At 71.3% G+C, this 56,344-nt stretch carries 53 protein-coding genes (1 of these 53 cut by a window edge); 22 read left to right on the top strand and 31 right to left on the bottom strand.

Going from position 1 to position 56,344, the window contains the following annotated elements; all coding sequences use genetic code 11:
- Window positions 1-197: the final stretch of a phenylacetate--CoA ligase family protein gene (locus CK505_RS07655; RefSeq protein ID WP_255250912.1), read on the top strand. It extends 1,216 nt beyond the left edge of the window; 197 of the gene's 1,413 nt are visible here — the last part of the coding sequence; its start codon lies beyond the left edge, outside the window; its stop codon occupies window positions 195-197.
- Window positions 198-288: 91 nt separating this feature from the next.
- Here CK505_RS07655 and CK505_RS07650 read toward each other — a convergent pair whose 3' ends face one another.
- A complete protein-coding gene (locus CK505_RS07650) occupies window positions 289-1,470 on the bottom strand; it encodes an MFS transporter (RefSeq protein WP_255250911.1) in 1,182 nt (393 codons plus the stop codon).
- A gap of 90 nt (window positions 1,471-1,560) precedes the next feature.
- Here CK505_RS07650 and CK505_RS07645 point away from each other — a divergent pair, with 90 nt between their 5' ends.
- Window positions 1,561-2,142, top strand: coding sequence for a TetR/AcrR family transcriptional regulator (locus CK505_RS07645; RefSeq protein WP_017831864.1), 582 nt, complete (start codon window positions 1,561-1,563; stop codon window positions 2,140-2,142).
- Between the two features lie 78 nt (window positions 2,143-2,220).
- On the opposite strand, the gene CK505_RS07640 is transcribed toward CK505_RS07645, so the two are convergent.
- The gene (locus tag CK505_RS07640; RefSeq protein WP_229587146.1) at window positions 2,221-2,859 is read right to left on the bottom strand and encodes a YitT family protein; all 639 of its coding nucleotides are present in this window, start codon (window positions 2,857-2,859) and stop codon (window positions 2,221-2,223) included.
- A gap of 102 nt (window positions 2,860-2,961) precedes the next feature.
- Complete coding sequence (locus CK505_RS07635) at window positions 2,962-3,417, bottom strand: Lrp/AsnC family transcriptional regulator (protein WP_031282182.1); 456 nt, start codon at window positions 3,415-3,417, stop codon at window positions 2,962-2,964.
- A 123-nt stretch (window positions 3,418-3,540) separates the two neighbouring features.
- Here CK505_RS07635 and CK505_RS07630 point away from each other — a divergent pair, with 123 nt between their 5' ends.
- The 5 genes from CK505_RS07630 to CK505_RS07610 all read left to right on the top strand — a co-directional run bounded on the left by CK505_RS07630 (window position 3,541) and on the right by CK505_RS07610 (window position 9,939).
- Window positions 3,541-4,971 (top strand): DUF6421 family protein, encoded by a 1,431-nt coding sequence (locus tag CK505_RS07630; protein WP_017831859.1) that lies wholly within the window; start codon window positions 3,541-3,543, stop codon window positions 4,969-4,971.
- A gap of 3 nt (window positions 4,972-4,974) precedes the next feature.
- The gene (locus tag CK505_RS07625) at window positions 4,975-5,646 is read left to right on the top strand and encodes an SDR family oxidoreductase (RefSeq protein WP_017831858.1); all 672 of its coding nucleotides are present in this window, start codon (window positions 4,975-4,977) and stop codon (window positions 5,644-5,646) included.
- An 8-nt stretch (window positions 5,647-5,654) separates the two neighbouring features.
- Complete coding sequence (locus CK505_RS07620) at window positions 5,655-6,728, top strand: low specificity L-threonine aldolase (protein WP_095650681.1); 1,074 nt, start codon at window positions 5,655-5,657, stop codon at window positions 6,726-6,728.
- Window positions 6,729-6,939: 211 nt separating this feature from the next.
- Window positions 6,940-8,361, top strand: a complete 1,422-nt coding sequence (locus tag CK505_RS07615) for an NAD-dependent succinate-semialdehyde dehydrogenase (RefSeq protein WP_095650680.1) — start codon at window positions 6,940-6,942, stop codon at window positions 8,359-8,361.
- A 153-nt stretch (window positions 8,362-8,514) separates the two neighbouring features.
- Window positions 8,515-9,939 (top strand): amino acid permease, encoded by a 1,425-nt coding sequence (locus CK505_RS07610; RefSeq protein WP_095650734.1) that lies wholly within the window; start codon window positions 8,515-8,517, stop codon window positions 9,937-9,939.
- 63 nt (window positions 9,940-10,002) lie between these two features.
- Here CK505_RS07610 and CK505_RS07605 read toward each other — a convergent pair whose 3' ends face one another.
- The 3 genes from CK505_RS07605 to CK505_RS07595 all read right to left on the bottom strand — a co-directional run bounded on the left by CK505_RS07605 (window position 10,003) and on the right by CK505_RS07595 (window position 12,847).
- A complete protein-coding gene (locus CK505_RS07605; RefSeq protein ID WP_035924162.1) occupies window positions 10,003-10,539 on the bottom strand; it encodes a ferritin in 537 nt (178 codons plus the stop codon).
- Window positions 10,540-10,731: 192 nt separating this feature from the next.
- Window positions 10,732-11,574: a sucrase ferredoxin gene (locus CK505_RS07600; protein ID WP_095650679.1), complete on the bottom strand. Its 843-nt coding sequence runs from the start codon at window positions 11,572-11,574 to the stop codon at window positions 10,732-10,734.
- Between the two features lie 67 nt (window positions 11,575-11,641).
- Window positions 11,642-12,847, bottom strand: a complete 1,206-nt coding sequence (locus CK505_RS07595; protein WP_095650678.1) for a cupin domain-containing protein — start codon at window positions 12,845-12,847, stop codon at window positions 11,642-11,644.
- A gap of 68 nt (window positions 12,848-12,915) precedes the next feature.
- Here CK505_RS07595 and CK505_RS18835 point away from each other — a divergent pair, with 68 nt between their 5' ends.
- Window positions 12,916-14,292, top strand: a complete 1,377-nt coding sequence (locus CK505_RS18835) for a sulfite exporter TauE/SafE family protein (RefSeq protein ID WP_255250910.1) — start codon at window positions 12,916-12,918, stop codon at window positions 14,290-14,292.
- Window positions 14,293-14,323: 31 nt separating this feature from the next.
- On the opposite strand, the gene CK505_RS07580 is transcribed toward CK505_RS18835, so the two are convergent.
- Genes CK505_RS07580 through CK505_RS07570 form a run of 3 tightly spaced genes read right to left on the bottom strand, consistent with a single transcriptional unit; the run spans window position 14,324 to window position 17,639 of the window.
- A complete protein-coding gene (locus CK505_RS07580) occupies window positions 14,324-15,226 on the bottom strand; it encodes an AraC family transcriptional regulator (RefSeq protein ID WP_095650675.1) in 903 nt (300 codons plus the stop codon).
- A gap of 2 nt (window positions 15,227-15,228) precedes the next feature.
- A complete protein-coding gene (locus tag CK505_RS07575; RefSeq protein WP_095650674.1) occupies window positions 15,229-16,344 on the bottom strand; it encodes an NAD(P)-dependent alcohol dehydrogenase in 1,116 nt (371 codons plus the stop codon).
- Window positions 16,345-16,358: 14 nt separating this feature from the next.
- Complete coding sequence (locus tag CK505_RS07570; protein WP_095650673.1) at window positions 16,359-17,639, bottom strand: MFS transporter; 1,281 nt, start codon at window positions 17,637-17,639, stop codon at window positions 16,359-16,361.
- 293 nt (window positions 17,640-17,932) lie between these two features.
- Here CK505_RS07570 and CK505_RS07565 point away from each other — a divergent pair, with 293 nt between their 5' ends.
- A complete protein-coding gene (locus tag CK505_RS07565) occupies window positions 17,933-18,292 on the top strand; it encodes a hypothetical protein (RefSeq protein WP_141246790.1) in 360 nt (119 codons plus the stop codon).
- A 6-nt stretch (window positions 18,293-18,298) separates the two neighbouring features.
- A complete protein-coding gene (locus CK505_RS07560) occupies window positions 18,299-18,757 on the top strand; it encodes a transposase (RefSeq protein ID WP_176475306.1) in 459 nt (152 codons plus the stop codon).
- A gap of 604 nt (window positions 18,758-19,361) precedes the next feature.
- Here the strand turns inward: CK505_RS07560 and CK505_RS18165 are convergent.
- The 3 genes from CK505_RS18165 to CK505_RS07550 all read right to left on the bottom strand — a co-directional run bounded on the left by CK505_RS18165 (window position 19,362) and on the right by CK505_RS07550 (window position 23,031).
- Entirely contained in the window at window positions 19,362-20,771 is a 1,410-nt protein-coding gene (locus CK505_RS18165) for a lysylphosphatidylglycerol synthase domain-containing protein (protein WP_176475305.1), read from the bottom strand.
- Window positions 20,772-20,917: 146 nt separating this feature from the next.
- Window positions 20,918-21,859 (bottom strand): HNH endonuclease, encoded by a 942-nt coding sequence (locus tag CK505_RS07555; protein WP_255250909.1) that lies wholly within the window; start codon window positions 21,857-21,859, stop codon window positions 20,918-20,920.
- Window positions 21,860-21,924: 65 nt separating this feature from the next.
- Complete coding sequence (locus CK505_RS07550; protein WP_176475304.1) at window positions 21,925-23,031, bottom strand: zinc-binding dehydrogenase; 1,107 nt, start codon at window positions 23,029-23,031, stop codon at window positions 21,925-21,927.
- A gap of 305 nt (window positions 23,032-23,336) precedes the next feature.
- Between CK505_RS07550 and CK505_RS07545 the strand changes: the two genes are divergently transcribed.
- Window positions 23,337-24,893: an LTA synthase family protein gene (locus tag CK505_RS07545; protein ID WP_176475303.1), complete on the top strand. Its 1,557-nt coding sequence runs from the start codon at window positions 23,337-23,339 to the stop codon at window positions 24,891-24,893.
- A 123-nt stretch (window positions 24,894-25,016) separates the two neighbouring features.
- Window positions 25,017-25,316, top strand: coding sequence for a hypothetical protein (locus CK505_RS07540; protein ID WP_095650667.1), 300 nt, complete (start codon window positions 25,017-25,019; stop codon window positions 25,314-25,316).
- Window positions 25,317-25,382: 66 nt separating this feature from the next.
- On the opposite strand, the gene CK505_RS07535 is transcribed toward CK505_RS07540, so the two are convergent.
- The 4 genes from CK505_RS07535 to CK505_RS07520 all read right to left on the bottom strand — a co-directional run bounded on the left by CK505_RS07535 (window position 25,383) and on the right by CK505_RS07520 (window position 29,287).
- Window positions 25,383-26,387, bottom strand: a complete 1,005-nt coding sequence (locus CK505_RS07535) for a CPBP family intramembrane glutamic endopeptidase (RefSeq protein WP_095650733.1) — start codon at window positions 26,385-26,387, stop codon at window positions 25,383-25,385.
- Between the two features lie 94 nt (window positions 26,388-26,481).
- On the bottom strand, window positions 26,482-27,558 hold the full coding sequence (locus CK505_RS07530) for an aldo/keto reductase (protein WP_095650666.1): 1,077 nt from the start codon (window positions 27,556-27,558) through the stop codon (window positions 26,482-26,484).
- A gap of 122 nt (window positions 27,559-27,680) precedes the next feature.
- Entirely contained in the window at window positions 27,681-28,541 is an 861-nt protein-coding gene (locus tag CK505_RS07525) for a class II fructose-bisphosphate aldolase (RefSeq protein ID WP_095650665.1), read from the bottom strand.
- A gap of 26 nt (window positions 28,542-28,567) precedes the next feature.
- Entirely contained in the window at window positions 28,568-29,287 is a 720-nt protein-coding gene (locus tag CK505_RS07520) for a FadR/GntR family transcriptional regulator (RefSeq protein ID WP_017831835.1), read from the bottom strand.
- Window positions 29,288-29,545: 258 nt separating this feature from the next.
- Here CK505_RS07520 and CK505_RS07515 point away from each other — a divergent pair, with 258 nt between their 5' ends.
- Together CK505_RS07515 and CK505_RS07510 are read left to right on the top strand one after the other, a co-directional pair.
- The gene (locus CK505_RS07515) at window positions 29,546-30,934 is read left to right on the top strand and encodes a four-carbon acid sugar kinase family protein (protein WP_095650664.1); all 1,389 of its coding nucleotides are present in this window, start codon (window positions 29,546-29,548) and stop codon (window positions 30,932-30,934) included.
- Entirely contained in the window at window positions 30,931-31,812 is an 882-nt protein-coding gene (locus CK505_RS07510) for an NAD(P)-dependent oxidoreductase (protein ID WP_095650663.1), read from the top strand. The genes CK505_RS07515 and CK505_RS07510 overlap by 4 nt, the downstream gene beginning before the upstream one ends.
- Before the next feature lie 33 nt (window positions 31,813-31,845).
- Here CK505_RS07510 and CK505_RS07505 read toward each other — a convergent pair whose 3' ends face one another.
- Window positions 31,846-32,760 carry a LysR family transcriptional regulator gene (locus CK505_RS07505; RefSeq protein ID WP_095650662.1) on the bottom strand — a complete coding sequence of 305 codons (915 nt, stop codon included), beginning with the start codon at window positions 32,758-32,760 and terminating at the stop codon, window positions 31,846-31,848.
- Window positions 32,761-32,937: 177 nt separating this feature from the next.
- Here CK505_RS07505 and CK505_RS07500 point away from each other — a divergent pair, with 177 nt between their 5' ends.
- From CK505_RS07500 to CK505_RS07490, 3 genes are all read left to right on the top strand, one after another.
- A complete protein-coding gene (locus CK505_RS07500; RefSeq protein WP_017831831.1) occupies window positions 32,938-34,335 on the top strand; it encodes an MFS transporter in 1,398 nt (465 codons plus the stop codon).
- A gap of 121 nt (window positions 34,336-34,456) precedes the next feature.
- Window positions 34,457-35,377, top strand: a complete 921-nt coding sequence (gene mmsB / locus CK505_RS07495) for a 3-hydroxyisobutyrate dehydrogenase (protein ID WP_095650661.1) — start codon at window positions 34,457-34,459, stop codon at window positions 35,375-35,377.
- Between the two features lie 35 nt (window positions 35,378-35,412).
- Window positions 35,413-36,972, top strand: coding sequence for a CoA-acylating methylmalonate-semialdehyde dehydrogenase (locus CK505_RS07490; protein WP_255250908.1), 1,560 nt, complete (start codon window positions 35,413-35,415; stop codon window positions 36,970-36,972).
- Between the two features lie 81 nt (window positions 36,973-37,053).
- Here CK505_RS07490 and CK505_RS07485 read toward each other — a convergent pair whose 3' ends face one another.
- Window positions 37,054-37,248, bottom strand: a complete 195-nt coding sequence (locus CK505_RS07485; protein WP_017831828.1) for a CsbD family protein — start codon at window positions 37,246-37,248, stop codon at window positions 37,054-37,056.
- A 101-nt stretch (window positions 37,249-37,349) separates the two neighbouring features.
- Entirely contained in the window at window positions 37,350-37,901 is a 552-nt protein-coding gene (locus tag CK505_RS07480) for a MarR family winged helix-turn-helix transcriptional regulator (protein ID WP_095650660.1), read from the bottom strand.
- 148 nt (window positions 37,902-38,049) lie between these two features.
- Here CK505_RS07480 and CK505_RS07475 point away from each other — a divergent pair, with 148 nt between their 5' ends.
- The gene (locus CK505_RS07475; protein WP_095650659.1) at window positions 38,050-38,739 is read left to right on the top strand and encodes a hypothetical protein; all 690 of its coding nucleotides are present in this window, start codon (window positions 38,050-38,052) and stop codon (window positions 38,737-38,739) included.
- 75 nt (window positions 38,740-38,814) lie between these two features.
- Window positions 38,815-39,009, top strand: coding sequence for a hypothetical protein (locus CK505_RS07470; RefSeq protein ID WP_017831825.1), 195 nt, complete (start codon window positions 38,815-38,817; stop codon window positions 39,007-39,009).
- Here the strand turns inward: CK505_RS07470 and CK505_RS07465 are convergent.
- The 3 genes from CK505_RS07465 to CK505_RS07455 form a co-directional block, all read right to left on the bottom strand.
- Window positions 38,988-39,446: a hypothetical protein gene (locus CK505_RS07465; protein ID WP_017831824.1), complete on the bottom strand. Its 459-nt coding sequence runs from the start codon at window positions 39,444-39,446 to the stop codon at window positions 38,988-38,990. The genes CK505_RS07470 and CK505_RS07465 overlap by 22 nt on opposite strands.
- A gap of 43 nt (window positions 39,447-39,489) precedes the next feature.
- Window positions 39,490-40,860, bottom strand: coding sequence for an acetamidase/formamidase family protein (locus tag CK505_RS07460; RefSeq protein WP_017831823.1), 1,371 nt, complete (start codon window positions 40,858-40,860; stop codon window positions 39,490-39,492).
- Window positions 40,861-41,191: 331 nt separating this feature from the next.
- A complete protein-coding gene (locus CK505_RS07455; RefSeq protein ID WP_095650658.1) occupies window positions 41,192-42,040 on the bottom strand; it encodes a hypothetical protein in 849 nt (282 codons plus the stop codon).
- A 205-nt stretch (window positions 42,041-42,245) separates the two neighbouring features.
- Between CK505_RS07455 and CK505_RS07450 the strand changes: the two genes are divergently transcribed.
- On the top strand, window positions 42,246-43,175 hold the full coding sequence (locus tag CK505_RS07450) for a LysR substrate-binding domain-containing protein (RefSeq protein WP_017831821.1): 930 nt from the start codon (window positions 42,246-42,248) through the stop codon (window positions 43,173-43,175).
- 28 nt (window positions 43,176-43,203) lie between these two features.
- On the opposite strand, the gene CK505_RS07445 is transcribed toward CK505_RS07450, so the two are convergent.
- The 9 genes from CK505_RS07445 to CK505_RS07405 all read right to left on the bottom strand — a co-directional run bounded on the left by CK505_RS07445 (window position 43,204) and on the right by CK505_RS07405 (window position 53,436).
- Window positions 43,204-44,439, bottom strand: coding sequence for an acyl-CoA dehydrogenase family protein (locus tag CK505_RS07445; protein WP_197722648.1), 1,236 nt, complete (start codon window positions 44,437-44,439; stop codon window positions 43,204-43,206).
- Window positions 44,436-45,893: an MFS transporter gene (locus tag CK505_RS07440; protein ID WP_095650657.1), complete on the bottom strand. Its 1,458-nt coding sequence runs from the start codon at window positions 45,891-45,893 to the stop codon at window positions 44,436-44,438. The genes CK505_RS07445 and CK505_RS07440 overlap by 4 nt, the downstream gene beginning before the upstream one ends.
- Window positions 45,890-46,336, bottom strand: coding sequence for a thioesterase family protein (locus tag CK505_RS07435; protein ID WP_095650656.1), 447 nt, complete (start codon window positions 46,334-46,336; stop codon window positions 45,890-45,892). Before CK505_RS07435 ends, CK505_RS07440 begins: the two co-directional genes overlap by 4 nt.
- Window positions 46,333-47,547 (bottom strand): CaiB/BaiF CoA-transferase family protein, encoded by a 1,215-nt coding sequence (locus CK505_RS07430; RefSeq protein WP_095650655.1) that lies wholly within the window; start codon window positions 47,545-47,547, stop codon window positions 46,333-46,335. The genes CK505_RS07435 and CK505_RS07430 overlap by 4 nt, the downstream gene beginning before the upstream one ends.
- A 34-nt stretch (window positions 47,548-47,581) precedes the next feature.
- Window positions 47,582-48,463: a 3-hydroxyacyl-CoA dehydrogenase family protein gene (locus CK505_RS07425; RefSeq protein ID WP_095650654.1), complete on the bottom strand. Its 882-nt coding sequence runs from the start codon at window positions 48,461-48,463 to the stop codon at window positions 47,582-47,584.
- Window positions 48,464-48,531: 68 nt separating this feature from the next.
- A complete protein-coding gene (locus tag CK505_RS07420) occupies window positions 48,532-49,428 on the bottom strand; it encodes an enoyl-CoA hydratase/isomerase family protein (RefSeq protein WP_255250907.1) in 897 nt (298 codons plus the stop codon).
- Between the two features lie 15 nt (window positions 49,429-49,443).
- Window positions 49,444-51,456: a TRAP transporter permease gene (locus CK505_RS07415; protein WP_217905340.1), complete on the bottom strand. Its 2,013-nt coding sequence runs from the start codon at window positions 51,454-51,456 to the stop codon at window positions 49,444-49,446.
- Window positions 51,446-52,603 (bottom strand): TAXI family TRAP transporter solute-binding subunit, encoded by a 1,158-nt coding sequence (locus tag CK505_RS07410; protein WP_095650653.1) that lies wholly within the window; start codon window positions 52,601-52,603, stop codon window positions 51,446-51,448. Before CK505_RS07410 ends, CK505_RS07415 begins: the two co-directional genes overlap by 11 nt.
- A 29-nt stretch (window positions 52,604-52,632) precedes the next feature.
- Window positions 52,633-53,436, bottom strand: coding sequence for an enoyl-CoA hydratase/isomerase family protein (locus CK505_RS07405; protein ID WP_095650652.1), 804 nt, complete (start codon window positions 53,434-53,436; stop codon window positions 52,633-52,635).
- A 189-nt stretch (window positions 53,437-53,625) separates the two neighbouring features.
- Between CK505_RS07405 and CK505_RS07400 the strand changes: the two genes are divergently transcribed.
- Window positions 53,626-54,804 (top strand): acyl-CoA dehydrogenase family protein, encoded by a 1,179-nt coding sequence (locus tag CK505_RS07400; RefSeq protein WP_017831811.1) that lies wholly within the window; start codon window positions 53,626-53,628, stop codon window positions 54,802-54,804.
- Between the two features lie 155 nt (window positions 54,805-54,959).
- Window positions 54,960-56,177: an MFS transporter gene (locus CK505_RS07395; protein WP_095650651.1), complete on the top strand. Its 1,218-nt coding sequence runs from the start codon at window positions 54,960-54,962 to the stop codon at window positions 56,175-56,177.
- Window positions 56,178-56,344 lie beyond the last annotated feature (167 nt).

The following is a 56,344-nucleotide window of genomic DNA, read 5'->3' as shown; positions in this document are numbered from 1 at the left end:
CTGCCGGCCTGCGGGTGCGGCTGCTCCCGGCGGCCGGCGAGGACCCCGAGCAGGTGTGGGCCGCCGCGCTGAGCGCCGTCACCGATCTGCTCGGCGACCTGGGCCTGGGGCACGTCGCCGTCGACCGGGCCCCGGAGGCACCGCAGCAGAGCACCGGCGGCAAGTACCGCACCGTCGTCCCGCTCCCCGCACCATGACGGGTCCGCCGGACGGTCGCCTGGCGGGCCTCGCCGGACGGACGGGGATCGAGCTGCCCGGTGCTCGTCCTCGTGGCCCGCGTGCGCCTGATCAGGCCCGCGGGCTGCCGGCCCCCTCGGGGTGCGGGGCCGGCGTGGTGCGGGAGGACCGCGCCCCGGACCGGCCGCTCAGGGCGGGCAGCACCGCGAGGATCCCGAGCGCACCGGCCACGGCGAAGGCCAGGACCGGGGCGGCGGGATCGAACAGGACGCCCAGGAGGACCGAGCCGGCCGCCTGACCGACGGCGAGGGCGATGAACAGCACGGCGGTGCCCTCGGACACGCGATCGGGAATCACCCGCGCGGCCCAGACGATGAGGACGCCGGACAGGGCGGTGTAGCCGGCCCCGAACACGGCCGCGGAGACGAACGCGGCGAGAGGCGCCCCCGGCGCCGCGCCCAGGACGACGGTCGCGCCGGCCATGGCCACCGCGGTCGAGACCCACGCCGTCCGCAGGCTCCAGACCTGGACGATCTTCCCGGCGGCGGCGCCCAGCACGCCGAACGCCCCCAGGACCATCCAGGCCGCAATGGAATAGGACTCCTCGCCCGTGCCGGACTCGGCCATGGCCGTGCGCCCGAAGGTCCAGATCGCAGCACTCGAGGCGCCGGCGAGCGCCGCCGCGGCGATGGGCAGGGCCACCGACACCAGGTCACGGACCCGCACCCGTGCAGGCCCCTCCGCGGTCGGAGACCGGTGCGCGGACTGGTCCGCCCGGAGGGTGGCCACGGTGGCCGCTGCCACCAGGACGGCGATGGCCGCCCATCCCAGGCGCCACTGGTCGATCGTGAGGAGCATGAGGAGGCCTGCGACGACGATGCCCGCTCCGGTGCCGGCGTTGACGACCGTCTGGGCGCTCTCCTGGCGCTCCGGAGCGAGGTTGCGCTCGATGAGCGTGACCAGGCCCGGGGTGGCGAACCCGGCGCCGGCACCGGCGAGCACCACACTCACCGCGAGGACGACCGCGGTGGGCGAGGCCGCCACGCCTGCCGTGCCCAGCGTGGCCGTCGCCCCCGCGCACACCACGACCAGGCGCGGGCGGGCGGCCAGGCGCGAGGCGAGCACCGCGGCGAGGCAGAAGGAGAGGAAGCTCCCGGCCTGGATGAGCCCGGAGACGGCCGAGCCCATCTGGAAGGTCTCGGTGAACCGGGGCAGGAAGAGGCCGTAGCCGAAGCGCGCCAGCCCGTAGGTCGCCGCGATCAGTGCCATCCCGCTGATCACCAGAGCTCGCATGGAACTCCCTCTCGCACGTCGCTTACCAGAACGATCGTAACGCTACACCAAAACGCTCGTTCTGGAACGAGGGATCGATACAGTGGTGGGGTGACCACCGTCCCGCGACTCCCCGCGCGCACCCGGCTGCTGCAGGCGGCTGACCGCGTGCTGTTCGACCGCGGCATCCGGGCCACGCCCGTCGACGAGCTGCTGCGCGAGGCGGAGGTCTCGGCAGCCACCCTGTACACGCACTTCGGCAGCAAGGACGCCCTGGTGGCCGAGGCGCTGCGGGTCCGGCTGGCGGACTGGCGGTCGGTCTGGGACCAGCACGTGGTCGCGGCCGCCGACGACACGGCGCGGCTGCTCGCGGTGTTCGATGCCCTGGCCTCCTACCGGCGGGACCAGCCCCACCCGGCGCGCTGGTGCGCCTTCCTGGCCGCGGCCACCGAGCTTCCCGAGGCCGCGGACGAGATCGGCGCCGTCCTGGCCGCGGACACCGCCCTCCTCACCGAGCGACTCCTGCACCTCTCCCGGCCCCTCGCCGGGGGACGCGCCCAGGACCTGGCCGACGAGGTCCTCCTGGCCTACGGCGGGACCCTGGCCGCCTTCCTCCGCGGCACCCCGCGCTCACCGATCGAGGTCGGCCGCCGCCTGGCCTCCGCCGCGGTCCGAGCCCACCGCCGCGCCTGACCCTTCACCAGCGACGGGCGGCTCCGGACCCCGACGCCGGGGCCACCTCGGTGCGGGCGTGCAGAGCGGGGCCTGGCGTCAGCGGTGGAGACGGACGCTCAGCCGGGGCAGCAGGATCTGGACCAGCGGGCCGATGGCCAGGGCGTAGAGCACCGTGCCCAGTCCCACGGTGCCGCCGAGCACCCACCCGGCGAGCACCACGACCACCTCGATCGAGGTGCGGACCACGCGCACCGATCCCCCGGTGCGCCGGACCAGGCCGGTCATCAGCCCGTCCCGCGGGCCGGCGCCCAGGTGCACCCCGATGTAGGCGGCGGTCGCCACGGCGTTGAGGAGCACGCCGGCGAGCACGAGCAGCACCCGCAGCGGCAAGGACTCGACCGGAGGCAGCACCGCCAGGGTCGCGTCGAGCACCAGCCCGACCACCACGGCGTTGCTGAGGGTGCCCAGCCCGGGCCGCTCGCGCAGCGGGATCCAGAGAAGCAGCAGCAGCACGCTGACCACGATGACCACCGTGCCCATGCTCAGCCCGAACTGCCGGGACAGCCCCTGGTGCAGCACGTCCCACGGGATGACACCGAGCTCCGCCCGCACGAGCATCCCCATGGTGATGCCGTAGAGCACCAGCCCGGCGAAGAGCTGCACGAGCCGCCGGGGCAGCCGGCGCGACCCCGGCCCGTCGATCGAGCGGGCGAGGGCGCGCGGACTCCAGTTCATGCGGATCATCTTCGCACCGGCGGGGCGCTCCCTGCGCACCGGGCCGTCGCGGTCCAGCCGCGCACCACGATCTCGCGCCGGCCGGAGGGCAGACCCTGTGCGTCAGGCCTCGACAGGGGAGAGCATCGGCCGGTGCTCGTAGAAGGTCTGCAGCACCACGGTGGTGCGGGTGTTCACGGAGGCCACGTGGCGCACCTCGTTGACGAGGGCCTCGAGCGCCTTCGGCGAGGCCACCCGGACGAACAGCATGTAGGCGGAGTCCCCGGCCACCGAGTGGCAGGCCTCGATCGCCGTGATCGACTGCAGGAGCTCGGGGGCGTTGTCGGGCTGGCGGGGATCGAGGGGCGTGATCTCGATGAAGGCCGCGAGCGGCTTGCCGATGGCCTCGGGGTCGAGGATCGCTTGGTACCCGGCGATCACCCCGCTGCTCTCGAGCTTGCGCAGGCGCGCCTGCACGGCCGAGACCGAGAGGCCGACCCGCTCGGACAACTGGGCGAGGGTGGCGCGCGGGTCGTGGGACACCTCGGTTGCCAGTCGCACATCCATGGGGTCGTCCATGGGCCGAACGCTACCAGCTGATCCCGCCGAGAGGGTTGACAGCCTCACGACCACATGTGAATGTTCCTGTATGTGATCCTCATCACCGGAAAATTTCCGCTGATCTACGACAGGAGGGTTTCAATGTCCACGTCTCTGCAGGCGGTGCAGGCCATCATCGGCGAACCTGAGGTCGTGGAGGATGCCCGCACCGTGGAGTCGAGCCCGGCCTGGCTCCGGCTCCGGTCGGCGGCCACCGCCCTGCAGGCCCTGCAGGTCAAGGACGGGTCGATCCCCGAGCTCGCCGACCACCCGACGGCGCGCGAGCACGTCGAGGTGATCGTGGCGTCGATCGCCGAGCTCGCCCCGCTCTTCCCGCACGACGCGGCGTACCTGGCGGCCCTGCCCCGCGACTTCGCACGCTGGGCGGACGGCGGCTTCGGGGAGCCGGACTTCCTCGACTCCCTCGTCGAGTTCCAGCCGCAGCAGCACCGCGTGGACGGCATCCGGCATCTCGTCGTGTTCCCCATGCACACCCAGAACGGCTCGGCGAACCGGCACGTCGAGGCCCTGATCGTCGAGGCGATCTGGCCGGAGTTCATCGCCGAGCTCGAGGCCGGGCACTACGGCAACAAGCTGTTCGTGTCCCTGCGGCTGATCGACTTCACCCCGGGCTACGACTCGAACTCCGCGGTCCTGTTCCCCGAGACGGTCGCCGTGCGGGAGATCCCGACGTTCACCTGGGGCGCCATCTTCCAGGACCGTGAGGCGGCACGCTACCGCCGCGTGGTCACCGCAGCCGCCGGCATCACGAAGCTGGACCTGCCCGAGGACGCCGCGGCGCTGCTCGCCGATCAGGATCTCGCCGAGAAGACCTTCGTGATGTGGGACATCATCCACGACCGCACGCACATGCGCGGCGACCTGCCGTTCGACCCGTTCATGATCAAGCAGCGGATGCCGTTCTTCCTGTACTCCCTGGAGGAGCTGCGCTGCGACCTGACGGCGTTCCGGGAGTCGGTGACGATCGAGCGTGCGCTCACGGCGCGGCGAGCGGCCGGCGAGGAGCTCACCGAGATCGAGGAGCAGACCCGCCGGCACGGGAAGCTCGTGCAGTACGCGGTGATCTTCGACCGGATCTTCCGTTTCGCGATCACCGGTTCGCGGGTGCGCAACTACGACGGGCTGGGCGGGCAGCTGCTGTTCGCCTGGCTCCACCGGAAGCACGTCCTGCAGTGGCGTGACGTCGAGCTCAGCTTCGACTGGGACCGGGTCGCGGACGCGGTCGTCGAGCTCGGCGAGGCCATCGACCAGCTGTACTGGGAGTCGATCGACCGGCCGAAGACGGTGCACTGGATGAAGGCGTACGAGCTCATCGCCTCCGTGGTCCCTCCGAACCCCGCATCGGTGTGGGCGGAGGGGCTCCCCCGCGAGGTGCTGGCCGGGCCGCCGCGAGGCTACACGGACCTGGTGCTGGACGACGAGTTCCCGCTGTCGATGTTCTTCGAGGCGCTCGACAAGAAGATGAAGGGCGTCATCGCGTCGACGGCCGGCATCCGCGCCACGGACGCCTGAGCGATGACCGACCTGACCGGGCGCACCGTCCTGATCGCCGGCGCCACCAGTGCGTCCGGTCTGGCGGCGGCGCGGACCCTGACCTCGGCCGGGGCCCGCGTCGTCGCCACGGGGCGCCACGCGGAGAAGCTCGTCCCCCTCGCAGCACTGGGGGCGCACACGGAGACGGTGGACCTCGCCGACGAGCGCGCCGTGCTCGACCTCTCCCGCCGGCTGCACGACCGCGGCTGGTCGATCGACGGGATCCTCCACCTCGTCGGAGGATGGCGCGGCGGCGGTGGGCTCGCTGGGCAGACGGAGGAGGACTACCGCGTGCTGGAGACCTCCTTCACCGCCCTGCGCCACCTGAGCCGTACCTTCGACGACGACCTCCGGGCCTCGCCGGCGGGCCGGCTGGCGATCGTGTCCTCGACCGCGGTGAACCGTCCGCTGGCGGGCGGGGCCAACTACGCCGCGGTGAAGGCCGCGAGCGAGGCGTGGACCCGGGCTGTGGCGCAGGGATATGCGAAGGGCGCCCGCGAGGCCGGCGAGCCGCTGCGCGTCGCCGCCGTGATCTTCCGGGTGAAGGCCCTGGCCGGTCTGGAGGACCGGCTCGCGAACGCCTACGCCGGGCTCTGGGACGCCGAGGCCCCGGAACTGAACGACTCGACCATCGAACTCCAGGAGAAAGGATGAGGCACCACATGAAGAGGTCCCACGACGCCGAGCTGAGGGGTTTCGCCTCGGACAACTACTCCGGGGTCCACCCGGAGGTGCTGGACGCCCTGGTCGAGGCCAACGGCGGTCACCAGATCGCCTACGGCGAGGACGAGTACACGGCACGGCTGCAGGACGTGATCGTGCAGCACTTCGGCGAGGGCGCCTCGGTGTGGCCGATGTTCAACGGCACCGGCGCCAACGTCGTCGGGCTCCAGTCGATGCTCCCGCGCTGGGGCGCGGTGATCTGCGCGGACACGGCGCACATCCACGTCGACGAGGGCGGCGCGCCCGAGAAGTCCGCCGGCATCAAGCTCCTTCCCGTCCCCACGGGAGACGGGAAGCTCACGCCCGAGCTGATGGCGGCGGAGGCCTGGGGCTGGGGGGACGAGCACCGCGCCCAGCCGCTCGTCGTCTACCTCACCCAGTCCACCGAGCTCGGCACCCTGTACACACCGGACGAGATCCGGGCGATCACGGACTACGCGCACGCCCACGGCATGTCCGTCTACCTGGACGGGGCCCGGCTCTCGAACGCGGCGGCCGCCCTGAGACTGCCCCTGCGGGCCTTCACCACCGACGTCGGCGTCGACGTGCTCGCCCTCGGCGGCACCAAGAACGGGGCCCTCGGCGCCGAGGCCCTGGTGGTCCTGAACGAGGCCGCGTCCCAGGGCCTGGTCTACCTGCGGAAGAACCAGATGCAGCTGGCCTCGAAGATGCGGTTCGTCTCGGCCCAGCTGCTCGCGCTCCTGGACGGCGACCTGTACCTGCGCACCGCGGGCCATGCGAACGCGATGGCCCGGCGCCTGCGCGACGGCATCGAGGCGGGCATCGCCGACGGGTCGATGCCCGGCGTCGCCTTCACCCAGGAGACCCAGGTGAATTCCGTCTTCGCCACCCTGCCCGCCGGCATCGCGGACCGCCTGCGCCGGCGGTTCCGGTTCTACGACTGGGACGCGGCGACGGGCGAGGTCCGCTGGGTGTGCAGCTTCGACACCACGCCGGAGGACGTCGACGCCTTCCTGGCCGCCCTCCGCTCGGAGCTCGTCCCGGTCGGCTGACCCCGGCGGGCGCCCGCCCGCTCCTCGACACCGCGCCCTCGGGGGCACGTTCCTGCCCCCGCCGGCCGAGCGCACCCTCGTCCACCCGGCGCGCCCGCGCGCCCGCGCCCGCAGCCCGCGCTCTGCCCTGCCCTGCTCCGCCGCAGGAGCCTCCCACCCGTGCCCGCGCCCACCCCTGCCCGCACCCACCCCTGCCCGAAGGAGACCCACCGTGACCGCCACCTCCACCCTGCGCACCCGCGCCGGCACCGACCGGCCCACCTACCGCAGCATCGACCCCGCCACTGGTCAGCTCGTGACCGAGATCCCCACCGCCACCGACACCGAGGTCGAGGAGGCGCTCGCCGCCGCCGGGACCGCCTTCCGCGACTGGCGCTCCCGTCCGATCGACGAGCGGGCCGCCGTGGCCGCCCGGATCGGCGAGCTGTTCGCCGAGCGCGCCGACGAGCTGGCCGCGATCGCCACCCAGGAGATGGGCAAGCCGGTCGCCGAGGCCAGGGAGGAGGCGCAGTTCTGCGCCGAGATTTTCGGCTACTTCGCCGCCCAGGGCCCGGCACTGACCGCCGACCAGGCCCTGCCCACCCCGCACGGGACCGGGCGGGCCGTGCTCCAGCGGCGCCCGGTCGGGGTGCTGCTGGGGATCATGCCGTGGAACTACCCCTACTACCAGGTGGCCCGCTTCGCCGCCCCCAACCTGGTGCTGGGCAACACGATCCTGCTCAAGCACGCCGAGTCCTGCCCCCGGGCGGCCCTGGCCCTCCAGCAGCTGATGGACGACGCCGGGGTGCCGGCCGGCGCCTACGCCAACGTCTTCGCGAGCCACGACCAGGTCGCGGACATCATCGCCGACCCGCGGGTCCAAGGGGTGTCCCTGACCGGCTCCGAGCGGGCCGGGGCGAAGGTCGCCGAGATCGCCGGGCGGAACCTGAAGAAGGTCGTCCTCGAGCTCGGCGGCTCCGACCCCTACGTGGTGCTCGACACCGACGACGTGCGCGAGTCCGCCCGCGCGGCCTTCGCCACCCGGATGGGCAACACGGGCCAGGCGTGCAACTCCAACAAGCGCATGATCGTCACCGCCGGGATCTTCGACGCGTTCGTGGCCGAGCTGACCCGCCTGGCCACCGCGCTGGTGCCCGGCGATCCGTCCGTGGAGGCCGACGGCACCTACGCCCCGATGGCCTCCCGCGCCGCCGCCGAGACCCTGGCCACCCAGATCCGCGAGGCCGTGGAGGCCGGGGCCACACTGCACACCGGCGGGGCCCTCGCCGAGGGTCCCGGGGCGTATCTGGCCCCTGCCGTGCTCACCGGCGTCACCCCGGGAATGGCCGCCCACCACCAGGAGCTCTTCGGCCCCGTGGCCGTGGTCTACAGCGTGCACGACGACGACGAAGCGCTCGCCCTGGCCAACGACACCCCCTACGGGCTCGGCGGGGCGGTCTTCAGCACCGACCCCGAGCGGGCCCGGCGGCTCGCCGAGCAGCTCGAGTGCGGCATGGCCAATGTCAACGCCGCCGAGGCCGAGGGCGCCGGCATGCCCTTCGGCGGGGTCAAGCGCTCCGGCTACGGCCGGGAGCTGGGCCCGCTGGGCATGGACGAGTTCGTCAACAAGCGCCTGCTCTACATCAACGACTGACCCGGGCCGGGGCGGTCGGACACCGCCCCGGCCTCCCCCGGCGTGCAGACCCGCCGCCTCCGAGGAAAGGTTCCCGTGGACACCATCGCACCGCCCCAGACGACCGCCCCGAGCGGACGGGGAGCACCGGCTCCCGCAGAGGAGCACGCACGGCTGCGCCGCAGTCTCAAGCCCCGCCACCTGACCATGATCGCGATGGGCGGCGCCATCGGCACCGGCCTGTTCGTGGCCTCGGGCAACACCATCGCCACCGCCGGTCCCGGTGGGGCGCTCCTGGCCTACGTGGCCATCGGCTTCATGGTCTTCCTGCTGATGCAGTCCCTGGGCGAGATGGCCACCTACCTGCCGGTCTCGGGCGCCTTCGAGGAGTACTCGACCCGCTTCGTCAGCCCCTCCTTCGGCTTCGCCATCGGCTGGAACTACTGGTACAACTGGGCGATCACCGTGGCCGCCGAGCTCGTGGCCGCCGCGCTGATCATGCGCTACTGGCTGCCCGACGTGCCCTCGTGGATCTGGTCGGCCCTGTTCCTCGCGATCCTCTTCGGCCTCAACGCCCTGTCCACCCGCGCCTACGGCGAGAGCGAGTTCTGGTTCTCCCTCATCAAGGTGGTCACCATCGTGGTCTTCCTCGTCCTGGGCGTGCTCATGATCGTGGGGATCATCGGCGGCAGCTCCCCCGGCTTCGACAACTGGACCACCGGGGACGCCCCCTTCGTCGACGGCGGGGCCGGGATCCTGGCGATCTTCATGGTGGCCGGCTTCTCCTTCCAGGGCACCGAGCTCGTCGGCGTCGCCGCCGGTGAGGCGGAGAACCCGGAGAAGAACGTGCCCAGGGCCATCCGCACCGTGTTCGTGCGGATCCTGCTGTTCTACGTCGGGGCCATCGCCATCGTGGGCTTCCTCATCCCCTACACCAGCCCCTTCCTGCTGGGCAGCGGGGTCGAGGACATCTCGATCTCCCCGTTCACCCTCGTGTTCGAGAACGCCGGGGTGCTCGCGGCGGCCTCCGTGATGAACGCGGTGATCCTCACCGCCATCCTCTCCGCCGGCAACTCCGGGCTCTACGCCTCCACCCGCATGCTCTGGGCCCTGGCCGACAGCGGCAAGGCCCCCAAGTTCCTCGCCAAGGTCAACCGCCGCGGCGTGCCCATGAACGCCCTGCTCGCCACGACCGGCGTGGGAGCCGCCTGCTTCCTCACCACCCTGATCGGCGACGGCGCCGCGTACGTGTGGCTGGTCAGCGCCTCGGGGCTGGCCGGGTTCATCGTGTGGATGGGCATCGCCTGGAGCCACTACCGCTTCCGCAAGGCGTACACCGCCCAGGGCAAGGACCTCGCGGACCTGCCCTACCGGGCGCGGTTCTTCCCGCTGGGCCCCATGGTCGCCCTGGTCCTGTGCGCGGTGGTGATCCTCGGGCAGAACTACCAGGCCTTCGTGGGGGACATCGACCTGCTCGCCGCCCTGTCGGCCTACATCGGCCTGCCGCTGTTCCTGGCCCTGTGGCTGGGTCACCGCCTGGTGACGGGTTCCAGGATGGTCCGCTACGAGGACGCCGACCTCACCCGGGCCACCGACTGACCGCACCGCTCCCGGGTCCTCGTCACCCGCCGCCCGGGGCGGGTGACGGGGACTGCTGCCGGGTCAGGCGGCCCCGCCGGCGGCCGCCGGGGCCCCGGAGTCGTGGCCGTGCCCGCCGTCGCCGACGTGCTCCCGGGCCACGAAGTTCTCCAGGTCGAAGAGGTTCTCGGCCCGGCGCGCCACGTTCACCAGGGTGGTCATCGAGGCGACCTCCTCGACCTGCTCCTTCAGGAACCAGAGCATGAACTGCTCCCCCAGCGCGTCCCCCTCCGCCCGGGCGGCGGCGAACAGCGCCTTGATCTGCTCGGTGACCTCCTGCTCCTGGGACAGCGCCAGGGCCAGGGGCTCACGGACGTCGGTGAAGTCGTTGCGCACCTCCCCCACCCCGGGAATGGTCAGGGGCAGGTCCCGGTCCAGGATGTACTGGACGATCATCATGGCGTGGTTGCGCTCCTCCAGCGACTGCCGGTAGAAGTGCCGGGCCAGCTGCGGGAGGTCCTGGCTGTCGAACCAGACCGCCACGGCGATGTACTGGTGGGAGGCGGCGAACTCGTGGCCCACCTGGCGGGTGAGCAGCTCGTCGAAGGTCTCGGGGGCCATCAGGATCTCCTGACATCGGTGGGTCCCCAGGGCGGACGACGCCCCGGCCGCTCCACCGGTGCGAGCCCGGGGCGGGGCCGGCAGGAATCGTCGCTCGGGTCTGGAGTTCGAGCGTAGCGCGGTGGCACGGCCGGGTGTAGGCCGGTCACCGGAAACTTCCCCCCGACACGGCGCTTCGCGTCGCCCCGCCCCTCAGACGACGCGCACCGCGGTGAGCTCGTAGACCCTGGCCGTGCTCGTGGCCGGTCCGTGGCAGGTCAGCTGGTGCGGCGGGGCGGTGTGGGACCGCAGTTCGACGTCGACGAGGCCCGGCCGGGGCGGGCGGCCGGTGAGACGGATCCGCCAGCGGTCGCCGTCGCGAACCGACTCGGCCACCGCCCAGTCGTGCCGGCCGGCCGGGCCGAAGCGTTCGAGCGCGGCCGCGACAGCGGCCTGCTGCGGCGGGAAGAGATCGGTGTACCCGCGCAGGTGCTCCGCGTGCACACGGCCGGCGAGGTGCTCCTCGACCGTGGTGACGGAGGACTCCGCGTCGAGCCCTCCGTAGTAGACGCCATCGGGGACGACGACGACGTTGGCGGCGAACCGGTCACCGCCGACGTGCGAGCACTCCCAGACCAGCTCCGGCCAGCGCTCGCTGAGGGCACGTCCCACGGGCCGTCCGCGCACCGCGCAGCAGGGGTCGTGCTGACCGTGGGCGCAGACCAGGAGGACCGGTGGGTGGCCGGTTTCACCGGGGACGCCGAGGGCCGTGGCGATCTCCGCGAGGTCCTCGTCGCGGCGCCACGTGCCCCAGTGCTGACGGCCGGCGCCGGAGTCGTCGTGGCGCAGCACGGCCCACCGGCGGGGGCCCTCCTCGTGCCGGCGGCGGCCGTGGCGCCTGATCAGGAGGATGCGAGCCCGCGCCGCCTGCGCGGCGGAGAACACGAGGGCCTTGGTCTCCGGCTCGAGCTCGAGACCGTCGAACCCGTTGACCGGCCATCCGCCGCGGTGCTCGATGAGGACCCAGACGAGCCCCCGCGGGGCCGTCCCTGCCATCGGGTCGCCGCGCCCCCGGGCTCCGTCGGCGCACCAGAAGCGGCACGAGGCATTCACGGTGGCGGTGTCAGTGGTCACAGGGAACAAGAACCCCCGCCCGCAGCAGTCGTTCGGCGAGCTCGATCCCGAGCTCGCCCGCGGTGTGGACCTCGCCGTCGAGCAGGCACGAGACGGAGGGCAGATCGGTCTCGGGGAAGTTGAGCCACCCCACGCGCGTGCTCAGCCGCGGGCCCTCCAGCCGTGCCTCCAGGGCACCGCGCAGCCGCACGGGAGTCCCTGCGTCCAGACCCTGGACGGCCGCGAGCTGGGCTAGCGGCCCCAGCGGAGCCGGGCGCCCCTGTCCTCGCCGGGTGCGGTGGAACCGCGGCGTGGGATCGGCCGCGGCGAGCGCGGCGACCAGGCGCTCGCGGACGGCGTCGAGCTCCCCGCCCGGTCCGTCGACGCCCAGGAGCAGGGACCGGCGCATCTCCGGGTCCTCGGCCAGCAGTGCCAGCGCCTCCTGGGCGAGCTGCTCGGCCAGGCCGTGGCGGGTCCAGGTGTGGATCCCGAGCGTGAGGTGGATGGAGACCGCCCCCTGCGCCTGGGCCGCGTGCAGCCAGCCGCGCGGCAGGTAGAGGGCGTCGCCGGGTTCGAGCACCACGTCGAGATGCGCTTCGCCCTTGGCTGCCTCGGCCACGGCGGAGCGGCGGTCGGTCCAGGGCTGGTCCCGCAGCGGGTCCGGGTGCACCGGCTCGTGCAGCACCCAGCGCTTGGTCCCCTCGATCTGCAGGACGAAGACGTCGTGGACGTCGTAGTGGTCGTCGAACCCGCGGTTCTGCGGCGGGGTGATGTAGGCGTTGGCCTGCACCGGGTGCCCGAGCTCGCCGCTGAGGGCGGTGCTGAAGTCGGCGACCGGCTCCCAGGTGCGGTGCAGCGCCTGCAGCACCAGCGTGGCGCCGTCGGCGAACTTCCGCCACAGCGCGGTGTCGTCGAGCTGATCCGCAATGGTGGCGCCGACGCCGGCGGGCGAGGTAAAGGACGAGTCGGGGAACGTGGACCCGTCCTTGGCGACGCGCAGGAAGGGCGTGCGCAGCCCGCGGCGCGAGATCAGCTCGTCGACGGCGTCGGCGGAGAACAGGTCGGTGAAGCCGCCCGCCCGGCGGGTGAGCAGCGGGACCTGGCCCCAGACGTCACGGGCGAACCGCTCCCGGCCGATGTCGATCAGGCGGGTCTCCAGGACCCCGGCGCCGCCAGTGGCGCCGGGGTCCTGCCCGTCAGTGCGGACGGCGTCCACGCTCAGAGGCCTCGTGCTCCGGCTCCTCCGTCGGCGCCGCCATCGGCACCGCCGTCCGCGCCGCCGTCGTGGACGCCCGGGGTGCCGGCCGCTCCACCGTCAGCGGGTCCCTCGGCACCGCCGTCGGCGCCACCGTCCTGGACGCCCGGGGTGCCGGCGGCTCCGCCGTCGGCCGGGCCCTCGGCGCCGTTGTCAGCGCCGCCGTCGGCGCCGCCGTCTGCGCCGCCGTCGTGCACGCCCGGGGTGCCGGCGGCTCCGCCGTCCGCGGGGCCCTCGGCACCACCGTCCGCGCCACCGTCCGCGCCACCGTCCTGGACACCCCGGGCGCCGGCCGCTCCACCGTCGGCCGGGCCCTCGGTTCCACCGTTCGCACCGACACCGGCACCGACATCAGCGCCACCGCCCTGGACGCCCGGTGCACCGAAGGCTCCGCCGTCGGCGGGACCTTCCGTCTGGTTCGGATCCTGCTGTGCATCAGTCATGTTGACCTCCCAGTTTCGAGTGACCGCGCCGTCACCGGCCGATCACCAGGACAGGCGGTCCTTGAGCAGCACCGCCCAGCTCGAGGCTATCGGTGCGGGGCAGGTGAGGGAACAGCCGGCCCTCAGGTGATCCGGACGAGCCGAGGGAGCCGCGGGACGCGGACCGTCCTCGCCGGGGGCACGATCTCCGGGCGGCTTCCGGAGGTGGAACAATTCACCCATCCCCTGCTCGCGACCGGGAGGTGCTGGATGACCGGCCTGGAGCTCGCCGTCGTCGCGCTCGTGGTGAGCATCGCGTCCTGTCTGCAGGGCGCGATCGGCTTCGGCGTGGCCCTGCTCTCCGCTCCCGTGATCGCCCTGTTCGACCCCACCCTGCTGCCCGGTTCCCTCCTCCTGGTGGTCACCGGGCTCACCGCGCTCGGCGTGCTGCGGGACCGCGCCGCCGTGGACGTCAAGGACGCGGGCTGGGCCGTGGCGGGGCAGGTCCCCGGCACCGTGGCGGGAGCACTGCTGGTGGCCGTCCTGTCCGCCCGGACGCTGGCCCTCGTCCTGGCGAGCACCGTGCTGCTGGCCGTGCTGCTCAGCGTGTGCGGCTGGCGGCCGCGGCCCCGGCCCGCGGCCGTCGTCGTCGCGGGGGCGGCCTCCGGGCTCCCGGGGACGGCCACGTCCATCGGCGGTCCGCCCATGGCGCTCGTGTGGCACGGGTCCTCGCGGGCCCGGATGCGCGGCACGATGAGCGCCTTCTTCCTGGTCGGCGCCGTGATGGCCCTCGTGGCGCTGACCGTGGTGGGCTCGATCGACCGCCGGACCGTGCTCTTCGCGGCCGCGCTCCTGCCCGCCATGGTCCTGGGCTTCGCGGTGTCCGGAGCGGTCAACGCGCGGATCAACCGGCGCATCGTCCGGCGGGTGGGCCTCGGCGCCTCGGCGCTGGGCGCCGTGCTGGTCCTGCTGCAGGCGCTCTGAAGCACGTCCTGCCGGGCCCCTCCGGCCGGCCTCAGAGCTGGTCGATCCGCCGGTACCGGGACGGCGTGGTGCCGGTGGTGGCTCGGAAGTGCCGGTTGAAGTTGGAGAGGTTGGTGAAGCCCACCCGGTAGCAGATGTCCGAGACGGGCAGGTCGGTGCCGCGCAGCAGCCGGCAGGCCTCGGTGAGCCGCATCCGGGTGACCGTGCGGTTGAAGCCCACGCCGGTGGCCTTGGCGAACAGCCGGGAGAACGCGTCCCGGCTCAGGCCCACGGCCTCGGCCACCTCGGGCACGAGCATCCGGCCCTCCAGGTGCTCGGTGATGTAGCCCAGCGCCCGGTTGAAGACCTCGGCCTCGGACGCGTCCAGGCGGTAGGTGCCGCCGCGGCTGTCCAGGTAGCGGCGCTCGCTCTCCGGGGACTCGGCGAGGACGGCCAGCAGCTCGGCCACGGTGGCCAGCCGCCGGAGACCGAACGTGCCGTTCACCGCCTCCATCGCCGCCGCGCCCTGGACGGCGGTGCGGCCGGTGAACTCGATGCCCCGGGCCGCGGCCTCCAGGAGCGGGCGCAGAGCCTCGAGCTCGGGCAGCGTCCCGGCGGCGGCGAAGAACCGCTCCTGGTCGAACTGGAGCACGGCGTCCCGGTTGCGGACCACGGCACTGTCGTCGCGGTGGGAGATCCAGTTGTGCGGAAGGAAGGAGCCCATGAGGCTCAGGTGGCCGGGGCCGAAGGGTCCGGCCCAGTCTCCGGCCATCACCGTGCCGGAGGACTCCCGGATCAGGTGCACCTCCACCTCGGGGTGGTAGTGCCAGCGGGCCAGGGGGTGGGGCCAGTCGTGCTCGTGCCACCGCACGGAGCTCGACGGGTCCGGGATCACCAGCTCCCGGACGGGGGAGGTGATGTCCTCCGGCGTCGTGCTCCGTGCGGTGGCCGCCACGGTCAGGCCCCGGCCACGCGAATCTGGATCTTCGTGTCGGTGGGCCGGCCCTCGGCGCCGCGCTCGAACGCGGCCACGGCGTCGGCGAACGGATAGGTGGCGCTGATCAGGGCGCCCAGGTCCACGGCCGGGGACGCGGCGAGCTCAATGGCCCGCTGGTACGAGTTGGCGTAGCGGAACACGGTCTCGATCCGCAGCTCCCGGGCCTGGGCGGCGGCGACGTCCAGCGGCACCGGGTCCACGGGGATGCCGACCAGGACCACGGTCCCGCCGGGCGCGGGGATCTCCCACAGGTTCCCGAAGACGTGCGGACTGCCGCTGGCCTCGAAGACCACGTCCGCGCCCCAGCCGTCGGTGGCCTCCCGCACGGCCTCGCCGAGGTCCTGGCGGGAGACGTCCACGGCGTGGATGGTCGGGTAGGCCTCGATCTTGGCGAACTTCTCGGGTGCCACGTCCGAGATGTACACCCGGGACGCCCCGCTCGCGGCGGCCGCGATCGCGGTGAGCACCCCGATGGTGCCGGCGCCCACCACCACCACGACGTCGCCCGGCGCCAGACCGGCCTTGGTCACCGCGTGCACCGCCACGGCGAAGGGCTCGATCAGGGCGCCCTCCTCCAGCGAGAGCTGCTCGGGGAGCTTGTAGGTGAAGTCGGCGGGGTGGATGATCTCGGGCTGCAGGCAGCCGTCCACCGGGGGCGTAGCCCAGAACTGCACGTCCGGGTCCACGTTGTACATGCCCAGGCGCGCGGCCCGGGAGCGCGGGTTGGGGATGCCGGGCTCCATGCAGACCCGGTCCCCCACGGCCAGGTGATCGACGCCCTCCCCCACCTCCAGCACCGTGCCGGAGGCCTCGTGGCCGAGGACCATGGGGTTCTCGACGACGTAGGGCCCGATCCGCCCGTGCGTGAAGTAGTGGACGTCGCTGCCGCAGATGCCCACGGTGTGCACGCCGATGCGCACCTCGCCGGGGCCCACCGGGCGCAGCCCCGGGACGGGCCGGACCTGGATCTCGTGCTGGCGTTCGAGGACGACGGCGTCCATGGTGCTCTCCTGGGTGCTCGGGGACTTCGCGGCGGTGGTCGTGGGGTTCAGGGTGGTGAGCGTGGTGGGGTTCATGATCTCAGGTCCTTTCAGGCGGCCATGGCGAGGCGATCGCGGCGCGGGAGCATCCGGCCGTCCTCGGTGGTGATACCGGGCTGGGGCGGGTGGATGAAGAAGGTGGTGAGGGTGCCGAGGAGCATCAGGGCCGCGAAGACCCAGCACACCCCGATCGGGCCGAGGACGGGCAGCAGCAGGGTGGCGATGCCGGGGCCGAGGAACGTGGTCAGCCCCGAGGCGAGGTTGTGGGCGGAGATCGCCGCGCCGCGGTGCTCGGGGGCCAGGGCCGGGAAGATGGCGCCCATCGGGACGAACGCGGTGACGGACAGGGCGAAGAGCACGGCGGCACCGACCATCGCCGGGAAGCTGGGGCCGAACCACACCGGGACGTAGGCGAAGGCGAGGACCGCGAGGGCCATGCCGCCGAAGCCGAACCAGCGCATCTGGCGCATCCAGCCGTAGCGGTCGCCGAGCCGGCCCCAGACGATGTTGGCGCCGATGGTGATGGTGTTCATGATCGCCCAGAGCATCATCCACTCGGGCAGGGTGAACCAGGACTGCCCGCCGATCTCACCGGTGGTCAGGTACAGCGGCATCATCATGGGGAACGCGTAGAGCGTGAGGTTGCACAGCACCCGGATGACCACGGAGAGGGCGATCTGCCGGTTCTCCACCAGGATGGTCACCCCGCGCAGCAGCTCGCGGGTGCGCTCGGCGCCGTGCAGCTTCTGGGAGAGGTCGGTCTCCGGCGGGGCGCCGGGGACCAGGAAGGCGCACATCAGGGTGCCGGCCGCCACGAAGGGCAGGGACGCCCAGAGGGTGGCGTACTCACCGATGACGGGGACCAGGAGGCTGGGCACGTAGGCGCCCATCACCCCGATGCCCAGCGAGAAGGACGCCCAGAACCAGCCCATGGCCGAGGCCAGGCGGCTGGGGTGCACCGACTGCGCGATGAGCACCACGAAGGAGTACATGAACAGCGGATAGGCGACCCCGCGCAGGGCGTAGATCAGGATCGTCCCGACCACGCTCTCCAGCCCCACGGTGAGGAACAGGACGTGCAGCACCATCCAGAGCACGCCGCCGAGGACCATCAGGCGCTTGGCGCCGACAACCTCGGCGAGCACGCCGGTGGTCCAGGCCGAGATGGCGACCACCAGGCCGTAGACGGTGAAGACGAGGCCGGCCTGGGTGGGCGTGAAGCCGTTCTCGACGAGGAAGCGGGACAGGAACGTGAGCTCAAAACCATCACCGGTCATGAAGATGGCGAGGGCGAGATAGCCGAAGAGCAGGCGGCGGGGCATGCCGAACATGCGGGTACTCCTTCGTGGACACCAAGCGGGAGGCACCTGGCGAGCTGAAGAGCGGTCGTCCGGTGCGCGATGTCCTCAACGCTACGGAGGTGTGACGCGGGCCACTAGCTGATTAATATGGTGAACACTGATACTTTTGCGCTCCTGCACACATGAGCATGGGTGAGCAGTTCTGCCCGGATACGTCACGGGGACCAGTTAGAGGTCGCGACCTCCAGAACGGGGGTGCTGAATCTGACCGTCCTCGAAAACCTCGACATGCTATGTGCCCGCCTGCCTGTACGCTCTTTGACTTGCCCGACCTCCACGTGCTCGCCGTCGAACGAGGTCGGCGATTGTGCACTCTGGCCGTCGAGACCGTGCCGTCGATAGCCGGGCGCCCGTCCTACGGGGCGCTCGGGACCAGCCACGACCGGCGGAAGGTTCTGCTCCACGACCTGCCGTCTGCCGCAGCGTCGGTCCAGGTGATGTGGCACAAGGCAATCCACCGGCGCCGCGAGGAAGCCTGCGAGGCGTTGACATTCAGCGAGGTCCACGATTTGGCTGCCCAGCGGGCGAAACTCAATATCCGGGCGATCGCCTGGGCCGTGGCCTTACTGCGTTCCTACGACATTGCGGTCTCGGCGCTGGCCGAGATGCTAGGCGTTGCCTGAATCGCCGTGTGGGACGCCATCGTTCCGGTCATCGAGACCCAGGTGGCCGCCAAGGAACGGCTGACCGGGGTGGACAGCATCGGCGTCGACGAGCACGAGTGGCGCCACGTGGGTGCGCGCGGCAACGGGATCATGGCCCACACCCGCAATGAAGAAGGCCGGCCCCGAGCCAGACTGTTGGATTTGGCGTCGGGCCGCACCGGAGCCGCCTACGGCGACTGGTTGGTCAAGCATGGGACCGCATTCACGGTAGGGATCCGCACGGCGACGCTCGACCCTTGCCACGGGTACACCAACGCAATCCGCGACGAGCTACGCGAGGCAATCACCGTGCTCCGCTCCTTCCACGGGATAGAACTCGACTGGCTGCTGTCGACGAGGTCCTCCGCCGGGTGCAGCAGGACACCATGGGGCATATCGGCCGGGCCGGCGACCCGCTCTACGGCATTCGGCGCACCCTACTGATCGGGCGTACACCTCACCCTCGGGCAGGTTGCCCGCCTGCACGCAAGGTCTTGGCGATCAGGGAGTCGCACCACGAGCTGGCCATAGCCTGGCCCTGATACCCGAAATTACGAGCCGTCTACCACGTCCGCCCGGAGGAGGGACGCCGGATCGTCGCCGAAATCTTGAGCGAATTCCCAGCTTGCCCGAAGCCGGACATCGCCCGGCTGGACGGGACTCTGCGCCGCTGAAGGGCCGCGATCCTCGCCTACTTCGACACCGCCAGCGCCTCGAATAGGCCCACGAAGCGAACAACGGCGTGATTGAGACGATGCGCCGCGTGGCCTGAGGGTTCCGGAACTTAGACCGCTATGGGCTACGCCCCTCCCCCTGCGCGACGGCGGGACACACCGGTCGTGGAGAAATCCACCTACTCATGCTCATCTATAAAGAGTGGGATTACACAACTGGCCGACACCTAGAAGAATTACCGATTCCAATTTCTAAACATGTCACTAAAAGTCGGATAGGTGAAATTATGCCGACTGCATAGAGTTGTTGCATTTAGAAGGAACGAACCAACTATCGAGACATGTCATTTTTGCAGAGTTACAACTGCATAGCACTAAGCTCTCGGCCCATTCTTACGCAGTGATAGCCATACGGATGCGAAAGTCAGAGATGCCCCTCCCATCAGGCCTAAAACAGCAGCCGCCCTACTGAAAATTAAACCTTTCTCACTCGTGACCAAAGCATTGCCGCCTACATTTTCCGTGGGAAATGGCAATCCGTCCCCTTGAGGCGGAACTCGACCGATTTCCAAGTCTTGCTGAATTGCCTCTATGGATTTGCGAATTCTTGCGCGACGGCGAAGTTCCAGCCCTTCCTCATAATCCCAAAAAGCATCATGCAAAATGTGCCAAATACTAAAGCGAAGACGTGGGCCGTACACAAAAAAAGCAGGGGCCATCATGCATGCAAATAAAAAGGGGACGAGCCATGTGACATTAGGCAGGATTTCGCCATTAAGTGCGACTATCTGACCATAAATGAAACTGAACGGAACGACGACCGACAAGAGGCAAACTAGCAGAATAAACAACATTCCAATGATGTTAACTGACTTCAATATGGGCGACATAGAACCATCCATTTCGACCGGATAGTTTCGCCAATAATCAACTGCGAGGGAAATTCCGACCATCGGAACCACGAATACAAGGACGGACCATTGAAATCCAGCATAGGCGCTAAGATCAGGGATGTTCCGGCCATAGCCCAGCCAAACAAAATAAATAGCTAATGCATCCGCCACCCACACTCCTACACATAAAAGAAAAATTTTCACAAGGTGCGTCGGAAGACTTTTCCGGGGAGTGCGCGAAAGACAGTTTTCAGCCAGCATGGAATTCTTCCATCTGCTTTCCCATCGAGAAATGGATTTTTCCAGGTTTTTTACTGTCTTGCCCAGTATCCGAGTCATGTTAGCCACCTCGAGATCTTCACGACGAACTCGAACTATAGTGAGCAAAAGAATAATCAATGAGACAAATATAGCGAGCATATACTCGACAGACCCCGTAGCCGAATCATCTTTTGCAGTCATCCAATGAGCAGCCACTAGCAGAACTACAAATGAGGATAGCAATCCGCAAGCATTTAGTAGGAAAACCTTAACTTGATAATTGAAAATTGCTCGCTCATAGTTGAAGATGTTAGTTGGCTCAGCGGGCATGCCAAGACTTAAGGAGATGACCACCGCCGCAAGAATCGCAAGAACTGTGAACGCCATTTGAGGCGATAGTGCCCATTCTCTGTAGGCAGCGATGAGGTCTGCAGGAAGTTCTGCCAACCAGCGCTGAGGTGCCACCGGGTCAAATAGCTTCAAGAATGACGGATCAAACAGCATCAATGTTGCAGGGATTACAGTAAAAAACATGAAAGAGACGCCCACATGCGCACTCAATGATTTCAAAAAATCGGATTTTGCAGCCTGCATGCCATCACTTGACATACTGTCAGCAGAATTCGGCATTTTGCATGATGTCCTTCCAATAAGAGATTTGACTGATAAAAATGGACATAAGATGTTAATTTGACACATTATTCATCGGTCAAGATATGTCCAGTATTCGGCTTGATTTTGAGAACAAACCGTTGCCACTCTCGATTTCGCACATGCTACGCAGCGCGATAGGCCTCAAACGCTTCCTCCAAGTGAATTCTTGAGGGTCGCTGTGACGGCCTAGAGGGGTATGCCATCAACCGTTTCCCATGCCGCTCTTGGAGACCATAACGGAGCATCGGCCCGTCCTTTTCAAGTAAAATATCAGGTCGTATTTCTACGACATAATCAGGACGAATACCGAGCATCTTCTTATCAAATGCTGAGTGGTGAATTTTGCATAATGAAAGACCATTTTGGACGGAGGCAATGCCGCGCTCATTAGCGTCTGGGATGATATGCGCAGCGTCTAATAGTTCTATGTGATTAAGCGCGCAGATGGCGCAGCGATTCTCATAAGCTTCCATCACCATTGATCGGAATACCGGCTGGTGAAGGCGTTGTTGCGCCATGCGTTGAGCGTATCGCTTCTGAATTTGACCCAGCGAAGGTCCGTCGTACAAAATTGGAGCGTCTTCAAAAACTCGCTGCGCGTCATCCACAAGCACGACAAACTGTTGCTCTTTCTCTTCCTCCGCCAAAAGGTATACGGGAAAAAGAACCTGATAAATACTTGGTTTGATTCCAATGAACCAGATTAAAGGCAGTCTTAGTTCAAAAGCTTTTCTCAAAGCCCTATTATCGGGGTGAAATGGGTCGTCTCCACGCCATTTGTAACGTAAATGCCCGTCAGCCCCCTCAGCATCTTCATAGGGGCGTCGTTTTCCTGGCGCGGTATAGGCAGTCATTATTGACAAAGCCGCTTCTGCTTGACGTGGTTTCCAGATGCCTTTCTGCCGATCCTTCAATCGAATTGGCAATCCATCAAAAGAGAAATCCGCTATGTCGTCATTATGGAGAGTTCGAAGTCCGTCGTCAGTCCGCATAGCCAACCAGCGCATCGCGTCGTGTCGTAATCGCAGTTCGTCGTCGTAGGTGAAATGCTTTTTGCTGGCCACGGCACCATTCTATGGAGACTGCGCTTTGAGACTACGCATCGGACCGGCGCGTCTGTTCTACGACCTCAAAAATCGATCACCTGCCGCACCGCCCGGCCCGCGTCCAGCTCGTCCATCGCCTCGTTGATCTGGTCCAGGGTGATGTGGGAGGTGATCAGCTTCTCCAGGGGCAGCCGGCCGTCCCGCCACATCTGCTCGTACTTGGGGATGTCCACCGCCGGCACGGCGGAGCCGAGGTAGCTGCCGATGATCTGGCGGGCCTCGGCGGTGATCTTCAGCGGCTCGATCTGGGACATCGCCCCCGGTGCCGGCAGGCCCACGGTCACCGTCACCCCGCCCACGGCCGTGGCGTTGAACGCGGTCTCGAACGCGCGCGGGTGCCCGGCGGCCTCGATGACCACGCGCGGCTTGTCCTCGAGCGCCACGAGCTCGTCCGGGGTGAGCGCCTCGTCCGCGCCGAACTCCTTCGCCAGCTCCAGCTTCTCGGCCAGCGCGTCCACGGCGATCACCCGGCGGCAGCCCACGGCCTTGGCGACCAGCACCGCGGCGAGTCCCACGCCGCCGAGACCGACCACGGCCACGGCGTCGTCGGGAACGGCCTGCGCCGCGTTGATGACGGCCCCTCCCCCGGTGAGCACCGCGCAGCCCATGACGGCCGCGATCGCGGCCGGGACGTCCTCGCCCACGGGCACCACGGAGCGCCGGTCCACCACGGCGTGGGTGGCGAACCCGGAGACCCCCAGGTGGTGGTAGACGTTCCCGCGGGTCTCGGAGCGCAGGTGCATCGAGCCCTCGATGAGGGTGCCGGAGGCGTTGGCCTTCGAGCCGACCGTGCACGGCAGCAGGCCCTCGGTCTTGCAGGCGGCGCACTCGCCGCAGCGCGGCAGGAACGCCATCACCACGTGCTGGCCCACGGCCAGGTCGGGGACCTCCGCACCCACGTGCTCCACGACGCCCGCCGCCTCGTGCCCCAGCAGCATCGGCAGGGGCCGCGGCCGGTTGCCGTTGACCACGGACAGGTCGGAGTGGCACACCCCGGCGGCCGTGATCCGCACCCGCAGCTCGGTGGGCCCGGGCTCGCCGAGCTCGAGCTCCTCGACGCGCAGCGGCTGCGACTCGGCGTACGGGGCGGAGGCCTCCATGGTCTCCAGGACGGCTCCACGAATCTTCACGACGACCTCCGGTATCGGTGCACGGGTGTGACGCCGTTCACGGTACCTCCTGCTCCGCCGGATCTCCCCTCCGCGAAGGTGGTGCGATGCCCCGGTCCTGCGCCGGGGGGCCGTCGGAATTCACCAGGTGCTCGGCACCATGTCGAGGGCCGTGCGGTGCATGCGGAGGTGAACTGTTCCGCATTCCCAGGTGAATCACTGTTGAACAGGTTACGAATCGGTACTAGGGTTCTATGCACCCGAGAACGGTTTGATGTCAAGGGCGTTCGGCGACCACGCGCGCACCTGGAACGCGAGGTGGTGCCATGTCTGATCGAAATCTTCACGTGATCCGCCGGGTCGGCGCTGTTCTGGGACACGTCCTGGTCTACGTCCTCATCTGGGCAGGGCTCGCGCTGCTCATCGCCGCCGCTGGCATCCGGTACTACTGGGGCGAGATCTCCGTGGGCCAGATGCTCCTGAACCTCGTCTCCGTGGAGATGGACGGCGGGGGCGGAGCCATCGTCTGGATGGGCATCCTGGGGATCGGCGTGGTGCCCCTGCTCCTCACCGCCGGGATCGCCCTGTGGCAGCACGTCCGGCGCCGCAGGCGCCACCACCACGGCCACGACCTGCGCCCTCGCCGCACCCGGTGGATCATGCGCACCCTCACCACCGCCCTGGTGGGCACGCTGGTCATCGGCGGCACCACGGCCTTCGCCACCACGGTGGGCGTGCGGGACTACATCAGGGCGGGGAACTCCGAGTACGACCTCGGCGACTACTACACGGCGCCGGCCGTCACCGGCGACCAGGACCGGCGCAACCTGGTGCTGATCTACCTCGAGTCCGGCGAGCAGACCCTCGCCAACGACGAGCACTTCGAGAAGGATGCGTTCGCTCCGCTCAAGGAGGTCACCGCGGCCTCTGACGGCTGGCAGAGCGTGGCGGACTTCCAGCAGTATCGGGGCGGGGGCTGGACCATGGCCGGTCTCACCGCCACGCAGTGCGGCATCCCGCTGAAGGGCATGGGCTCCGCCGCGGACAGCGGCGCCCTCAACGAGCTCGGCGGTGACGTCGAGACCTACCTGGGCGGCACCACCTGCCTGGGCGACGTCCTGGACGAGCACGGCTACCGCAGCGTCTTCCTGGGCGGCGCCAACGCCTCCTTCGCCGCGAAGGACACCTTCCTGAGCAGCCACGGCTATGAGGAGGTCAAGGACCTCTCCGACTGGCGCGCCGCCGGCGAACCGGAGGAGAGCTTCCGCGGCGACTGGGGCCTGAGCGACGGACGCCTCATGGCCCACGCCGCGGACGAGATCGACGAGCTGCACGCCGAGGCGGAGCAGACCGGCCGGCCGTTCAACCTCTCCGTGCTGACGCTGGACACCCACGAGCCGGTGCACATCTACGACTACTGCACCGTGGACACGCAGAACGAGGTCACCTCCGCGTTCTTCTGCTCCATGACCCAGGTGGCCGGTTTCGTCCAGCACATGGAGGAGCAGGGCTACCTCGAGGACACCGCCGTGGTGATCATGGGCGACCACCTCAAGCACATGAGCGCCGGCGACGCCTTCCACGAGCAGCTGGACCACCACGAGAACCGCACCATCTTCAACCGGATCTGGGTCCCGGGTGCGGACACGACCAAGGCGCCGCGCCCCGGGGTGGACCAGCTGAGCATGTACCCCACGCTCCTGGAGGCCGCCGGCCTGACCCTGCAGGACCGGGCGGCCGGGCTGGGCGTGTCCGCGTTCGCCCCGACGGTCCCGGAGGACTCGGCGCAGGCCATGGAGCCGGAGCTCTACGCCGAGCTGCTGGACTCGCGCTCCGCGCCGTTCTACGCGGAGGCCTGGGCCGGCGAGACCGCCGCCGAGTAGCGCTGCCCGGCCCCCTCGCCCGGCGGCGGAATCCCGCTCCGTCATCTGTCCGCGGCCCTGGGTGGCCCGCCCGCCCCGGCCTAGACTGGTGGCCCGGGAGGGGTCGCATTCCAAGGAGCGTGCATGATGGCCTTCATCCAGCTGATCGAATACACCACCTCGCGGCCGGAGGAGGTGGCCGAGGTCGTCGCGGAGTGGGAGCGGGCCTCGCAGGGCAACCGCACGGCCCGCCGCGTCCTGCTGACGCAGGACCGCAAGGACCCGAGCCGCTACTACGAGATCGTCTCCTTCGACTCCTACGAGTCCGCCATGGAGAACTCCGAGCTCCCGCAGACCCAGGAGTACGCAGGGAAGATGCGCGAGCTCATGGACGGGGAGCCGACGTTCCGCGACCTCGACGTCGTGGAGGACCGCGAGCTCTGAGTCCCCCGCACCGGGACCGGTGGGCATCGTCCACCGGTCCTGCCCGTCCGCGGCCGCGGCGCGGCCTCAGGCGGTCGCCGGCGGCACGGCCCGGCGCTGCAGCCCCCGCCTCCGGCCGAGCAGGATCAGCACGGCCGCGACGGCGGCGATGACGAGCATCGGCGCGAGCATGAACGGGCCGCCCACGCCGGCGGAGCGGTCGACCGCCTCGCCCATCTGCCCCGTCAGCGTGGACACCAGGAACAGCACCACGTTGTTCGCCGCGTGCACGAGCGAGGCCGCCTCGAGCCCGCCCGTGAAGTGGGTCAGCAGCGACATCGCGACCCCGAAGACGAAGTAGTACGCGATGAGCCACCCGTCCGAGGCGAAGTGCGCGATCGAGAAGGCCGCCGCGCTCACGAGGGTGCCGAGCAGGAGGGACGGGATCGCCCCGGAGACCCACGAGCCCGCCGCGCGCTGGATCACCCCGCGGAACATGTACTCCTCGGCCGCCGCCTGCAGGGGCGTGGTCAGCAGGACGATCGCGAGGAAGGCCCACGCGGTGGCGTCCAGGACCAGCGGCCCCGGGGCCTCGAGGAGCGCCACCACCGCCGCGTAGCCCACGAACAGCGGGACGACGACGACGGCCGCCCGCCCCAGCCAGCCCCACCGGAAGCGACCCTCCACCGCGTGCAGGGTGCCGACCGGCTGCCGGTGCAGGTACCGGTGCAGGACCACCGCGACGGCGGCCGAGGCGATCAGCGCCAGGTTGGTGGCCAGCAGCAGGACCGGGGTCATCCCGATCTGTCCGCTCGCGAGCTCCTCCGTGCTCATGGTGCCCCGCAGGAGCTCGATCGCCACGGCGCCGAAGGACACCACGACCGAGATCAGCAGGATCGCCGCGCTCACGGTCAGGATGCTGACCAGGCCCTTCCACCAGCGGTTGCGGGGCGTGCGGTAGAACTCCGAGTGGGTGAGCGGCGCCGCGGTCGTCGGACCGCCGGACCGCGGAACCGGAGGCCCACCGCCCGGGCGGGCGGACGGGGCACCGGTCTGCCAGGGCGCCGGCCGGGGCGGAGGGTGCGAGGTCATGTCCACAGGGTAGTTCTCGGGCCGTCCCGGGGAATCCACCCGGAGGTGGACGCCGGAGGGGCCCATCACCGTGGACCTGGGGACCGCCCCGGGATCAGGCCTGATCCTCCCCGAGGACGTGGCCCCGCTGCTCGGCGTAGAACTCCGCCTCCGCGGGCTCGGGCCGGTCCTGGCCGTTGAGCAGCCGGTGCCAGAGCGGGTAGTAGGCGGGCAGCTGGGACGCCGTGGTGATGCGGTCCCGGGCCTCCTGCGGCAGCGTCAGCTCGGCGGCGTCGAGGTCCTCCGTGAGGTGCTCGAACCTGCGCGCGGCGATCACGGTGCCGTCGATGCCCGGGCGGCCCAGGATCCAGGAGATCACCACCTGGGGGATCGTCCAGCCGAGCTCCCCGGCGATCTCGTCGAAGAGCTCGATCAGGTCGTAGGCGCGGCCCCGGTCCACCACGTGGGGCTCCGGCCAGCCGGTGCCCTGGCGGGTGTCGGCCGGGGTCTCGGCGCCGCGGCGGACCCTGCCGTTGAGCAGCCCCTCGCCCAGCGGGCTCCACCCGAAGGTCGCGATCCCGAGGTCCCGGGCGGCCGGTACGATCTCGTACTCGATCTCCCGGGCCTCCGGCGTGTAGTACGCCTGGTGCGCGATCGGGCCCTGCAGCCCCGCGGCCCGGGCCTCGTAGACCGTCTTGGCCAGCTGCCACCCGTTGTAGTTGGACACGCCCCAGTACCGGATCTTCCCGGCCCGGATCAGCTCGTCGGCGGTGGCGATGGTCTCGGTGATCGGGGTCTGCCCGTCCCACTGGTGGATGTAGAGCAGGTCGAGGTGGTCGGTCCGCAGCCGCTCGAGGCTGTCCTCGACCGCGCGGGTGAGGTGGAGGCGGCTGGCGCCGCCGTCGTTCGGGCCGTCCCCGGTGGGGGTCCGCGCTTTGGAGGTGAGGACCACGTCGTCCCGCTTGTTCCCGAGGATCTCGCCCAGGACGCGCTCCGAGTCCCCGGCGGAGTACAGGTTGGCGGTGTCGATGAAGTTCACGCCGCGATCCAGGGCCTCGTCGACCTGGCGGCGGGCCTCGTCCGGGCCGAGGCCCGCGATCTTCTCGAACCCTCCGCCGGAGCCGAAGGGGATGGTGCCCAGGGCCAGCCGGGAGACGTAGAGGCCGGAACTGCCGAGTCGGGTGTACTCCATGGGGGAACTCCTCTGGTCGTGATCGGTGCTGGTGGTGCGTGCTGGTGGTGCCTGCCGGCGCTCCGGAGGCGGCCGGCGGACCGGGCCCCGGGGCACGGTAGGCGACAACGACGGACCGGCGCTCAGGAATTCCTGGAGCGGGCCTCGGCGGTGGTCAGCGCGTGGGCCAGCGCGGTGAACTCGCGCACCGCCCCGGTCCAGTCGCCCAGCAGCGCCCAGAGGTCCAGGCCCTCGTGCCGGCGCTCCTCGAGCCGGTCCGCCAGGGCGGCGAGGACCGCCGAGCGCAGCTCCGTGTTGATGTTGATCTTGCCGATGCCCGCCAGGGGCGCGCGGACCAGCATGGTCTCGGGGATCCCGGAGGCGCCGTGCAGCACGAGGGGGGTGCGGTCGGCGGCCTCGCAGATCTGCTCGAGGCGGCTCCAGTGCAGGCGCGGGGTGCCCTGGTAGTGCCCGTGCACGTTGCCCACGTTCACGGCCAGCAGGTCCGCCCCGGACGCGGCCAGGAAGGAGGGGACCGCATCGGGATCGGTCATGCCGCCGGCCGCGGAGGTCCGGGCCGTGTCCTCGTCGCCGGGGAGGCCGCCGAGCTCCGCCTCGACCACCACGCCGGGGCCCGCCAGCTCGCGGGCGCGGGCGACGAACGCGGCGTTCTCGGCGTGGGGCAGGGCGGAGCCGTCGGCCAGGACGGCGTCGGCGCCGGCCGCCACGGCCTGCTCGACGAGCCCCAGGTCGACGGCGTGGTCCAGCTGCACGCACACGGGGGTGGCGGCGTCGTCGGCCAGGTGGCGCAGGGCGGTGACGAGGCGCCGGCCGCCGGTCCCGGCGGCCGCCTTCTGCGGGACCAGGAGGATCACGGGGCGGTCCGCGCGCTCGCTGGCGGCCACCACGGCCTGGGCCGTGGTGAAGTCGTAGGTGCTCAGCGCCGGCACGGCGGTGCGGGCGTCGAGGGCGGAGGTGACGACGTCGAGCAGGTTGGCGCGCACGGGCACAGTCCTTCGTCAGGTGTGGTTCAGCGGTCGGCCGGGGAGAGGTCCCCGAGCACGTAGGTCTTCAGGTCGGCGAGCGTCTGCTGCATGTGCTCGTCCATGGCCTGCCGGGCCCGCACGGGGTCGGCGGAGCCCAGGGCGGCGACGATCCTGCGGTGCTCGGCGATGGCGTGGGCCTGGATCTCGGGCACCCGGGAGGTCTGGGCCCGCCGCTCCTCCAGCACCCTGTGCAGCGGTGCGAACAGGACGGCGATGAACACGTTGCCGGAGGCCTGCAGGATCCGCTCGTGGAAGCGCAGGTCGGCGCGCACGAAGGCCGCCACGTCCTGGGCGCGGTGGGCGTCCTCCATGGCGTCGGCGTCCCGGGCCAGCCCGGCCAGCTCGGCGGCGGACAGCCGTCCGGCCGCCAGCTCGCAGGCGCCGGTCTCCAGGAACCGGCGCAGCTCGATCAGCTGCACGGCGGCCGCCGCGTCGTCCTGCCCCTCGGAGACCGCCCGGATGACCGCGTCCAGGGACGCCCACTGGGACACGGGGTTCACGAAGGTCCCGCGTCCGCGCTCCACGCGAAGGATGCGCTGGGCGCCCAGGGTCCTGACCGCCTCCCGCACCGTCATGCGGCTGACCTGGTGCTCCGCGCTGAGGTCGATCTCGCCGGGCACCACCGAGCCCGGGGGGAGGTCCCCGGCGACGATCCGGTCGAGGAGGGCGTCGGCGACCTGGTCGACCAGGGACGGGCGGGCCATGGTGCTCCTCTGCGGTGAGGTGGACGGCGGAGGGCAGCTCCTGCGTGCTCCGCCCGTGACAGGGGATCCTATCAACCAGGGAATGTCAGATGTCCGAGCTGTCAAGGGACGACTCCCCCGGCCGCGCGCGGCATTCCTGCCGTTGACCACGTGTCCCACGACACATAGCATGTCTGACATCTTACAGGTGGAGTGTCGGTTTGGAACCGACCGGGACCTGAGGACCGTCCTGACCGCTCCCCGAGAGGAAGTCCCCGCATGACCGTTCCCCGGACCCTGCTCGTGCTCGACGACGACCCGACCGGCTCCCAGTGCGTCCACGACGTCGACGTCGTCCTCGAGCTCGACCCCGCCCCCGTGCTGGACGTCGTCCGGCACCCCGGGCGCACCTGCTTCGTGCTCACCAACAGCCGGGCCCGGCCCGAGGCCGAGGCCGTGGCGATCAACACCGAGCTCGTCTCCGCGGTGCTGGAGGCCCTCGCCGCCGAGCACCTGCCCCTGCCCCACCTCGTCTCCCGCAGCGACTCCACGCTGCGCGGGCACGTCATCGCCGAGCCCACGACCCTCGCCGACGTCCTGGCCCGGCACGGGGTGGCGGTCGACGGGTTCCTCCTCGCCCCGGCCATGCTCGAGGCCGGCCGCTACACCGAGGACGACGTCCACTACGCGGTCCTGCAGGGCCGCCCGATGCCCGTGGGGGAGACCGACTTCGCCGCGGACGCCACCTTCGGCTACTCCTCCTCCGACCTCAAGGACTTCCTCGTGGAGCGCTCCGGCGGGACGCTGGACCGGGACGCGATCCTCTCCATCGGCCTGACGGACATCCGCTCCGGGGGCGTGGACGCGGTCGCGGGCATTCTGCGCCGGGCCCGGGACCGGGCCTGGGTGGTCGTCAATGCCACGGAGTACGCGGACCTCGACACCGTGGCGCAGGCCCTCGCCGTCCTCGAGGCCGAGGGCCGCACGTTCGTCACCCGGTGCGGCCCGTCCTTCGTGCGCCCCCTGGCCGGGCTGACCGGCTCGCGCGAGCTCGGCCCCGAGGACATCGTGGTGGGCCCCGGGCGCCTCCCGCACGGAATCGTGGCCGTCGGCTCCCACGTGGGGCTCACCAACCGCCAGCTCGCCGAGCTGCGGACCCGCCGCGACCTCTTCGAGGTCGAGCTCCACGTGCCCACCCTGCTCGACGACGACGCCCGCCCCGGCTACGTGGCCGACGCCGTCGCGCGGATCACCGAGGCGCTGGGGAGCCGCGACGCGGTGGTGTGGACGAGCCGCGAGCTCGTGCGCACGGAGGACCCCGACGAGTCGCTGGCCATCGCCCGGTCGGTCTCCGACGCGCTCGTGGAGGTCGTGCACGGGGTGGCGCAGGCCCGCCCGGCGTGGGTCGTGGCCAAGGGCGGGATCACCTCCCACGAGGTGGCCCACCGCGGTCTCGGCATCCGCCGGGCCACCGTGGCCGGCCAGTTCTTCCCCGGCCAGATCTCCATGTTCCAGCCCACCGACGCCCCGGACACCACCCGGGGCGGGCCCTATGTGGTCTTCCCCGGCAACGTGGGCACCGAGAGCGCCCTCGCCGACGTCGTGGAGGTCCTCGACCGGGCCGCCGCACACACCCGCACCTCTGACTCCCAGGAGAACCCGTCATGAGCACACCCCTGTCCGTCGGCTTCCTGGGACTGGGCGCCATGGGCGCCCCCATGGCCCTCACGCTGGCCCGCACCGGCTTCCCCGTCCGCGGCTTCGACGTCTCCCCCCGCGCCGGGGAGGTCGTGGGCGACGCCCTGGAGCTGCTGGCCGATCCCCGGCAGGCGGCGGCGGGGGCCGACGTCGTCGTCGTCATGGTCGCGACCGGGGCGCAGCTGCACGACGTCCTGTTCGGCGAGCGCGGCATCGCCGACGCCCTGGACCCGGACACGGTTCTGCTCGTGATGGCGACCGTCGGCCCCCAGGCCGTGGAGTCCGCCGCGCAGGGCCTCGAGGGCCGCGGTGTCCGGCGGGTCGTCGACGCCCCGGTGTCCGGCGGCACGGCGCGCGCCGCCACCGGGGACCTGCTCGTGATGGTCGGCGGCGCGGACCAGGACGTCGCCGCGGTCCGGCCGCTGCTGGACGCGATGGCCGCCAACGCCCCGCTCGTCGGCCCCCGGGTGGGCGACGGGCAGCGGTTCAAGGTGGTCAACCAGCTGCTGTGCGGGGTGCACATCGCCGTGGCGGGCGAGGCGCTGGCCCTGGCGGACTCCATGGGCCTGGACCCGGCGCAGTGCCTGGAGGTCCTCTCGACCGGGGCCGCCACGTCCTTCATGTTCGAGGACCGCGGGCCGCGGATGCTGCAGGGCGAGCAGGCCGAGGTCCGCTCCGCCCTGGACATCTTCGTCAAGGACATGGGTCTGGTCACCGACGCCGCCCGGGCGGTCGCCCAGCCGGTGCCGCTGGCCTCCGCGGCCGAGCAGCTCTACGTGCGCGGCCGCCGCGAGGGCCACGGCCGGCACGACGACTCCTCGGTCTTCGACATCCTCCGCTCCCGGTAGGAAGCACCCCGCGGGGACGGCGGACGGCGCGGTTCAGTCCGTGTCCGCCGCCGGGGCGGCGATGAGCTCGTCCTTCATGTCGGCCACGGCCGCGCGGATCGCGGTCATGACCGCCCGCACGGCGGGCCGGCGCAGCAGGTCGGCGCGGGAGACCACCCAGTACTCCACGGGGAACCACAGCTCCTGGGGGAAGAGCCGGACCAGGTCCTCGGCCCGCTCGGCGAGATAGCAGGGCAGCAGCCCGACCCCGGCGCCCGCCCGGGTGAGCTCCACGTGCACCACGGAGGACGTCGCGCCCACGCCCTGGCGCATCCGCGGGAACCGCCGGCGCGGGATGTCCAGCTCCGCGACGTCCTGCATGGAGTCCACGAAGTAGATGAGCGGGTGCTCCTGCACCTGGTCGGGCGTGCGGATGGCCGGGTGGGCGGCCAGGTAGTCCTGGGAGGCGTAGACGCCCAGGGAGTAGTCGGCCAGGTGGAAGGCCTCCTTGCGGGAGACCTCCGGGCGCCCGACGACCACCTCCAGGTCGATGCCCACCGGATTCGTCTGCGCCCGCCGTGCCGCGTTGATCATCTCCAGCCGCACCCCGGGGTGCTCCTCGATGAGCCGCCGCATGGCCGCGCCCATCACCACGCCGCCGAAGCCGTCCGGGGCCAGCGCCCGCACCACGCCGTTGATGGTGCTGCCGCGCCCGCCCGCGCCGAGCGGGAGGGAGCCCAGCGCCGCCTCGATCTCCTCGCCGGCGGCCACGAACTTCCGGCCCAGCTCGCTGGGCTCCCACATCTCCCCGGTGCGCACGAGCAGCCGGGCGCCCACGGTCTTCTCGAGCGCCGCCATCCGCCGCGACACGGTCGTGTGACTGAGCCCGAGGTCCGCGGCGGCGCCGGCGTAGGAGCCGTGGCGGACCACCGCGAGCAGCAGCAGGAGGTCGTCGGCACCGTGCGACAAGGGGCTTCTCCTCCCGGGGGCTGGACCGGCCCGGGGGAACGCACACGACCGGGCGGCATGTGCATTTTTGCACAGGCGCCGCGAGCGCATGGTCATTGTGAAGCGCACCACATATCCGCACACTGTAGGCAAACATTGTGACCACCGTCACCGTTTCCCCAGCAGGAGGAGAACCACATGAGCACCGAGGACAGGGTCGCCGCGTCGGCGGACCCGAACGACTCCCCCGAGAACCGGGGCGGGCTGAAGAAGGTCGTGGCGGCCTCGATGGCCGGCACGGTCGTGGAGTGGTACGAGTTCTTCCTCTTCGCCACCGCGTCCACCCTGGTCTTCGGCCAGCTCTTCTTCGTGGACACCGGCAACCCGCTGGACGGCATCCTCAAGGCGTTCCTGATCTACGCGGTCGGCTTCATCGCCCGCCCGCTGGGCGGCATCGTCTTCGGCCACTTCGGCGACAAGTACGGGCGCAAGCACCTGCTGCAGATCTCGATCGTCATGGTCGGCGCCGCCACCTTCCTCATGGGCTGCCTGCCCGGCTTCGAGCAGGTCGGCTACTGGGCCCCCGCCATGCTGGTGGTGCTGCGCTTCGTGCAGGGCTTCGCGGTGGGCGGCGAGTGGGGCGGCGCGGTCCTGCTCGTGGCCGAGCACTCCCCCAACAAGGAGCGCGGCTTCTGGTCCAGCTGGCCGCAGGCCGCCGTGCCGCTGGGCAACCTGCTGGCCACCGTCGTGCTGCTCACCCTGTCCTTCACCCTCTCCGAGGAGGCCTTCCTCTCCTGGGGCTGGCGCGTGGGCTTCTGGCTCTCGATCGTCATCGTGGCCATCGGCTACTACATCCGCACCCACGTGACGGACGCCGCGATCTTCAAGGAGGCCCAGCAGGAGGTCCGCGAGGAGAAGTCCGCCGCCTACGGCGTGGGCGAGGTCTTCCGCCGCTACCCCCGCGGCGTCTTCGGCGCCATGGGCCTGCGCTTCGCCGAGAACATCCTCTACTACGTGGTGGTCACCTTCTCGATCACCTACCTGTCCACCCAGCGTGACGTGGACACCAGCCGGATCCTGCTCCTGCTGCTGATCGCCCACGTGATCCACGCGATCTGCGTGCCGCTCGTCGGCCGGGCCACCGACAGGGTGGGCCGCCGCCCGATGTACGCCGCGGGCGCCTTCCTCGGTATCTTCTGGGCGTTCATCGCCTTCCCGATGTTCAACACGGACAACAGCTTCATCATCCTGGCGGCCATCACCATCGGCCTGATGATCCACGCGCTCATGTACGCCGGGCAGCCGGCCATCATGGCCGAGATGTTCCCCACCCGGATGCGCTACTCGGGCGTCTCCCTGGGCTACCAGGTGACCTCGATCGTGGCCGGCTCGCTGGCCCCGATCATCGCCACCGCCCTGCTGCGCGAGTTCAACTCCTGGGTGCCGATCGCGATCTACATCGCCATCGCCTGTCTCATCACCCTCTTCGCGGTGTGGACGCTGCGCGAGACCAAGGGCATCTCCCTGCAGGACATCGACGCCGAGGACCGGCGCCGGCTCTCCGAGGAGAAGTCCGCCGAGGACCGGACCTCCTGATCCCCGACCTCCGCACCCACCCGCGCCCAGCGGCGGACCGGCTCCCCGGTCCGCCGCTGGGCGCGCTGTGCACGACCCCCAGCTCCCGACACCCTCGACACCTTGCAGAAGGGACTCCCCGATGACCACCATCACCTGGATCGGCCTCGGCCACATGGGCAACCCGATGTCCGCCAACCTCGCCGGGGCGGGCTATGACGTCCGCGGCCACGACGTCAGCGCCGACGCCATGGCGGCCGCCCGCGACCGCGGCGTGCAGACCTTCGACACGCTGGAGGAGGCCCTCCAGGGCGCCGACGTCGTGTTCACGATGCTGCCCAAGGGCGAGCACGCCCGCGCCGTCTACCTCGGCGACAGCGGCGTGATCGCGCTCGCCCCGAAGGACGCGCTGCTCATCGACAGCTCCACCATCGACGTGGAGACCGCGGAGGAGCTCCACCGGGCCGCCGAGGACGCCGGTTTCCGCTTCGTGGACGCGCCGGTCTCCGGCGGGATCAGCGGCGCGGCCGCGGCCACCCTGACCTTCATGGTCGGCGGGAAGCCCGACGTCGTGGAGCAGGCCCGGACGTTCATCGAGCCCATGGCCCGCAAGATCGTGGCCACGGGCCACGCCGGCACGGGCCAGGCCGCCAAGATCGTCAACAACATGATGCTGTTCATCTGCCTCGAGGCCTGCGCCGAGGGCTCCGTGCTCGCCGACCGGCTGGGCCTGGACCCGCAGGTGTTCTGGGACATCGCCTCGGTGTCCTCGGGCAACTCCTGGGCGCTGCAGACCTGGTACCCCGTGCCCGGGATCGTGGACTCCGCCGCGGCCAACAAGAACTTCGAGGCCACCTTCAGCGCCGCCCTCGCCGCCAAGGACGCCGGTCTGGCGCTCATGGCGGGCGAGCAGACCGGCGTGGAGCTGCCCGCGGCGAAGCTCGTGGCCGAGAGGCTCCAGCAGCTCATCGACGAGGGGCTCGGGGACAAGGACTGCTCCCTCATCACCAAGTACGCCGCGCCGGACGGGAAGATCCCGGGCTGGGACCCGGACCGGGCCTGAACGGCGCCGAGACCACCACGACCGAGGAGGACACCATGCAGAACACCAAGCAGGACGCCGAGGCCCGCGCGCAGCAGGACGCCGAGCGGGGCGCCCAGGACCCCCGGACCGCCGGGACGGTCATCGAGCACTTCATCGACGGGGCCCGCCACGGCGGGTCCGGGCGCACCGCGGACGTCTACAACCCCGCGACCGGGCAGGTGGCCAAGCAGGTGCTGCTGGCCTCCGCCGAGGACGTCGCCACCGCGGTGGAGGCCGCCGAGCTCGCCCTGCCCGGCTGGCGGGCCACCGGGCTGTCGAAGCGCTCGGCGATCATGTTCAAGGTCGAGAACATCATCCGGGAGCGCACCCCGGAGCTGGCCGCCATCATCACCGCCGAGCACGGCAAGGTCCTCTCGGACGCGGCCGGTGAGGTCGCCCGCGGGCTGGAGAACGTGCAGTTCTGCGCGGGGCTGATGCACCACATGAAGGGCGAGTTCCTCGAGCAGGCCGCCACCGGGGTGGACGTGCACCAGACCCGCCAGCCGGTGGGCGTGGTCGCCTGCATCACCCCGTTCAACTTCCCCGCCATGGTCCCGCTGTGGATGATCACCACCGCGATCGCCGCCGGGAACACCGTGATCCTCAAGCCCTCCGAGCGGGACCCCTCGGCGGCGGTGTGGATCGCCGAGGCCTTCGCCGAGGCCGGGCTGCCCCCGGGGGTGCTCAACGTGGTGCACGGGGACAAGGAGGCCGTGGACGAGCTGCTGACGAACCCGCTGGTCAAGGCCGTGTCCTTCGTGGGCTCCACCCCGATCGCCCGGTACATCTACGAGACCTCGGCGCAGCACGGCAAGCGCGTCCAGGCGCTGGGCGGGGCGAAGAACCACATGGTGGTCATGCCGGACGCCGACCTGGACGGGGCCGCCGACGCCGCGATCTCGGCCGCCTACGGCTCCGCCGGGGAGCGCTGCATGGCGGTCTCGGTGCTCGTCACCGTAGGGGACGTGGCCGACCCGCTGATCGAGCGGCTGAAGGAGCGGATCGCGAAGCTGACCATCGGGGACGGCACCGATCCGGCCTCCGAGATGGGCCCGCTCATCACGAGGGCGGCCCTGGAGCGGGTCAACGGCTACGTGACCGGGGCGGAGGCCGAGGGGGCGACCGTCGTCGTCGACGGCACGCGGCAGGAGTTCGACGGCGAGGGGTTCTTCACCGGCGTCTCGCTGCTGGACCACGTGAGGCCCGGGATGAAGGCCTACGACGAGGAGATCTTCGGCCCGGTCCTGTCCGTGGTGCGGGTGGAGACCTACGAGGAGGCCGTGCGGCTGATCAACACCAACCAGTTCGCCAACGGGGTGGCGGTGTTCACCCGGGACGGCAAGACGGCCCGGCAGTTCGAGTTCGAGATCGAGGTCGGCATGGTCGGGGTCAACGTCCCGATCCCGGTGCCGATCGGCGCGTTCTCGTTCGGCGGCTGGAAGAACTCCCTGTTCGGCGACACCCACATGTACGGGCCGGAGGCGTTCAACTTCTACACCCGCCGCAAGCTCGTGACCACGCGCTGGCCCGAGCCCTCGGAGTCCCAGATCAACCTGGGCTTCCCGACCCACTGACGGGTCCGCCGGGGTCCCGGCCATGACGAGGCCGGTCCCCGCCCTCGGTTCGGAGGGCGGGGACCGGCGTGCGCGCCCCGGTCAGCTCTTGAGGCCGTCGCCGATGTTGCGGGCGGCGTCCTTCAGGTGCTCGCCGGCCTGCCGGGTGGTCCCGGCCGTCTTCTGCGCCTGGCCCTCGGCCTGCAGATCGCGGTTGTCGGTGGCGTCACCGACCGCCGCCTTGGCCGAGCCGACCGCCTTGTCGGTCGCGTTGCGGATCTTGTCGTCGAGTCCCATCGGGATCTCCTTTCGTGCCCCGGCGTCCTCGGCCGGGGGTCTTCGGCCGGGGTGCTGCGCCGTGGGGCCGGCGCGGGGGCCCGGCGGGGCGGGGCGCCGGCTCAGGCGGCCCCGGGTCCGGGGTGCCGGCAGTCCTCGACGTGCTCGTGGAGCTGCCGCTCGTCGACGGCCTCGACCGCCTCGGCCATCGCGTGCAGGAAGGCGGTCACGGTGGCGGCCTCCTCGGCGGACAGATCCCGGGCGGCACGGAGCATCCGCTCGTGCATGGCGCCCAGGGTGGAGCGGACCTCGCAGTCGGCCTCCTGGGTGGCCACGATCACCAGCGCCCGCCGGTCCGTGGGGTGGGGGCGGCGGGCCACGTGGCCGCTGCGGGAGAGCCGGTCCAGCAGCGTGGTGGTGGAGGCCGAGGAGATGCCCAGCTTGCTCGCCAGGTCCCGGGGGCTCATGGGGGTCCCGGCGCGGTCCGCCTCCAACAGGTAGCGCAGGGCCAGCACGTCCTTCTCCCCCATGCCCATGGAGTCGCGGGTGCGCAGCCGCATGGCGGACTCGGCCGCCCGGTAGGCCCGCAGGGCCTCGAGCACCTGCACGGCCGGAGGACGGTCGCCCTCGGCGGCGTACCAGTAGCCGGACGAGGTGCTGGGATGTGCGGTCATGCGTCCAGTGTAGGTGATCTACAAATCAGGTGAACTGATAACTAGACAATCTAGTAATACTGCTGTTCGATGGGATCGTGTGGTCCTGTGAGGGAGCGCACGCCGTCGCAGAGGAACACCGCAGGGTACGTGAGGAAGAGGTCGGAAGATGAGCCAGCAGCTGCACCCCGGATCCACCGTAGAGACGACAGAGCACTCCCCCCTCCGGGCGGTCCGGAACGACCCCGGGGCGGTTCCCGCCGCCCCCGTGCACTGCGGCGAGCCCATGCCGGTGCGCACCCTGGACTTCGCCGAGGTGCAGGACCACGTCAACCACGCCGTGGCGCAGGCTGCGATCGACGGCCGCCGGGTGCACGCCTGCGCCTGCGGCTTCCTGCAGGAGACGCCGGTCCCCGGAGGCACGGTGCCCTCGATCGTCCCCGACGGCGAGGCGATGCTTTTCCGCCCGTTCTTCACCCGGCGCGTCCTCGCCGCGGCCGGACGGGTCGAGAACGCCGAGTGGTCCTTCGACCAGGCCCTGGCGGACGCCGGGCCTCTTGCCGCCCAGGACACCCAGGAGCAGGCCCGGCGCCTGTGCGCCTACGAGGCCGGCCTCGAGGTCGAGCGCTGGCGGCTGGACCAGGCCCTCGAGTCCCTGCGCGACGAGCTCCGCCTGGCCGCGCGCCACGGCGTGCCGATCACCCTCTTGGCCCGCGAGGCGGCCCTCGACGAGGCGGATGTGGTGGACCTGCTGCACCTGGGCGACGTCCCCGCCGACGCCCCCGCGAACTCTTCCGTGAACTCTCCGGCGACCTCTCCCGCGGACGGGACCGGCCGCGCGCTCGCCGAGGCCTGCTGAGCCCCCCGGGCCGCGCGTGCCGGGCCGCTACGCTGGAAGGGCCCCGCAACGCCGCCGCGCCCCGGAAGGACGCCCGTGAAGTCGATCGTCGCGACCCTGCTCGTCCTGGCCCTGGTGCTGACCTCGGCCGGGGCGCTGCTGACCACCGTGGACGCCCAGGAGTGGCTGCCCGTCGTGGTGCTCGCGGCCCTCGCCTACCTCGGGACGTTCACCCTGTACCGGCGCGTGCGGGACCGCTGGGCCGAGCGCTACGCCGACCGCCGGGACTGATCCCGGCGCGAGCGGCGCCACGACCGCCACGCCCCGGTGGACCACAGGGCCCACAGCACGAGCAGCGGCTGGAACAGCAGCCGCACGGCCCGGGCGCGGTCGGTGTCCAGACCGAAGGCGTCCGTGCGCGTGAGGTACTGCGAGACGTTGCCCGGGAACACGGCCACGAAGAACGCCGCGGCGAGCCACCCGAGCAGCACCCGCCGCCGGGGCAGGACCACCAGCGCCGCGCCGAGGACGATCTCCACCACCCCGGAGCCCAGCACCACGGCGTCGTCGGGCACGGGCAGCCACTCGGGAACCTGGGCCGTGAACTCCTGGCGGGCCACCGTGAGGTGGCTGATCCCGGCGCCGAGCAGGACGAGCCCGAGGAGCACCCGGGCGATCGTGCGCGGCAGGGAGGCGGCCGGTGCTGCCGGCCGGGCGGACGAGGTCATGCCCGCAGACTAGAGGTCATGCCCGCAGATCGACAGCGCGGGCTCAGGAGCGGTCGAAGTCCGCCTTGCGGATCAGCCCGTGCACCCCCACGGTGCGGTCCACCACCTGGGAGATGGCGAAGTCCGCGGCGGCCGAGAGGTAGGCGTAGGCCACGGCGCGCTCCATGCCCTTGTCCTGCTCGAGGAAGTCGAGGGCGTTGAGCACGGCCCGGCGCATCGCCACGTCGAGATCGGAGTTCTGCTCCCCGCCGGCCGCGCCGTCCGGGTCGGAGAGCCCGATCGGGATCCAGTGCTCGTCCGTCTCCGCGAACGGATAGGAGTGGGCCACGGAGGGCGCGTCCCCCTCCCCGGCCTTGCAGACCGTGAGCCGGAACGTGCCGCGCAGCGAGCCCTCCATCGCGGTGAGCGCCACCTCGCCGTCGCCCATGGCCATGTGCGGGTCCCCCACGTAGAACAGGGCGCCGTCCGTCTGCACGGGCAGGTAGAAGGTGGAGCCCACGCCGAGGTGGCGGATGTCGATGTTGCCGCCGCCCAGCGTCGGCGGGATCGAGTTGAGCAGGTCGTCGGTGGGCCCGGAGCCCTGCTGGTATGCGACGCCCATCATGCCCATGAACGGGCGCAGCGGGAACCGCACGGCCCCGCCGGCCATGACGCCCTGACCGTGCTCCACCGGGGTGAACGTGGAGACGTTGCCGTACTCCTGCGGGTTGCCCGTGGACCGGCCGTCCGTGCCCACCGCCGGCAGCACGTCCTCGACGAGGATGTCGGCCACCGGCCCGCCGCGGGCGGGGCCCGGCAGCGCGCCCTTGCCGTGGCGGCTCGAGACCACCCCGTACGGCACGCGCAGGTCGGCGTGCAGGGTCTCGATCTTCAGGACGTCCCCGGGACGCGCCTCCTCGACGAACACCGGGCCGGTCACCACGTGCGGGCCGTCCCGGTCGAAGTCCCGCTCGGTGCGGTCGTAGTCGCGGGCGATCTCCACCGCGTCGTCCAGGACCCGGGCGCGGGAGACCCCCTGCGCGCCGAAGAACTCCACCGGGTCCCGGCCCTGGTCCTCGAGGATCCCCTCGTGGGAGACGGCGTCGATGGTGACCGTGCGCCCCGAGCGCATGCGCAGCGAGGGCTCGGCGTCCACGGACGGGACGTAGCCCCACAGCACGCTGTCCACGTCCGAGGGCAGGTAGTGGTCCCCGGGGATCCTGCCCTTCCCGGGCTGCAGGACGGAGCCCCGGAAGCCGGGGCGGCCGCCCTTCGGGTGCTGGGCGCCCATCGGGACGGCCGCGGAGGCCGCGCCGACCCCGGTGCCGGTGACCGCGCCGGCGGCGGCCACGGCGGTGGCCGCCCGGAAGAAGGTGCGCCGCCCCAGACCCCGCTGGAGTTCGTCGGCGGCGCGGCGGGCGAAGTGCTCACTCATGGGTGGCTCCTGCGGTCAGGGGCGGCTTTCTCGAACGCCTACGACCATAGGGAGAGCGTGTTTCCGGTTCGGGGTCCCCGTGTTTCCGGGCCGTGACGGCGAGCGCCGAGGGCGGGAGCGGGGGTTGGACAGGTCACCGGGCGCCCCGGCCGTGGTGCTACCGGCGGCGACAGCCCGACCTCGTTGTCGGGACCGCGCACGGACGCCCGCGTGACCTGCGTCACCCACAGTAGGGGTTACCGGGGGGTCCGGCATGTCCCATGCGAAATATGACGGTTACGAATGCACATCGATCGGGGCGGGTCGGCGGAACCCGTGGCGAGGTGCTGATTCAGCGGAAGTCGGCCTTGCGGATCCGGCCGTGGGCGCCCGCGGAGCTGTCCTCCAGCCGGGTGACGGCGAACTCCGCGGCGCTGGAGAGATAGGCGTGGGCGATGGGCCGGTCCATGCCGCGGTCCCGGGCCAGGAAGTCCACCCCGGCCCGCACGGCCTGCTGCATGGCCGCGGTCAGGCAGAACGTCTGCTCGTCGGCGTCCTCCGTCCCGGAGCGCCCGACGACGATCCAGTGCTCGTCGGTCTCGGCGAACGGCTGCCGGTGCGCCACGGCGGGCACGTCCTGGGCGCCGGTCCGGCACACGGTCACCCGGAAGGTGCCGCGCAGGGGCTGCCCGGCCGCGCCGAGGGCCCGGTGGAGCTCCCGGGGGCAGAAGGCGGTCCCGTCCGCACGGACCGGCAGGTAGGCGGTGCACCCGGTCCCGAGCGGACCGCCGGACGCGCCGGGGTCCGCGACCCGGAGCACCTCGACCTTGAGCGCGTCGCCGGAGCGGGCCGCCGGCAGGAGCACCGCGCCGGTGACCACGTGCGGGCCGAGCCCGTCGAGGGCGGGGACGTCGTGCCCCTCCTCCGCCCGGGGTGCCGCGGGGGTCCCGGCCGCCGGGCGTCCGTCCTGCGCGGGACCCCCCGGCTGCGGGCGCTGGAAGCCCGGGACGCCCAGGCCGGACGAGGGGTGGGCGGCCCGCGCGGCCGCGGCGCGGGCCCGGGCGGCGTCCTCGGGGTCCGGCTCGGCGCGGAGGGGCTCGGGGCGGGCGGGGGCGGCAGCGGTGCCGCCGACCACCCGGAGGACCGGCCGCCGGGCGTGCGGCACCACGGGCGCGGGTCCTGGTCCGGCGTGCTCGGTCATGGGCTGCTCCTTGGGGGCGGGGCGAGCGGTTCAGCTCCGACGGTAGGAAGTGCGTGTTACTGCATCGGGCACGTCGTGTTTCCGGAGCATGACGATCCTCATAACGAGACGAAGCATGCCACGGACGGGCGGGCAAGCCCCACAAATGACAATTGCGACGCCGGCACTCCCGTGCTGCCCCTCGCGCACGACCTAGTCTGGCCGGATGGAAGTCCACAAGGCCCAGGCGTTCCTCGCCGTCGCGGAGGAGCTGCACTTCGGCCGCGCGGCAAAGCGCCTGCACATGGCGCAGCCGCCCCTCAGCCGCCTGATCCGGCAGCTGGAGTCCGAGCTGGGCGCCACCCTGTTCGAGCGCAACACCCGCCACGTGACCCTGACGCCGCAGGGCGAGGCCCTGCTCGAGCCGGCCCGGGAGCTGGTGATGCTCGCGCAGCGCATGAAGGACGTGGTCCGCAAGTCCCAGGCGGGCGAGACCGGGCGGGTGCGGCTCGGCTTCGCCGGGGCCTCGGTGAACCAGGCGGTGGGCGAGCTGGCGCGCCAGGTCCGGCGCCGTCGCCCCGGGATCAGCCTGGAGCTCTACAGCTCGCAGTTCTCCTACCTGGGCCTGGAGAAGGTCCTGGACGACTCCCTCGACATCGTGATCGGCCGGTGGGACTTCCTGCCCGCGGAGATCAGCTCCCGGCTGGTCGCGCTCGAGGAGCTGCTCATCGCCCTCCCGGAGAGCCACCCGCTGGCCGACCGCGAGACGGTCGACGTCGAGGACCTCGCCGGGGAGGCGTGGATCGTGCTGCCCGGCGGGGCGGGGGCCACGCTGCCCAACCGGCTCAACACCCTGGCGATGAACGCGGGGTTCGTCCCGCGCATCGTCCAGGTGGCCCCGGACTCCTGGACGCTCGTGGTCCTCGTGGGCGCCGGGATGGGCATCTCCCTCATCCTCTCCAGCGTCCGGGACAACGTGCCGTCCCGGGGCGTGGTCTACAAGCCGCTGACGCAGGAGCAGAAGCCGGTCGAGGTCCGCCTCCTGTGGCGCCGCGGGGACGCCAACCCGGCGCTGCAGTCCGTCATCGAGATCTCCGAGACGGTGTTCCCCGCGCCCGGGGGCCCGCTGCCCGCCCCGGCGACCGGCACTCCGTGACCCCCGCCCCCTCGCCGAAGGGGGGTGCTCAGCTGAAGGCCGAGATACCGGTGATGTCCCGGCCCACGAGCAGCGCCTGGATGGAGTCGGTGCCCTCGTAGGTGGAGACCACCTCCATGTCCGTCATGTGCCGGACGACGTGGTTCTCGAGCAGCAGCCCGTTGCCGGCCAGGAGGTCCCGGGCCTCGTTGCAGATCCACTTGCCCTTCTGCGCCGTGGCCATCTTCACCATCGAGGCCTGCGCGTTGGACAGCTGACCGCGGTCGGCGAGCTCGGCCATGCGGTCGCAGAGCAGCTGCATGGTGGTGAGCTCGCTGAGCATGTTGGCCAGCCGCGACTGGACCAGCTGGTAGCCGCCGATGGCCCGGCCGAACTGCTGCCGTGTCGCGGCGTAGTCGGCGGCGATCTCGAAGGCCGCCATGCCGTGGCCGACCGCCTCCCACGCGGCGCCGCCGCGGGTGGCCTGCAGCACCCGGGAGACGTCCTTGAAGGACCGGCAGTTCTCGAGGCGATTGCCCGCCGGGACCCGCAGGCCCTCGAGCACGATGTCGGCCTGCTGGATCGCGCGCTTGCCGACCTTGCCGGTGATCACCTCGGGCCGGTACCCGGCCGGGTGGTTGCCCTCGGCGTCCTTCTCCACGACGAACGCGTTGACCTTCCCGTCCTCGGTGTTGCGCGCGAACAGGACGACGACGTCGGCCGCGTCCCCGTTGCCGATCCACCGCTTGTGCCCGTCGATCACCCACTCCTCGCCCTCGCGGCGGGCGGAGGTCTCCAGGGCCACCGAGTCCGAGCCGTGCTCCGGCTCCGTCAGCGCGAACGCGCCGGTCTTCTCCAGCCGCGCCATCGCCGGCAGCCAGCGCTGCTTCTGCTCCTCGGACCCCAGCATGTTCAGCGCCCCCATGCACAGGTTGCCGTGCACGCCCAGGAACGTGTTGATGCTGCCGTCGGCCCTCGCCATCTCCCGGGCCACCATGCCCGCGGCCTTGCGGGACATCCCCGGGCAGCCGTAGCCCTGGATCGTGGTGCCGATGATGCCCAGCTCCGCCAGCCCGGGCACCAGCTCCCAGGGGAACTCGGCGCGCTCCCAGTAGTCGTTGATCACGGGCAGCACGCGCTGCTGGGCGAACTCGCGGACCCGGTCCCGGATCGCGATCTCCTCGGGCGTCAGGTCGTCGTCCAGCCGGAAGTAGTCGGAGGTCGCGGCGCCCGCGCGGACGGCGGCCGGGGCCTCGGTCGAGGGGGCGCTGGAGATGGTGGTCATGGTCGGTCCTTTCGTCGGCGGGTCCCAGGACCCGCGGTGGTCGGAGTGGTCGGTGCCGCCGGGCGTTCCCGGCGGGTGGCCCGCAGGATCGCGAGCAGTCCCAGCGCGGTCAGGGCGACCGCGGGGAAGACGAGGAGCGAGGCGCCGGTGGCCCACGCCAGGGAGACCCCGGAGTAGCCCACGGCCATCGCGAGGAAGCGGACCATGTTGTGGATGCCGATCGCGGTCCCGGAGCCCCCGGCGGGCGAGAGCAGGAGCTCCGTGGCCGCCGCGCTCTGGGCGAAGGCGATGCCGGTCCCGGCGAGCACGAGCCCCAGGACCACCAGGGACACGATCACCCAGCGGGCCACGCCCAGACCGGACGAGACCATGGCCAGCGTGACCACCGGGGCGGCGACCACGAGGATCAGGACGCCACGGCCGAGCTGGACGCCGCTGCCGTGCCGGCGGCCCACCCGCGCCGCGACGGGTCCCGCCGCCGTCATGGCGAGCGCCAGGGTGAAGACCACGGCGCCGATCCGGGCCGGGCCCAGGTCCAGGTCCGAGGCGAGGAACAGGGGCACGGCCACGATGGCCACCGCCATGGACCCCATCGCCAGCCCCGCTCCGGCCGCGGCCGTGAGGTAGGCGGGGTCCCGCAGCAGGGCCGGGTCCAGCAGGGGCCGCGGGGACGTCGCCCCGGACGCGGCCCGCCGGGCCCGGCGCCGGCAGAGGTGGGCGAACAGCCACCAGCCGAGCACCGCGCAGACCGCGCTCGCCGCCGCCCAGGACCAGGGGCCGGACTGCCCGGCCAGCACCACGGCCGCGGCCGTCGAGCCGCCGCCGAGGACGAGCCAGACCATCGCGGCCACGTGCATCGGCGGGCGCCGCCGCCCGATCCGGGGCATGAACGCCACCAGGAGGACCATCAGCACGAGCACCAGCCCGGCGTGCACCACGAAGACCCAGCGCCAGCTCAGCGCCTCGGTGAGGACGCCGCCGAAGGGCGGGCCCACGGCCTGGCCCACGCCGATGGCGGAGGCCCAGGCGCCCATGGTCTGCGCGGTCCGCTCCGGCCAGGTGGTGACCAGGGCCGCCTGCACGCAGGGCGGGATCGCGCTGCACGCCGCGCCCTGCACCATCCGGGCGAGCACGAGCGACTCCATGCCGGTCGCCGCGGCCGCCGTGAGCTCCGCGAGGACCATGACGCCCAGCGCCGAGATCAGGAAGGTCTTGACCCCGAGCCGGTCGCCGAGCCAGCCGGCGAGGGGGACGGCGGTGGCCATGGCCACCGTGAAGGCGCTCACGGCCAGCACCGACTGCTGGGCCGTCATGCCGAGGTCCGTCTGGATGACGTACAGCGGCGCGTTGATCACGTTCGAGGACATCGTGCCCATCGCCGTGGTGGCCAGCAGCGCCGGATAGGCGATCCGCCGCGCCCGCAGGGCGGGCCGGCCCCTCCGGAACGCGGTCATGCACGCACGGTCACGGAGTCCGGCTCCGGCTCCGGCTCCGGGACGACGACGCCCTCCAGGGCGGCCCGCACCGACGCCGGCAGCGGGGTGGAGCGGCCCGTGGCCGGGTCCGTCTGCACGAGCACCGTCCGGGCGCGGACCGCGACCTGCCCGTGCTGGACCAGCTCGTAGGCCACCGTGTAGGACGACCGGCCGAGGCGGCAGACCCAGACGCGGGCCGTGAGCTCGGGGCCGTGGTCGATGGAGCGCAGGTAGTCGAGCGTCAGGGAGACCACCACGCGCGGCCGGGCGGGGTCCGGGACGCCGTCCTCCCCCAGCCAGGAGGCGACCGCCGAGAGCCGCGCCTCCTCGATCAGGGTGACCACGCGGGCGTTGTTGACGTGCCGGTTCAGGTCCTGGTCGGACCAGCGCACGGGCAGCACGGTGGTGTGCACGGCGCTCACGACGCCTGCCGGACCGCGGGCTCGCCGCGCTCGAGCCACGCCAGGACGCGGTCCCGGTCCGCGTCGAGCAGCGGCGGGGCCTGCGTGTAGTCGACCGGGGTGCGGCTGAAGTCGACCGGGTGGCGGACCGTGGGGACCTCCCGGCCCCCCGTCCCGGCCAGCACCACCGGGTCCAGGCCGAGGTCCTCCGCGAACCGGACGCCCTCGTCCACCCCCAGGATCGGGGCGCAGGGCACCTTGACCGCCTTGAGCAGCTCGAACCAGTCCTCGGCGTCCCGGGCGGCGAGCCGCTCGATCATCAGCCGGCGCAAATCCACCCGGTTGGCGTTGCGCACGGACACCGTGGCGAACCGCTCGTCCTCGGCGAGCTCGGGCGCGCCGAGGCACCGGCACAGCCGCGCGAACTGCCCGTTGTTGCCCACCGCGATGACCATGTCCTTGTCCCGGGTGGGGAAGGGCTCGTAGGGGTAGAGGCTCGGGTGCTCGTTGCCCATCCGGGTGGGGACGCTGCCGCCGGCCACGTAGGCGGCGGACTGGTTGACCAGCCCGGACAGCGCCGAGGTCAGCAGGTTCAGCTCCACGTGCTGGCCCGTCCCGGAGGACTGCCGCTCGTGGAACGCGCCCAGGATGCCGGTGGAGGCGTGCAGGCCCGTGATGACGTCGAAGAGGGCCACGCCGGCCCGGTACGGCTCGCCGTGCTGGCTGCCGGTGAGGCTCATCATCCCGGAGAGGGCCTGGGCCAGGAGGTCGTAGCCGGGCAGGTCGGCGCCGCCGGCGGTGCCGAAGCCGGTGATCGAGGCGTAGACGAGGTCCGGGCGCCAGGCGCTGACGCTCTCGTAGTCGAGGCCGTAGCGCACCAGGCCGCCGGGCTTGAAGTTCTCCACCAGGATGTCCGCCCGGGCGATGATCCGCTCCACGACCGCGAGCTGCTCGGGGTCCGAGAAGTCCAGGGCGATGGAGTGCTTGTTGCGGTTGACCGAGAGGAAGAACGTGCTCTCGCCGTCCCGGTGGGGCGGGACCCACGCGCGGGCGTCGTCCCCGGCGGTGCTCTCGATCTTGATGACGGTCGCGCCCATGTCCGCCAGCAGCATGGTGCAGTAGGGGCCGGCGAGCACGCGGCTGAGATCCGCCACCACCACCCCGGCGAGCGGGCCCGTGCCGGGGCGGCCGAAGATCTCCTGCAGGGCGTGGGCGTCCTCGAACTGGCTCATGTTCTCTCTTTTCGTCGTCGCGTCTCGTCCGGGCTCAGCCGGCGTACTCGTACCAGCCGCGGCCGGTCTTGCGGCCGTACCGGCCCTGCTCGTAGAGCTTCTCCACGGAGGGGTGCGGGAGGTCGTCGGGGTCCCCGCTCTGCTCGTGCTGGGCCAGCCGGATCAGGTAGGCCACGTCGATGCCGACCAGGTCCATGAGCTCGAACGGCCCCATGGGGTGGCCCAGGGCCGTCCGCGCGGCCACGTCGATGTCCTCGAAGCTCGCCACGCCGTCGGCCTCGAGGCGCAGCGCCTCGTCCCGCAGGGCCCCGAGGAGGCGGTTGGCCACGAAGCCGGGGACCTCGTGGTGGAGCCGCACGGGCTGCTTGCCGAGCCGGCGGGCGAGCTCCGTGGTGGTCTCCGCGGTGGCGTCGGAGGTCTGCGGGTTGCGCACCACCTCGACGCAGGCCATGACCAGCGCCGGGTTGAAGAAGTGCATGTTGCACACCCGGTCCGGCCGGCCGGTCGCGTCCGTGAGCAGGGACGAGGGGATGGTCGAGGAGTTGGTGGCCAGGATCGCGTGCTCGGGCGCCGCCTCGTCCAGGTCCGCGAACAGCTGCCGTTTGATGTCGAGGCGCTCCACGGCGGCCTCGAGCACGAAGTCGGTGGTGCGGGCCGCCTCGAGGGAGTCGGTCGTGTACGCCATCCGGGCGAGGGCGGCGTCGACCTCCTCCCGGCTCCGGCTGCCCTTCTCGGCGAGCCGGCCGAGGCGGCGGTGCACCTCGTCCCGGGACCGCTCGAGGGCGGCGGGGTCGAGGTCGCTGGTGGTGACGGTGTAGCCGGCGAGGGCGAAGACCGCCCCGATCTGGGTGCCCATGGCACCGGATCCCACGACCAGGACGTCTCGGACGGCGTCGATGCTCGGCTGGGGGTTCATGTCTGCTCCTCGGAGGTTGTGGTGGGGCCCGTCGGCGGGGCCGCGGGGTTCGGGGCTGGGGCCGGTGGTCAGTCGTCGTCGCGGAAGCGGGCTGGGCGCTTCTCCAGGAAGGCGCTCGCGCCCTCGGCCTTCTCGTCGGAGGCGTAGAGCAGGGACTGGGCCAGCCGCTCGAGCAGCAGCCCGGTGCGCTGGTCCGTCTCGGCGCCGTTGCGCACCACGAGCTTGGCCAGCCGCACCGCCAGGGGGCCCTTGGCGAGGATCGAGTCCGCGGTGGCGAGCGCCGCGTCCATCAGCTCGTCCGCCGGGACCACGCTGGTCACCAGGCCGATGCGCAGGGCCTCCTCCGCGTCGATGATCCGGCCGGTGAGGATCATCTCCTGGGCCCGGCCGAGCCCGACGAGCCGGGACAGCCGCTGGGTGCCGCCGGCGCCGGGCAGGATGCCGAGGTTGGTCTCGGGCAGTCCGAACCGGGCGCCGGCGGCCGCCACGCGGATGTCGCAGGACATCGCCAGCTCGTTGCCCCCGCCCAGCGCGAAGCCGTTGACCGCGGCGATCGTGGGCAGCTCGAGGTCCTGGATCCGGTCCCAGAGGCGCTGCATCCGGGCCCGCAGGCCGTCCCGCAGCGTGTAGCCGACCAGCTGGGAGATGTCCGCCCCGGCCACGAAGGCCTTCTCCCCCGCGCCGGTGAAGACGACGGCGCCGGCGTCCTCGTGCCGCTCCAGCGCGTCGAGCGCCGACTCGATCCCGTCCAGCACCCCGACGTTCAGGGCGTTGCGCACCTCGGGGCGGTTCACGGTGACGACGGCGACCCTGCCCCTGAGCTCGGCCGTGACGGTGCCGGTCCCGGTGTCGAGGCGGGTGCCCGCGCCGGTGTCGGCCGGAGGGGCGGTGGTGGTGCCGGCCGGAGCGCCGGTGGTGCTGCCGCTCGTGGCGGCGGTGGTGGTGTCCGTGGTGGTGTCGGTCATGGCGGGTCCTTCCGGTCAGACGGTGGCGGTGGCGGGCGCGGGGGCCGGGGCGGGAGCGGCGTCGTCGTCGTCCGTGGGTCCGGTCCGCACGGTGAGGAAGGTCAGCAGCACGCTCCCGGCCACGAGGACCAGGCCGGCGACGGCGCTGAGCGGGGTGGGCAGGAACAGCAGGAACCCGCCGACCGCGGCCGCGACCCGGAACAGGACGGGCATCCGGCGGTCGAAGCCGACCGTCCAGCCCTCGATGGCGGAGGCCAGGGCGTAGACGCCCACGATGCTCAGGGCGAAGGCCAGCAGGATCCGGCCGGGCGAGTCCTGGGCGACCAGCGCGGGGTTGAGGGCGAAGCCGAACGGGACGATGTACTTCACCGCGCCGAGCTTCATGGCCGCCACACTGGTGGCCATGGCGGGGGCCTTGGCCAGGCCCGCCGCGGCGAAGGCGGCCAGGCCCACCGGCGGGGTGATGTAGGAGACGGACGCCCAGTAGATGACGAACAGGTGCGCCGCGAGCGGGTTGACGCCCAGGTCGATGACCGCCGGGACCATGACGATCGCCAGGAACACGTAGGCCGCGGAGATCGTCATGCCCATGCCCAGGATGAAGCAGGTCACGGCGCCGGCGATGAGGATGAGGACCACGTTGTCACCGACCAGCGAGACCAGCTCGCGGGCCAGGGACAGGCTCACGCCCGTGGCGGTGAGACCGCCGACGATCAGGCCCACGCCGGCGATGATGCCGATGATGTTGCCCAGCGTCCGGCCGGACTCCACGAGGAAGTCGGCGAACTCCCGCAGCCCGAACTTCTGGCCCGGGCGCAGCACGGCCACGACCAGCAGCACCAGGATCACCCAGTACGGCACCTGGGTCTCGGAGTTCGTGAGGAACAGCAGCCCGGTCAGCAGGGCCAGGGCCAGGACGTAGGGCCAGCCCCGGACGAGCGTGGCGAGGGCCCGGGGCAGCTGGGCCACGGGCACGCCCTTGAGCCCCTTGCGGGCGGCGTAGCCGTCCACCTGCAGGTAGATGCCGAGGAAGTAGAGGACCGCGGGGATGGTCGCGGCCACCAGGATCTCGGTGTAGGGCACGCCCACGAAGGAGACCATCAGGAACGCCGCGGTGCCCATGATCGGCGGGGTGATGGACCCGCCGGAGGACGCCGTGGCCTCGATGCCGCCCGCGTAGGTGGGGCTGAACCCGGAGCGCTTCATGGCCGGGATGGTCATGGGCCCGGTGGTCAGGACGTTGGAGACGGCGCTGCCGCTCATCATGCCCATCGCGGCGCTGCTGGCCACGGACACCTTCGCCGCGCCGCCGCGGTAGCGGCCGAAGATCGACATGGAGAGGTTGTGGAAGAAGTCCGCGCCGCCGGTGTGCTGCAGGGCCACCCCGAAGACCAGGAAGCCGATCAGGATGGTCGCCGCGGTCTGGATGGGCAGGCCCAGCACGCCCTCGGCGCCCATGATGTGCACCTGCGCCAGGGTCGGCAGGTCGTAGGTGACGCCCTGCAGGACGCCGATCGGCAGGTTCTCGGCGACCAGCGGGTACAGGGAGAAGAGCAGCGCGATGACCGTCACCGTCAGCCCGCCGGTGCGGCGCAGGGCCTCGAGCACCACGAGCCACAGCACGAACGCGGCGACCGTGGCGGTGGTGGGCGCCATGTACTCCCAGCCGAAGTCCTTGATCCGCGTCCCGTTGACCGCGAAGTAGCCGCACACGGCCGCCGCGACGACCATGAGCAGGACGTCGAACCACTGGACCCGGCGCTCGCGGACCGGGGCGGTGCTGCCGCCGGATCCGTGCTCCTGCTGGGCCTCCACCTGCTGCGCGAGCGGGATCTTGCGCAGGGGGTTGACGATGAACACGACCGGCAGGAACACCGCCAGGATCAGGTACAGGTAGGAGTTGGTCAGCAGGGACAGCCCGCCCACGTTCCAGAAGAAGACCTGGTTCATGGCCAGCAGCACGCCCAGGACGGTCAGCACGATCACCACCGTCCGCCAGAACGGTGTCACCCGGGTCTCAGTTCGCATCGTCGGTCTCCTCGCCGTCCAGCTCGTCGGTCTTCCAGTCCGTCCAGTTCTGCTCGAGCTCCTCCGCGGAGGAGGAGGACTCGATGACGCCGGGCCAGGCCTCGCGCATCCGCTCGCCGCGCTCGATCAGCTCGTCGTTCTTCCGCTCCAGCTCCTCGGTCCACACGCCGCGCTCCTCGAAGTAGCGGACGGTGCCCTCGTGGAAGGGGACCACCAGCGGCTCCTTGAGCACGGCGTCGAAGCCGAACTGCTTCGTGTCCGGGGTGGTGCCCTCGTAGTGCTCGTAGTTCTCGACCATCGACTTCACGAGGTGGTAGACCTCGTCCGCGTCGCGGGATCCCATCGTGGTCAGCGGGATCGTGTACTCGAGGACGCGGGCGCTCTCGCCCTCGTCCATCCCGGCGGCGTTCGTGACCTCGCCGACCGACACCATGGGCATGAGCTCCTCCCAGGTCTCGTAGCGGGCCGGGTCCGGGTCGTCGAAGCCCAGCCACTTGACGTCCGTGGAGGACGCGAGCTCGTCGATGTTGGAGCCGACCACGTTCTGGTACAGGGCGTCGATCTGGCCCGCCTCGAGACCGGCGATCTGCTCGCCGTAGGAGATGGGGACCTTCTGGACGTCCTCCCCGGTCAGGCCGCCGTAGTTGAGGAAGCCCTCCATCTTGTTGTTGATGGACGTGTTGGCGGTCAGCTCGGGGAACCGCTTGCCCTCGAGGTCCGCGAAGGAGTCGATGCCGCTGTCCTCGCGCACCAGCAGGCCGTAGTTGCCCAGCGGCGCCCACACCATGCGGATGTCCTGGGGGCCCCACTCCTCGCTGGCGTACTCGTAGTCGCCCTCGAAGGCGTAGTAGTACTCGTCCCCGGCCCGCGAGTAGTCCACGGTGCCGTTCACGAGGGGCGCCAGCCGGCCGATGCCGGTGTCGGCCGTCATCAGCCGCACCTGCACGCCCTCCTCGTTGGTGAGGGTGTTCGCGATGGCGGCGAGGTCGTTGTAGGTGCCGGTGCCCACGTTGTAGGTGGACCACACCAGCTGCTGCGGCAGGCCGTTGGGGCCCACCGGCTCGTCCCCCTCGGCGCTCGCGCAGCCGGTCAGCCCCAGCACCGCGACGGCGCCCAGAGCGGCGAGCCGTGACTTCGTTGTCCTCATGATGACCTTTCGACGTGCGGTGGGGGCGCTCAGCGCCCGGAGAAGGAGGGGACCCGCTTCTCGAAGAACGACTGCTTGCCCTCCAGGAAGTCGGCGGTGCCGAAGAGCGCGGGCTGGTGGTCCCGCTCGAAGTCCAGGGCCTCGCCGAGAGAGCCGGAGGCCTCGCGGATCCCCCGCTTCACGGCGGCGACGGCGAGCGGGGCCCGGCCGGCGAGCTCCGCGGCGCGGGCGACCGCAGCGCCGAGCACGTCCGGGTCCGGCAGCACGTGGTCGGCCAGCCCCGCGTCCAGGGCGGTGGCGGCGTCCACCGGGGCGGCCTCCAGCAGGATCCGCCGGGCGCGGGCCGCACCCGTGCGCTGGACCAGGGAGTGCACCAGCCCGCCGTCCGGGGCCAGGCCCAGGCGGGTGAACGGGAACAGGAACCGGGCGCTCTCGCCGGCCACCACCACGTCGCAGCAGCACACCAGGCCGACGGCCACGCCGGCGGCGGGCCCGGTCACCGCGGCCACGACCGGCTTCTCCAGCTGCGCGAGCTCCTGCACGAGCCCGGCCACCTCGGCCATCCGGGCGGCGGACTCGACCGGACCGGCGGGCGGCATGGAGGCGAGGTCGCCGCCGCCGCTGAAGCAGCCTCCCGCGCCGGTGAGCACCAGGGCGCCGATCCCGGGGTCCGCGGCGAGCTCCGCCAGGGCGGCCCGCAGCCGGGTGCGCAGCTCGGGGCCGAGCACGTTGCGGCGTCGTTCGTCGTCGAGCGTCAGCACGGCCACGGCACCGGTGCGCTCGATGCGCACCCGGGGCGGGACGTCGACGGCGCGGGGGGACGATCGGGTCACAGGAGTCCTCCGAGGGGTGGATGGATGTCGTGCAGATCACATTCCCACGACCCACTGTGAAACTTCAAATACCTAATGTGCAGTTCAGTGATACCTAAAGCTCAAATATATGGCGAACGGTGTTGCCCAGGTCACGCATGCGTCATCCTCGTCAGAGGCACCCCCGCACCCCGATCCCCAGGAGGACCCATGAACGCCGCCGCGACCGACCTGCTTGACGTCGAAGCAGACCTCAGCGCCGAGGAGCTCGAGACCCGGGACACCGTCCGCGAGTTCGTGGACCGGCGGATCCGGCCGAACATCGCCGGGTGGTTCGCCGACGCCGTCTTCCCGCAGGAGATCGTCCCAGAGATGGCGCAGCTCGGACTGCTCGGCATGCACATCCAGGGCTACGGGTGCGCCGGGAAGTCCGCGGTGCAGTACGGCATCGCGATGCAGGAGCTCGAGGCCGGGGACTCCGGCCTGCGCACGTTCGTCTCCGTGCAGGGCTCGCTGGCGATGTCCGCGATCGCCAAGCACGGCTCCGAGGAGCAGAAGCAGCGCTGGCTGCCCGGCATGGCCGCCGGCGAGATCATCGGGTGCTTCGGCCTCACCGAGCCCACCGCCGGCTCGGACCCCTCGACCATGGCGACCACCGCGGTGCGCGAGGGCGGCGAGTGGGTCCTCAACGGCGCCAAGCGCTGGATCGGGCTCGCCTCGATCGCCCACGTGGCCGTGATCTGGGCCAAGGCCGTCGACGAGAGCGGGCAGGAGCGCGTCCGCGGCTTCCTCGTGCCCACGGACACCCCCGGGTTCACCGCCACGCCGATCGAGCCGAAGCTGTCCATGCGCGCCTCCATCCAGTGCGACATCGCCCTCGAGGACGTCCGGCTGCCCGCCGACGCGATCCTGCCCGACAATCCCGGTCTGCGAGGACCGTTCTCGTGCCTCAACGAGGCCCGCTACGGGATCGTCTGGGGCGCCCTGGGCGCGGCCCGCGACAGCTTCGACGCCGCACTGGCCTACTCGCAGCAGCGCATCCAGTTCGACAAGCCGCTCGCCGCCTACCAGCTCTCGCAGGCGAAGCTGGTGAACATGGCCCTGGAGATCCAGAAGGGGCAGCTGCTGGCGCTGCGCATCGGGCGGCTCAAGGACGAGGGCCGCCTGGAGAACCACATGATCTCGGTGGGCAAGCTCAACAACTGCCGGATCGCGATCGAGGTGTGCCGGGAGGCGCGCACGATGCTCGGCGGCAACGGGGTCACCCTCGAGCACTCGCCGCTGCGCCACGCCAACAATCTGGAGTCCGTGCGCACCTACGAGGGCACCGACGAGGTGCACACCCTCATCCTGGGCCAGCAGCTGACCGGGCACTCCGCCTTCCGCTGAGCACGCGCCTGCCGGGCGGGCTGATGAAGATCACACCGGGATGCATGGGAGACCGGGGCGAACGCGCGTAGCATCGAAAGCTGTCCCTCCCCTTTCCTTCGGGCTCGACGACGTGCTCGTTCCCCGTCCCTGCGCCCTCCCCGGAAGGACCCGCCGTGTCCGCACCCCGCACCGCCCTGCTCCAGGTGGTCAACGCCCCCGGTCCCGCCGGCACCCGCCTCGCCATCTTCGCCCTGGCGATGGGCGGCTTCGGGGTCGGCACCACCGAGTTCGCCTCGATGGGCCTGCTGCCGTTCATCGCCGAGGACTTCGGCGCCTCGATCCCCGCCGTCGGCCAGTCCATCTCCCTCTACGCCCTGGGCGTGGTGGTCGGGGCGCCGCTCATCACGTCCCTCGCCGCCCGGGTGGAGCGCAAGACCCTGCTGCTGGCGCTGATGCTCACGTTCGTGGTGGGGAACGGGCTCTCCGCCGCCGCGCCCTCCCTCGAGTGGCTCTACGTGGCCCGGTTCCTCGCCGGCCTGCCCCACGGCGCCTACTTCGGGGTCGCCGCGGTGGTGGCCTCCTCCCTGGTGGCCCGCGAACGGCGCGGCACGGCCGTGGCCCGGGTGATGCTGGGGCTCACCATCGCGAACATCGTGGGCGTGCCCTTCGCCGCGGCCCTGGGCGGGGCCCTCGGCTGGCGCTCCGCCTATCTCCTGGTGGTGCTCCTGGGCGCCCTGACCATCGTCGCCCTGGCCCTGTGGGTGCCGCGCACCCGCAACGAGGGCATGGCCTCGGCCGCCCAGGAGATCCGCGCCCTGGCCCGGCCCCAGGTGGCCCTGACGCTGCTCGCCGGGGCGATCGGCTTCGGCGGCATGTTCGCGGTCTACACCTACATCTCCCCGACCCTGACCGAGCTCACCGGCCTCGACATCGGCACCGTGCCGTGGGTGCTGGCCGTGTTCGGCGTGGGCATGACCGTGGGCTCGCTGCTGGCCGGTCCGCTCATCGACCGCTCGATCGAGCGCACCGCCCTCGGCGCCGGCGCCGTGTCCGGCGTGGCCCTGGCGTTCTTCGCGCTGTTCGTCCACGTCCCCGTGGCTGCCGTCCTGGGCGCGCTGTGGATCGGCATCATGGGCTCGATCTTCACGACCTCGCTCCAGGTGCGCCTGCTGCGCGAGGCCAAGGACGCCCCGTCCCTGACCGCCGCGATGAACCACGCGGCGTTCAACCTGGCCAACGCCGTGGGCGCGTTCCTCGGCGGCGTGGTCATCTCCGCCGGCTGGGGCTACCGCTCCCCTGCCTGGGTGGGCGTCGGCCTGGCCGCGGCCGGACTGCTCATCCTGGGCTACGCCGCACTGCGGCGCCGCAGCGCCCCAGCCGGGACCCGGTAGCACCCGCCCGCCGGGCGGAGCGCTGGGCTCGGTCCGCACGGGCGCTGCTCGAGCCGCGTCGCCCAGCCCGGCGCTGCCCGGGCCGCACTGCCCTACCCGCGCGCTCCGCCCGGGTGCTGCTCGGGCCGCACTGCCCAGCCCGGCGCCGCCCGGCCGTGCGCCGCCCG

Source organism: Kocuria sp. WN036, from assembly GCF_002287015.1.
Classification (GTDB): Bacteria; Actinomycetota; Actinomycetes; order Actinomycetales; family Micrococcaceae; genus Kocuria; species Kocuria rosea.
Note: the sequence above shows the minus strand (reverse complement) of the source record. Positions and strands in the feature narration are given on the sequence as shown.

Excerpts from the sequence above, each read along its gene's own strand:
- CK505_RS07650 (WP_255250911.1), bottom strand. The coding sequence starts at position 1,470 with ATGCGAGCTCTGGTGATCAGCGGGATGGCACTGATCGCGGCGACCTAC.
- CK505_RS07640 (WP_229587146.1), bottom strand. The coding sequence starts at position 2,859 with ATGAACTGGAGTCCGCGCGCCCTCGCCCGCTCGATCGACGGGCCGGGG.
- CK505_RS07635 (WP_031282182.1), bottom strand. The coding sequence starts at position 3,417 with ATGGACGACCCCATGGATGTGCGACTGGCAACCGAGGTGTCCCACGAC.
- CK505_RS07630 (WP_017831859.1), top strand. The coding sequence starts at position 3,541 with ATGTCCACGTCTCTGCAGGCGGTGCAGGCCATCATCGGCGAACCTGAG.
- CK505_RS07625 (WP_017831858.1), top strand. The coding sequence starts at position 4,975 with ATGACCGACCTGACCGGGCGCACCGTCCTGATCGCCGGCGCCACCAGT.
- CK505_RS07620 (WP_095650681.1), top strand. The coding sequence starts at position 5,655 with ATGAAGAGGTCCCACGACGCCGAGCTGAGGGGTTTCGCCTCGGACAAC.
- CK505_RS07605 (WP_035924162.1), bottom strand. The coding sequence starts at position 10,539 with ATGGCCCCCGAGACCTTCGACGAGCTGCTCACCCGCCAGGTGGGCCAC.
- CK505_RS07600 (WP_095650679.1), bottom strand. The coding sequence starts at position 11,574 with ATGGCAGGGACGGCCCCGCGGGGGCTCGTCTGGGTCCTCATCGAGCAC.
- CK505_RS07575 (WP_095650674.1), bottom strand. The coding sequence starts at position 16,344 with ATGAACCCCACCACGCTCACCACCCTGAACCCCACGACCACCGCCGCG.
- CK505_RS07570 (WP_095650673.1), bottom strand. The coding sequence starts at position 17,639 with ATGTTCGGCATGCCCCGCCGCCTGCTCTTCGGCTATCTCGCCCTCGCC.
- CK505_RS18165 (WP_176475305.1), bottom strand. The coding sequence starts at position 20,771 with ATGCCGAATTCTGCTGACAGTATGTCAAGTGATGGCATGCAGGCTGCA.
- CK505_RS07545 (WP_176475303.1), top strand. The coding sequence starts at position 23,337 with ATGTCTGATCGAAATCTTCACGTGATCCGCCGGGTCGGCGCTGTTCTG.
- CK505_RS07540 (WP_095650667.1), top strand. The coding sequence starts at position 25,017 with ATGATGGCCTTCATCCAGCTGATCGAATACACCACCTCGCGGCCGGAG.
- CK505_RS07535 (WP_095650733.1), bottom strand. The coding sequence starts at position 26,387 with ATGACCTCGCACCCTCCGCCCCGGCCGGCGCCCTGGCAGACCGGTGCC.
- CK505_RS07530 (WP_095650666.1), bottom strand. The coding sequence starts at position 27,558 with ATGGAGTACACCCGACTCGGCAGTTCCGGCCTCTACGTCTCCCGGCTG.
- CK505_RS07520 (WP_017831835.1), bottom strand. The coding sequence starts at position 29,287 with ATGGCCCGCCCGTCCCTGGTCGACCAGGTCGCCGACGCCCTCCTCGAC.
- CK505_RS07515 (WP_095650664.1), top strand. The coding sequence starts at position 29,546 with ATGACCGTTCCCCGGACCCTGCTCGTGCTCGACGACGACCCGACCGGC.
- CK505_RS07510 (WP_095650663.1), top strand. The coding sequence starts at position 30,931 with ATGAGCACACCCCTGTCCGTCGGCTTCCTGGGACTGGGCGCCATGGGC.
- CK505_RS07500 (WP_017831831.1), top strand. The coding sequence starts at position 32,938 with ATGAGCACCGAGGACAGGGTCGCCGCGTCGGCGGACCCGAACGACTCC.
- mmsB (WP_095650661.1), top strand. The coding sequence starts at position 34,457 with ATGACCACCATCACCTGGATCGGCCTCGGCCACATGGGCAACCCGATG.
- CK505_RS07490 (WP_255250908.1), top strand. The coding sequence starts at position 35,413 with ATGCAGAACACCAAGCAGGACGCCGAGGCCCGCGCGCAGCAGGACGCC.
- CK505_RS07485 (WP_017831828.1), bottom strand. The coding sequence starts at position 37,248 with ATGGGACTCGACGACAAGATCCGCAACGCGACCGACAAGGCGGTCGGC.
- CK505_RS07480 (WP_095650660.1), bottom strand. The coding sequence starts at position 37,901 with ATGACCGCACATCCCAGCACCTCGTCCGGCTACTGGTACGCCGCCGAG.
- CK505_RS07475 (WP_095650659.1), top strand. The coding sequence starts at position 38,050 with ATGAGCCAGCAGCTGCACCCCGGATCCACCGTAGAGACGACAGAGCAC.
- CK505_RS07465 (WP_017831824.1), bottom strand. The coding sequence starts at position 39,446 with ATGACCTCGTCCGCCCGGCCGGCAGCACCGGCCGCCTCCCTGCCGCGC.
- CK505_RS07460 (WP_017831823.1), bottom strand. The coding sequence starts at position 40,860 with ATGAGTGAGCACTTCGCCCGCCGCGCCGCCGACGAACTCCAGCGGGGT.
- CK505_RS07455 (WP_095650658.1), bottom strand. The coding sequence starts at position 42,040 with ATGACCGAGCACGCCGGACCAGGACCCGCGCCCGTGGTGCCGCACGCC.
- CK505_RS07450 (WP_017831821.1), top strand. The coding sequence starts at position 42,246 with ATGGAAGTCCACAAGGCCCAGGCGTTCCTCGCCGTCGCGGAGGAGCTG.
- CK505_RS07445 (WP_197722648.1), bottom strand. The coding sequence starts at position 44,439 with ATGACCACCATCTCCAGCGCCCCCTCGACCGAGGCCCCGGCCGCCGTC.
- CK505_RS07440 (WP_095650657.1), bottom strand. The coding sequence starts at position 45,893 with ATGACCGCGTTCCGGAGGGGCCGGCCCGCCCTGCGGGCGCGGCGGATC.
- CK505_RS07430 (WP_095650655.1), bottom strand. The coding sequence starts at position 47,547 with ATGAGCCAGTTCGAGGACGCCCACGCCCTGCAGGAGATCTTCGGCCGC.
- CK505_RS07425 (WP_095650654.1), bottom strand. The coding sequence starts at position 48,463 with ATGAACCCCCAGCCGAGCATCGACGCCGTCCGAGACGTCCTGGTCGTG.
- CK505_RS07420 (WP_255250907.1), bottom strand. The coding sequence starts at position 49,428 with ATGACCGACACCACCACGGACACCACCACCGCCGCCACGAGCGGCAGC.
- CK505_RS07415 (WP_217905340.1), bottom strand. The coding sequence starts at position 51,456 with ATGCGAACTGAGACCCGGGTGACACCGTTCTGGCGGACGGTGGTGATC.
- CK505_RS07410 (WP_095650653.1), bottom strand. The coding sequence starts at position 52,603 with ATGAGGACAACGAAGTCACGGCTCGCCGCTCTGGGCGCCGTCGCGGTG.
- CK505_RS07400 (WP_017831811.1), top strand. The coding sequence starts at position 53,626 with ATGAACGCCGCCGCGACCGACCTGCTTGACGTCGAAGCAGACCTCAGC.